This window comes from Hymenobacter arcticus (assembly GCF_054779975.1).
Genome location: NZ_BAAGXF010000004.1, coordinates 115344 through 171400 on the forward strand (window position 1 = coordinate 115344; position 56057 = coordinate 171400).

The 56057-nt window shown below is 59.8% G+C and carries 54 protein-coding genes (2 of these 54 cut by a window edge); 23 read left to right on the forward strand and 31 right to left on the reverse strand.

Going from position 1 to position 56057, the window contains the following annotated elements; translation table 11 throughout:
• Window positions 1-269, reverse strand: partial view of an electron transfer flavoprotein subunit beta/FixA family protein gene (locus ACYVGC_RS09140; RefSeq protein WP_460583511.1) — the beginning only. It extends 472 nt beyond the left edge of the window; 269 of the gene's 741 nt are visible here — the first part of the coding sequence; its start codon is at window positions 267-269; its stop codon lies off the left edge, out of view.
• Window positions 270-427: 158 nt separating this feature from the next.
• On the opposite strand from ACYVGC_RS09140, the gene ACYVGC_RS09145 reads away from it, so the two are divergent.
• The 6 genes from ACYVGC_RS09145 (at window position 428) to ACYVGC_RS09170 (ending at window position 9474) form a co-directional block, all read left to right on the forward strand.
• Window positions 428-763: a tetratricopeptide repeat protein gene (locus ACYVGC_RS09145; protein ID WP_460583512.1), complete on the forward strand. Its 336-nt coding sequence runs from the start codon at window positions 428-430 to the stop codon at window positions 761-763.
• 119 nt (window positions 764-882) lie between these two features.
• Window positions 883-1566, forward strand: coding sequence for a response regulator transcription factor (locus ACYVGC_RS09150; protein WP_460583513.1), 684 nt, complete (start codon window positions 883-885; stop codon window positions 1564-1566).
• 21 nt (window positions 1567-1587) lie between these two features.
• Window positions 1588-2967 carry a sensor histidine kinase gene (locus ACYVGC_RS09155; RefSeq protein ID WP_460583514.1) on the forward strand — a complete coding sequence of 460 codons (1380 nt, stop codon included), beginning with the start codon at window positions 1588-1590 and terminating at the stop codon, window positions 2965-2967.
• A gap of 599 nt (window positions 2968-3566) precedes the next feature.
• Window positions 3567-4940, forward strand: coding sequence for a TolC family protein (locus tag ACYVGC_RS09160; RefSeq protein WP_460583515.1), 1374 nt, complete (start codon window positions 3567-3569; stop codon window positions 4938-4940).
• 124 nt (window positions 4941-5064) lie between these two features.
• Entirely contained in the window at window positions 5065-6159 is a 1095-nt protein-coding gene (locus ACYVGC_RS09165; protein WP_460583516.1) for an efflux RND transporter periplasmic adaptor subunit, read from the forward strand.
• Between the two features lie 165 nt (window positions 6160-6324).
• The gene (locus ACYVGC_RS09170; protein ID WP_460583517.1) at window positions 6325-9474 is read left to right on the forward strand and encodes an efflux RND transporter permease subunit; all 3150 of its coding nucleotides are present in this window, start codon (window positions 6325-6327) and stop codon (window positions 9472-9474) included.
• 149 nt (window positions 9475-9623) lie between these two features.
• On the opposite strand, the gene ACYVGC_RS09175 is transcribed toward ACYVGC_RS09170, so the two are convergent.
• The 10 genes from ACYVGC_RS09175 to fabG form a co-directional block, all read right to left on the reverse strand.
• On the reverse strand, window positions 9624-10496 hold the full coding sequence (locus ACYVGC_RS09175) for an aldo/keto reductase (RefSeq protein ID WP_460583518.1): 873 nt from the start codon (window positions 10494-10496) through the stop codon (window positions 9624-9626).
• 55 nt (window positions 10497-10551) lie between these two features.
• Window positions 10552-10938, reverse strand: coding sequence for a helix-turn-helix domain-containing protein (locus ACYVGC_RS09180; RefSeq protein ID WP_460583519.1), 387 nt, complete (start codon window positions 10936-10938; stop codon window positions 10552-10554).
• A 169-nt stretch (window positions 10939-11107) separates the two neighbouring features.
• A complete protein-coding gene (locus tag ACYVGC_RS09185; protein WP_460583520.1) occupies window positions 11108-12085 on the reverse strand; it encodes an alpha/beta hydrolase in 978 nt (325 codons plus the stop codon).
• 27 nt (window positions 12086-12112) lie between these two features.
• Window positions 12113-14224: a glycoside hydrolase family 97 protein gene (locus ACYVGC_RS09190; protein WP_460583521.1), complete on the reverse strand. Its 2112-nt coding sequence runs from the start codon at window positions 14222-14224 to the stop codon at window positions 12113-12115.
• Between the two features lie 236 nt (window positions 14225-14460).
• Window positions 14461-15120, reverse strand: a complete 660-nt coding sequence (locus ACYVGC_RS09195) for a pseudouridine synthase family protein (protein ID WP_460583522.1) — start codon at window positions 15118-15120, stop codon at window positions 14461-14463.
• Between the two features lie 199 nt (window positions 15121-15319).
• Window positions 15320-17401 (reverse strand): VWA domain-containing protein, encoded by a 2082-nt coding sequence (locus tag ACYVGC_RS09200; RefSeq protein ID WP_460583523.1) that lies wholly within the window; start codon window positions 17399-17401, stop codon window positions 15320-15322.
• Between the two features lie 308 nt (window positions 17402-17709).
• Window positions 17710-18525 (reverse strand): hypothetical protein, encoded by an 816-nt coding sequence (locus ACYVGC_RS09205; protein WP_460583524.1) that lies wholly within the window; start codon window positions 18523-18525, stop codon window positions 17710-17712.
• A gap of 22 nt (window positions 18526-18547) precedes the next feature.
• On the reverse strand, window positions 18548-19219 hold the full coding sequence (locus ACYVGC_RS09210; RefSeq protein ID WP_460583525.1) for a YiiX family permuted papain-like enzyme: 672 nt from the start codon (window positions 19217-19219) through the stop codon (window positions 18548-18550).
• 81 nt (window positions 19220-19300) lie between these two features.
• Window positions 19301-19831 carry an SRPBCC family protein gene (locus ACYVGC_RS09215; RefSeq protein WP_460583526.1) on the reverse strand — a complete coding sequence of 177 codons (531 nt, stop codon included), beginning with the start codon at window positions 19829-19831 and terminating at the stop codon, window positions 19301-19303.
• An 82-nt stretch (window positions 19832-19913) separates the two neighbouring features.
• Window positions 19914-20663 (reverse strand): beta-ketoacyl-ACP reductase, encoded by a 750-nt coding sequence (gene fabG, locus ACYVGC_RS09220; protein ID WP_460583527.1) that lies wholly within the window; start codon window positions 20661-20663, stop codon window positions 19914-19916.
• A 119-nt stretch (window positions 20664-20782) separates the two neighbouring features.
• Here fabG and ACYVGC_RS09225 point away from each other — a divergent pair, with 119 nt between their 5' ends.
• Complete coding sequence (locus ACYVGC_RS09225; RefSeq protein ID WP_460583528.1) at window positions 20783-22042, forward strand: NAD(P)/FAD-dependent oxidoreductase; 1260 nt, start codon at window positions 20783-20785, stop codon at window positions 22040-22042.
• A 32-nt stretch (window positions 22043-22074) separates the two neighbouring features.
• On the opposite strand, the gene ACYVGC_RS09230 is transcribed toward ACYVGC_RS09225, so the two are convergent.
• Window positions 22075-22887, reverse strand: coding sequence for an ABC transporter ATP-binding protein (locus ACYVGC_RS09230; protein ID WP_460583529.1), 813 nt, complete (start codon window positions 22885-22887; stop codon window positions 22075-22077).
• Window positions 22888-22979: 92 nt separating this feature from the next.
• Window positions 22980-23711, reverse strand: coding sequence for an MlaE family ABC transporter permease (locus ACYVGC_RS09235; RefSeq protein ID WP_460583530.1), 732 nt, complete (start codon window positions 23709-23711; stop codon window positions 22980-22982).
• A gap of 99 nt (window positions 23712-23810) precedes the next feature.
• Here ACYVGC_RS09235 and ACYVGC_RS09240 point away from each other — a divergent pair, with 99 nt between their 5' ends.
• Window positions 23811-24512: an SDR family oxidoreductase gene (locus ACYVGC_RS09240; protein ID WP_460583531.1), complete on the forward strand. Its 702-nt coding sequence runs from the start codon at window positions 23811-23813 to the stop codon at window positions 24510-24512.
• Window positions 24513-24651: 139 nt separating this feature from the next.
• Here ACYVGC_RS09240 and ACYVGC_RS09245 read toward each other — a convergent pair whose 3' ends face one another.
• Complete coding sequence (locus ACYVGC_RS09245) at window positions 24652-25443, reverse strand: head GIN domain-containing protein (protein ID WP_460583532.1); 792 nt, start codon at window positions 25441-25443, stop codon at window positions 24652-24654.
• A 22-nt stretch (window positions 25444-25465) separates the two neighbouring features.
• On the opposite strand from ACYVGC_RS09245, the gene ACYVGC_RS09250 reads away from it, so the two are divergent.
• A complete protein-coding gene (locus ACYVGC_RS09250) occupies window positions 25466-26161 on the forward strand; it encodes an SDR family oxidoreductase (RefSeq protein WP_460583533.1) in 696 nt (231 codons plus the stop codon).
• 9 nt (window positions 26162-26170) lie between these two features.
• Here the strand turns inward: ACYVGC_RS09250 and ACYVGC_RS09255 are convergent, their stop codons facing one another.
• Window positions 26171-27226 (reverse strand): hypothetical protein, encoded by a 1056-nt coding sequence (locus ACYVGC_RS09255; protein ID WP_460583534.1) that lies wholly within the window; start codon window positions 27224-27226, stop codon window positions 26171-26173.
• Window positions 27227-27585: 359 nt separating this feature from the next.
• Here ACYVGC_RS09255 and gldA point away from each other — a divergent pair, with 359 nt between their 5' ends.
• From gldA to gldG, 4 genes are all read left to right on the forward strand, one after another.
• Window positions 27586-28494, forward strand: a complete 909-nt coding sequence (gene gldA / locus ACYVGC_RS09260) for a gliding motility-associated ABC transporter ATP-binding protein (protein ID WP_460583535.1) — start codon at window positions 27586-27588, stop codon at window positions 28492-28494.
• Between the two features lie 21 nt (window positions 28495-28515).
• Complete coding sequence (locus ACYVGC_RS09265; RefSeq protein WP_460583536.1) at window positions 28516-28860, forward strand: hypothetical protein; 345 nt, start codon at window positions 28516-28518, stop codon at window positions 28858-28860.
• 86 nt (window positions 28861-28946) lie between these two features.
• The gene (gldF, locus tag ACYVGC_RS09270) at window positions 28947-29675 is read left to right on the forward strand and encodes a gliding motility-associated ABC transporter permease subunit GldF (protein WP_460583761.1); all 729 of its coding nucleotides are present in this window, start codon (window positions 28947-28949) and stop codon (window positions 29673-29675) included.
• A gap of 63 nt (window positions 29676-29738) precedes the next feature.
• Complete coding sequence (gene gldG, locus ACYVGC_RS09275) at window positions 29739-31466, forward strand: motility-associated ABC transporter substrate-binding family protein (RefSeq protein ID WP_460583537.1); 1728 nt, start codon at window positions 29739-29741, stop codon at window positions 31464-31466.
• Here gldG and ACYVGC_RS09280 read toward each other — a convergent pair.
• Together ACYVGC_RS09280 and ACYVGC_RS09285 are read right to left on the reverse strand one after the other, a co-directional pair.
• The gene (locus ACYVGC_RS09280) at window positions 31463-31630 is read right to left on the reverse strand and encodes a type II toxin-antitoxin system RelE/ParE family toxin (RefSeq protein WP_460583538.1); all 168 of its coding nucleotides are present in this window, start codon (window positions 31628-31630) and stop codon (window positions 31463-31465) included. The two genes, gldG and ACYVGC_RS09280, sit on opposite strands and share 4 nt — an antisense overlap.
• 113 nt (window positions 31631-31743) lie before the next feature.
• Window positions 31744-31923, reverse strand: coding sequence for a hypothetical protein (locus tag ACYVGC_RS09285; protein WP_460583539.1), 180 nt, complete (start codon window positions 31921-31923; stop codon window positions 31744-31746).
• Between the two features lie 136 nt (window positions 31924-32059).
• On the opposite strand from ACYVGC_RS09285, the gene ACYVGC_RS09290 reads away from it, so the two are divergent.
• Window positions 32060-32953, forward strand: a complete 894-nt coding sequence (locus tag ACYVGC_RS09290; RefSeq protein ID WP_460583540.1) for a hypothetical protein — start codon at window positions 32060-32062, stop codon at window positions 32951-32953.
• Window positions 32954-33034: 81 nt separating this feature from the next.
• On the opposite strand, the gene ACYVGC_RS09295 is transcribed toward ACYVGC_RS09290, so the two are convergent.
• Both ACYVGC_RS09295 and ACYVGC_RS09300 read right to left on the reverse strand, forming a co-directional pair.
• Window positions 33035-34468, reverse strand: coding sequence for a M48 family metalloprotease (locus tag ACYVGC_RS09295; protein WP_460583541.1), 1434 nt, complete (start codon window positions 34466-34468; stop codon window positions 33035-33037).
• 177 nt (window positions 34469-34645) lie between these two features.
• Entirely contained in the window at window positions 34646-36013 is a 1368-nt protein-coding gene (locus ACYVGC_RS09300) for a peroxiredoxin family protein (protein ID WP_460583542.1), read from the reverse strand.
• A gap of 221 nt (window positions 36014-36234) precedes the next feature.
• On the opposite strand from ACYVGC_RS09300, the gene ACYVGC_RS09305 reads away from it, so the two are divergent.
• The 6 genes from ACYVGC_RS09305 (at window position 36235) to ACYVGC_RS09330 (ending at window position 42411) form a co-directional block, all read left to right on the forward strand.
• Entirely contained in the window at window positions 36235-38517 is a 2283-nt protein-coding gene (locus ACYVGC_RS09305) for an aconitate hydratase (protein WP_460583543.1), read from the forward strand.
• A 95-nt stretch (window positions 38518-38612) separates the two neighbouring features.
• Window positions 38613-39275: a hypothetical protein gene (locus tag ACYVGC_RS09310; protein WP_460583544.1), complete on the forward strand. Its 663-nt coding sequence runs from the start codon at window positions 38613-38615 to the stop codon at window positions 39273-39275.
• A 37-nt stretch (window positions 39276-39312) separates the two neighbouring features.
• Window positions 39313-39915: a Uma2 family endonuclease gene (locus ACYVGC_RS09315; protein ID WP_460583545.1), complete on the forward strand. Its 603-nt coding sequence runs from the start codon at window positions 39313-39315 to the stop codon at window positions 39913-39915.
• 15 nt (window positions 39916-39930) lie between these two features.
• Window positions 39931-40881 carry a DMT family transporter gene (locus ACYVGC_RS09320; protein ID WP_460583546.1) on the forward strand — a complete coding sequence of 317 codons (951 nt, stop codon included), beginning with the start codon at window positions 39931-39933 and terminating at the stop codon, window positions 40879-40881.
• A 16-nt stretch (window positions 40882-40897) separates the two neighbouring features.
• Window positions 40898-41344 (forward strand): peptide-methionine (R)-S-oxide reductase MsrB, encoded by a 447-nt coding sequence (gene msrB / locus ACYVGC_RS09325; protein WP_460583547.1) that lies wholly within the window; start codon window positions 40898-40900, stop codon window positions 41342-41344.
• Window positions 41345-41421: 77 nt separating this feature from the next.
• Complete coding sequence (locus ACYVGC_RS09330) at window positions 41422-42411, forward strand: aldo/keto reductase (protein ID WP_460583548.1); 990 nt, start codon at window positions 41422-41424, stop codon at window positions 42409-42411.
• Between the two features lie 148 nt (window positions 42412-42559).
• Here the strand turns inward: ACYVGC_RS09330 and ACYVGC_RS09335 are convergent, their stop codons facing one another.
• Complete coding sequence (locus ACYVGC_RS09335) at window positions 42560-43672, reverse strand: SMP-30/gluconolactonase/LRE family protein (RefSeq protein ID WP_460583549.1); 1113 nt, start codon at window positions 43670-43672, stop codon at window positions 42560-42562.
• Between the two features lie 176 nt (window positions 43673-43848).
• On the opposite strand from ACYVGC_RS09335, the gene ACYVGC_RS09340 reads away from it, so the two are divergent.
• Entirely contained in the window at window positions 43849-44871 is a 1023-nt protein-coding gene (locus ACYVGC_RS09340) for an SMP-30/gluconolactonase/LRE family protein (RefSeq protein ID WP_460583550.1), read from the forward strand.
• Between the two features lie 19 nt (window positions 44872-44890).
• On the opposite strand, the gene ACYVGC_RS09345 is transcribed toward ACYVGC_RS09340, so the two are convergent.
• The gene (locus ACYVGC_RS09345; protein ID WP_460583551.1) at window positions 44891-45301 is read right to left on the reverse strand and encodes a hypothetical protein; all 411 of its coding nucleotides are present in this window, start codon (window positions 45299-45301) and stop codon (window positions 44891-44893) included.
• A 76-nt stretch (window positions 45302-45377) separates the two neighbouring features.
• On the opposite strand from ACYVGC_RS09345, the gene ACYVGC_RS09350 reads away from it, so the two are divergent.
• Window positions 45378-46073: a DUF2459 domain-containing protein gene (locus ACYVGC_RS09350; RefSeq protein WP_460583552.1), complete on the forward strand. Its 696-nt coding sequence runs from the start codon at window positions 45378-45380 to the stop codon at window positions 46071-46073.
• 106 nt (window positions 46074-46179) lie between these two features.
• Here the strand turns inward: ACYVGC_RS09350 and ACYVGC_RS09355 are convergent, their stop codons facing one another.
• The 3 genes from ACYVGC_RS09355 to ACYVGC_RS09365 form a co-directional block, all read right to left on the reverse strand.
• Window positions 46180-46878: an SIR2 family NAD-dependent protein deacylase gene (locus ACYVGC_RS09355; RefSeq protein WP_460583553.1), complete on the reverse strand. Its 699-nt coding sequence runs from the start codon at window positions 46876-46878 to the stop codon at window positions 46180-46182.
• Window positions 46879-47088: 210 nt separating this feature from the next.
• Window positions 47089-48033: a hypothetical protein gene (locus ACYVGC_RS09360; RefSeq protein ID WP_460583554.1), complete on the reverse strand. Its 945-nt coding sequence runs from the start codon at window positions 48031-48033 to the stop codon at window positions 47089-47091.
• 6 nt (window positions 48034-48039) lie between these two features.
• Complete coding sequence (locus ACYVGC_RS09365) at window positions 48040-48954, reverse strand: DUF58 domain-containing protein (protein WP_460583555.1); 915 nt, start codon at window positions 48952-48954, stop codon at window positions 48040-48042.
• A 58-nt stretch (window positions 48955-49012) separates the two neighbouring features.
• On the opposite strand from ACYVGC_RS09365, the gene ACYVGC_RS09370 reads away from it, so the two are divergent.
• Window positions 49013-49390: a DUF4296 domain-containing protein gene (locus tag ACYVGC_RS09370; protein WP_460583556.1), complete on the forward strand. Its 378-nt coding sequence runs from the start codon at window positions 49013-49015 to the stop codon at window positions 49388-49390.
• 15 nt (window positions 49391-49405) lie between these two features.
• On the opposite strand, the gene ACYVGC_RS09375 is transcribed toward ACYVGC_RS09370, so the two are convergent.
• From ACYVGC_RS09375 to hemG, 7 genes are all read right to left on the reverse strand, one after another.
• Window positions 49406-49738, reverse strand: coding sequence for a tRNA-binding protein (locus tag ACYVGC_RS09375; RefSeq protein ID WP_460583557.1), 333 nt, complete (start codon window positions 49736-49738; stop codon window positions 49406-49408).
• Window positions 49739-49759: 21 nt separating this feature from the next.
• Entirely contained in the window at window positions 49760-50323 is a 564-nt protein-coding gene (locus ACYVGC_RS09380) for a DUF922 domain-containing protein (RefSeq protein ID WP_460583558.1), read from the reverse strand.
• Between the two features lie 100 nt (window positions 50324-50423).
• Entirely contained in the window at window positions 50424-51881 is a 1458-nt protein-coding gene (locus ACYVGC_RS09385) for an MATE family efflux transporter (RefSeq protein WP_460583559.1), read from the reverse strand.
• A 146-nt stretch (window positions 51882-52027) separates the two neighbouring features.
• Window positions 52028-52984: an L-histidine N(alpha)-methyltransferase gene (gene egtD, locus ACYVGC_RS09390; protein ID WP_460583560.1), complete on the reverse strand. Its 957-nt coding sequence runs from the start codon at window positions 52982-52984 to the stop codon at window positions 52028-52030.
• Window positions 52985-53055: 71 nt separating this feature from the next.
• Window positions 53056-53994 carry a TerC family protein gene (locus tag ACYVGC_RS09395; RefSeq protein ID WP_460583561.1) on the reverse strand — a complete coding sequence of 313 codons (939 nt, stop codon included), beginning with the start codon at window positions 53992-53994 and terminating at the stop codon, window positions 53056-53058.
• A 192-nt stretch (window positions 53995-54186) separates the two neighbouring features.
• Window positions 54187-54969, reverse strand: a complete 783-nt coding sequence (locus ACYVGC_RS09400) for a polyprenol monophosphomannose synthase (RefSeq protein WP_460583562.1) — start codon at window positions 54967-54969, stop codon at window positions 54187-54189.
• Window positions 54970-55074: 105 nt separating this feature from the next.
• Window positions 55075-56057: the 3' portion of a protoporphyrinogen/coproporphyrinogen oxidase gene (gene hemG / locus ACYVGC_RS09405; RefSeq protein WP_460583563.1), read on the reverse strand. Its footprint extends 349 nt past the window's final position; the window shows 983 of its 1332 coding nt (coding positions 350-1332); the start codon falls outside the window, past its right edge; it ends in the stop codon at window positions 55075-55077.

Sequence of the window (56057 nt, forward strand, 5' to 3'; positions counted from 1 at the left end):
GGCGCGGCATTCACCCGGATGGCATCGTCGGCCCCGATGGCCAGCGCCTTGCGGATGTTGGGCTCCGTATCGGCCTCGCCCACGTTAATCACCGTCACGGTGCTACCGGCGTTGGCTTCCTTCAGCTCAATGGCGCGGGTGAGGGCGTATTCGTCCCAGGGGTTAATCACGAACTGCACCCCGGCCTTATTAAACTCCTTATTATCAGGCGTGAAGGCGATTTTGGTGGTCGTGTCGGGCACGTTGGAAATACAAACCAGAAACTTCATGTAGGCAAGGGTAGGGTGAGGAGAGAATACAAAAGTAGTAGGCTTGCATAACAATTGCCAAGCCTAAAAAGGTCTTTCAACCTTATATACAGTATGCAGAACCGGAATGCGGCCCGAAAGTCGCAATTTTGCCTCAAAGATAGCCAAAACTCCTGCCCATGAATGCCCCCAGCCGCTTACAACAGTTGTTAGCTTTTTACGAAGCCGACCCCACCGATGCCTTCACCATTTATGCCCTGGCCACCGAGTACCGGGCGGCCGAGCCCCTGCGCGCCTGGGACTACTACGAGAAGCTGCTAACCGAGCACCCCGACTACGTGGGCACCTACTACCACGCCGGCAAGCTGCTCGAAGGCTTTGGCAAAAAAGACGAAGCTGAGCAAGTATACCGCAAAGGCCTGGTAGTGAGTCGGAAAGCGGGCCAGCTGCACGCCGCCAGCGAAATTCAGCAGGCCCTGAACAGCTGCTTGGGTCTGGACTATGAGGACGACTAAGAAGCGTGCGGTAAGCTTTAGCTTGCCGGGGGTAGTTATAAAATCGGGTAAATAATGAAGCCGGGCGCGGCCAGGTAAGTAAGTTCAACGGCAAGCTGAAGCTTACCGCACATATCCTTATGTCAACCAAGATATTACTAGTTGAAGACGAGCCCAAAGTATCGGCCTTCATCCGGCGGGGGCTGGAGGAGGAGGGCTACGAAGTAGCAGTAGCCTATGACGGCACCTTTGGTCAGCGGCTGGCGCTGGAGCAGGAATTCGACTTGCTTATTCTCGACGTGATACTACCCGGCCAAAGCGGCTTGGAAGTGCTGAAAGCCGTGCGCGCCCACAACCAGGAATTACCCATTCTGATGCTCACGGCGCTGGGTACCACCCAAGACAAGCTGCTAGGCTTCGACGGCGGGGCCGACGACTACCTGGTGAAGCCCTTCGACTTTGTGGAGCTGCTGGCGCGGGTGCGCGCCCTCACCCGCCGCCGTGGCCAGCGCGCAGCGAAAAGCAATCAGCTTGTGCTGAGTGATTTGACGGTGGACACGGCCGCTAAAACCGTGGTGCGGGCCGGCCAGCCCATCAAGCTCACGGCCCGTGAGTTCAACCTGCTGGAGCTGCTGCTGCGCCACCAGGGCCGCGTGCTGAGCCGGGGCGAAATAGCGGAGCACACCTGGGAAGATTCGGTCGATGCGGGTTCCAACGTGATTGACGTGTACGTGAATTACCTGCGCAACAAGGTAGATAAAGGATTCGCTAAGAAGTTGATTCACACCGTAGTAGGTATGGGTTACGTGCTGCGCGAGGAATAAGGCCAACTTGCAACGAAAGCCATGACCATCCGCAACCGCCTGACCTGGCTTTTTCTGAGTATAGTAGCCGTGCTACTGCTAGCCGTGCTGGCGGTGGTATTTGTGCTCCAGTTCAACTCCTCACAGCGCGAGTTTCAGCAGCGGCTGCGCGAGCGGGCGCAGGTAACGAGCTACATCTACCTCGAAAAAGACGAGATGCGGGCCGGCGCATTCCGCGACTTCGAGAAGAAGTACCTGCAAGCGCTCAGTAACGAGATTCTGCAGGTGTACGATGCCTCGGGCCGGGTGCGCTTTGTGGCGGCCGATGAGCGCGTGCGGCTTTCCGATGCGTTGCTGGCGCGCATCGTACTCAGTAAGGAAGTGTATTTCAAGCTGGGCACGCGGCAGGCCATCGGCATTTTTTACCGCGACAACCAGGGCGACTACGTGATAGTGGCCGCCGCCGAAAACGTGTACGGCCACCGCCGGCTGCAAAGCCTGGCCACCATTATGGGCGTGATTTTCGTGGTGAGCTTGCTCGTGATATACGCCGTGGGGCGGTTTTTTGCCGGGCGGGCGCTGGCCCCCATCGCCGCCCTCAACGACCAAGTGGACCGCATCACGGCCCAGGACCTGCACCAGCGCGTGGATGAAGGCTTTTTGCGCACCAGCGAGCGCGACGACCTCACGCGCCTGGCCCGCACCTTCAACCGGCTGCTGGGGCGGCTGGAGGCAAGTTTTGACGGCCAGCGCACCTTCGTGCGCAACGCCTCGCACGAGTTGCGCACGCCCCTCACCGCCAGCATTGGCGAGCTGCAAGTGCTGTTGGCCCGCGAGCGCTCGCCGCAGGACTACCGCGAAGGAGCTGCTTCGGTGCTAGGTGAGTTGCAGCAACTTAAAGAGTTGATTAACAATTTATTGGATATGGCACAGGCCGAAGGCTCGATGCAGCTGACGGCGGAAGTGCGCCTCGATGAGCTGCTGTGGGAAGTGCGCGAAGGTGTGGCGCCCGCCCGGCGCGCGCGCGTGCAGGTAGACCTCGGCGACCTCGCCGACCTGCCCGCCGACCCGGCGGCCTTCGTGATAACCGGCCACCGCGGCCTGCTTACGCGGGCGCTGGGTAACCTCGTTGACAACGCCCTCAAGTACTCGGAAGACGATAAGAAGGTGCTGCTGAGTTTGCGCTGCCAGCCGGGCGGCGGCTGCGTGGTGCGCGTGGCCGATGCCGGCCTGGGCATTGCGCCCGATGACTTGGCGCAGGTGTTTCAGCCGTTTTTTAGGGCGGCGGCGGTGCGTGGGGTGGTGGGGCACGGCGTGGGGCTGCCGCTAGCCCAGCGCATTGCCGCGCTGCACGGCGGCACGCTGGCGCTGCGCTCGGAGCCCGGCCGCGGTACGGTAGCCGAGCTGGTTTTTGGCGGGTGAAATGACCGATTTGAGTGGGGCCGGGTGGGGTGGCTGCACGGGGCAACCGCGTACTCTAGCGCATAAAAGAGGCTTTTCGCCCTATGTTGAAGCAGTGGTTTTGTGCCGCACAGCTATTTTTTGCGGCCCGGCGGAGCCTGCTCGCGGTTGCACTCAGTGGTGATGCCGGCGCTCACCACTTCGCCCGGACTTTTGCTGGTAGCCCCCAGTAACTCGGACTCTCAGAGGCCGCGGGCCACTGTGGCCGGGATAGTTTGAGAATGAGCGCCACGGCCTATTCTACTTATTTTTCTTGCCAGGGATAAATAATTATGAAGTTGCCAGCGATAATAAGAAGATTACTAGTAGTTTATTGGTATTCAGTATATTACATAAAAATTGCTTCATCAAATAGGAATTTTTTTAGGACCTTATTGGCCTTCCTAATCTGTTTCTAATGACTCTCTAATGCTCTTCTAATCGCTTTCTAATCTGTTCTTAATGAGGGTATAATGAATGTGTAATGCTAGTGAATGAAGTCCGTTAGCTGCCTGTTAGCTTTGCTTAATTACCTGGCTAGGTTTTAGCGTCAAAAAGTGATTTTACAAAGATTTTCAGAAATGGCCGCGCGCCAGTTGCGGCCCGCGCCGTGCCGCGCTGTGCCCCGTGCAAACACCTTATTGCGCCGCGCCGGCTTGCTGCTAGCCGGCCTGACCCTAGGGCTGGCCGCTCAGGCCCAAGCGCCCCTCACGGTGGGCGGCGCGCCGCTGCCCGTCGACACGGTGCGCCTGACCCTGCCCGATGCTGAGCTGCGCTTCGTGCAAAACAACTTGCAGCTGCTGGCCCAGCGCTACAACATCACGGCGGCGCAGGCCTTGGCCGTGCAGGCCCGGCTCATTGACAACCCTACTATTACGCTGGACCAGAATGTGTTGCAGCAGGCCATTCACCGGCAGGATGCGGTGGGTAACAACCCCGACCTCAACCGCAACCAGGTGGCCATTCAGGCGCAGCAGCTGTTTGCGCTGGCCGGGCGGCGGCGGGCGGCGGGCCGCGCTCAGCAGCAACAGGCTGTGGTAGAAGCCTTTAACTTGGAGGACCTGGTGCGCACCCTGCGCTACCAACTGCGCACTACGTTCTACGACATCTACTACCGCCAGCTCACGCTGCGCGTGTACAACACCGAGATTCCGCAGCTGCGCCGCACGGTGGGCCTTTATCAGAGCCAGTACGACAAGGGCAACATCGCACTCAAGGAAGTTATTCGCCTGAAAGCCTTCTTGTTTACGCTGGAAAGCGAGCGGCTGGTGCTTGTGACGGACCAAGCCAACTCGCAGGCCGACCTGCACATTTTGCTGCGCGACTCGACCCGCTCGGCCTACCAGCCGGCCGTGAACATCAACCGCGTGCGGGAGCTGTCGCTGGCCCCGTACCCCGAGCAGCAGCTCACCGACACGGCCGTGGTGCGCCGCGCCGACCTGCTGAGCCGCCGCGCCGAAGTACAGCGCCAGGAGCTGAACCTGCGCCTGCAACGCGCCGTGGCTACGCCCGACTTGGCCGTGGGCTACAGCTACGACCGCCTGGGCTCGTACTTCGATAACTACAACTCGGTGACGCTAGGCATTGCGGTGCCCATCTTCAACCGCAACCAGGGCAACATTGCGGCGGCCAAGGCCCAGATTAGCAATGCCCAGGCCCAGGCCCAGCAGCAGCAGCTGGTGGTGCGCCGCGATGTGCACGAGGCCTACCAGGTGGCCCTGCGCTCCGATGAGCTGTACCAGAACACCAGCCGCGACACCACGCCCTTCTCACGCCTCATCGACAACATCGAGCAGAGCTACACCAAGCGCCTCATCACCATTGTCGAATACCTCGACTTTTACGAGGCGTATAAGAACAACGTCATCCAGCTAAACACGCTGCGGGCCAACCGAATGCGTGCCTTTGAAGGCATCAACCTGGCCACCGGCCGCACCTTTTTCCGGGCCGAGTAGCGTCAGCCAGCAGTCAGCAAGTAGCAGTCATCCTAAAGCCTGTGCGCTGATGATTGGTAACGGCTGATTGCTAACTGACCGCGGATGACTGCTAATTGCTAATTGATACTTGATACTTTAAAAGATGAATCGTTCCGCTTTCCTATTCCTCCTGACCCTGGGCCTCGGGGCCTGCTCGAAGGCTCCCGAAACCGCGGGCACGGAGGCTACTGCCAAAAAGTTCTCGCTTTCCGACCAAACCCTGAAGGAACTGGCTTTCGATACTGTGCGCCTGGAGCCGGTGCGCAGCGAGCAGTCGTTTTCGGGCCAGGTGACCACCAACGGCGACAAAACAGCCAAGATATTCCCGCTGGTGGGCGGTGTAGTGGAGCAGCTCAACGTGGAGCTGGGCGACCACGTGACCAAAGGCCAGGTGCTGGCCGTGGTGCGCTCGGGCGAAATCGCCGACGTGCAAAACCAGAACAGCACCGCCGGCACCGACGTGGCCATTGCTAGCAAAAACCTGAGCGTGGCCGAGGACCAGTTTAAGGCTGGCCTAGCGGCCGAGCGCGACGTAGTGCTAGCCCGCGAGGAGCTTCGTAAGGCCCAGAGCAACTTGGGCAAAACCGGTAAGCAGCTTGGTATCTACGGCGTGTCGAAGGATGGGCACTACGTGATTAAAGCGCCGATTTCGGGCTTTATCACTGATAAGAACGTGACGCAGGGCATGCAGTACACGAACGCTAACACCGACGCCGACGGCTTTTTCACCATCGCCGACCTCGACCAGGTGTGGGTGTTGGCCAACGTATTTGAGGCCGACATTGCCAACGTGAAGCTCGGCTACCAGGCCGACATCACCACGCTTTCGTATCCCGACAAGCACTTTAAAGGGGTGGTTGACAAGGTGTTCAACGTACTCGACCCCGACAGCAAGGCCCTCAAGGTGCGCATTCGCCTTAGCAACCCCGGCTACCTGCTCAAGCCCGAGATGTACGCCCAGGTGCGCATCCTGAACACTGAGAAACAGAAGGAGCTGTCGGTGCCGGCCAACGCGGTGGTGTTCGACAAAGACCAGCATTTCGTGCTCGTGTACAAGAGCCGCACTGAGGTGGATACCCGCCCCGTGACGGTGACTAAAACTGTGGGCGACATCAGCTACGTGACCGGTAACCTCAAGCCTGGCGATGCCATCATCAGCAAAAACCAGCTGCTCGTGTATGACGAGCTGAACGACTAATTAGGTGGTAGTTGTCCTTGCGAGCGCAATGCAGTGGAGCGCGGCAATCGCACCAGAACGATGCCGGAACGACGACGCGCGGGTGTCGTTCTGGTGCGATTGCCGCGCTCCACTGCGTTGCGCTCGCAAGGACAGACGGTTTATAAATAACTCAGCACTAGCGAAGTGAATAAATTCATCCAGGGCATTATTGCCTTTTCCCTGAAAAACCGGGGCTTTATTTTCCTGCTCACGCTGGCGGCGGTTATCGCCGGGGTGGTGAGCTACCGGAACACGCCCATCGAGGCGTTTCCGGACGTGACGAACACCGAAATCACCATCATTACGCAGTGGCCCGGCCGCTCGGCCGAGGAGATTGAGAAGTTCGTGACCGCGCCCATCGAAATCGCGCTCAACCCGGTGCAGAAAAAAACCAGCGTGCGCTCGACTACGCTGTTTGGCCTGTCGGTGGTGAAGGTGATTTTCGACGACGGCGTGGACGATGCCTACGCCCGCGTGCAGGTCAACAACCTGCTTACCGGCGCTGACCTGCCCGAAGGTGCCAACCCCGAGGTGCAGCCGCCCTACGGCCCCACCGGCGAAATTTACCGCTACACCATTGCCAGCAAAACCAAATCGACCCGCGAGCTGAAGACCATTCAGGACTGGGTAATTGAGCGTAACCTGAAGGCTGTGCCCGGCGTGGCCGACGTAAACAGCTTCGGCGGCGAGGTGAAGAGCTACGAGATATCGGTGGACCCCAGCAAGTTGCAGGACTTTGGCCTCACGCCGCTCGACCTGTATACTGCCGTGCAGCGCTCGAACATCAACGTGGGTGGCGACGTGATAAACGAGGGCCAGCAGAACTACGTGGTGCGCGGCATTGGCCTGCTCAACAACATTTCGGACATCAACAACACGGTAGTGAAAACCGTGAACGGCGCGCCCATCCTGGTGAAGGACGTGGCGCAGGTGCAGGAATCGGCGCTGCCGCGCCTGGGCCGCGTGGGCCGCGGCCTCAACGACGACATGGTGGAGGGCATTGTGGTGATGCGCAAGGGCGAAAACCCTTCGGAAGTCATCAAGCTGCTGCAAGCCAAAGTGGAGCTGCTGAACGACAAGATATTGCCGCCCGACGTGAAAATCAGCACGTTCTACGACCGGCAGCAGCTTATCGACTTCTCCACCGAAACGGTAATTCATAACCTCACCGAGGGCATGATTTTCGTGACGGTGATAGTGTTCCTATTCATGGCCGATTGGCGTACTACGCTGATTGTGAGCATCATCATTCCGCTGGCGCTGCTGTTTGCCTTCATCTGCCTGCGGCTGAAGGGCATGAGCGCCAACCTGCTCAGCATGGGTGCCATCGACTTCGGTATCATCATCGACGGGGCCGTGGTGATGGTGGAAGGGCTCTTTGTGGCCCTCGACCACAAGGCCCACGAGGTGGGCATGGAGCGCTTCAACAAGCTCGCTAAGCTGGGCATTATCAAGAAAACCGGCCGCGACATGGGCAAGTCGATTTTCTTCGCTAAAGCCATCATTATCACGGCGTTGCTGCCTATTTTCTCCTTTGAGAAAGTAGAGGGCAAGGTGTTCTCGCCCCTGGCCTGGACGCTGGGCTTCGCCCTGCTGGGCGCGCTGATTTTTACCCTAACGCTGGTGCCGGTGCTGGCCAGCATCTTGCTGCGCAAGAACGTGCGCGAGAAGGAGAACTTCTTCCTGCGGGCCATTAATAAGGGGGCCAAAAAGGTGTTCGTGTTCACCTACGCCCGCAAAACGGCCAGCTTGCTTTTCGCGGCTGCGCTGGTAGTAGTAGGGGTAGGGATGTACCAGTTTCTGGGTACCGAGTTCTTGCCCGAGCTGAACGAGGGCTCGATTTACGTGCGGGCACAGCTGCCGCTGAGCATCTCGCTCGACGCCAGCAACAAGCTTTGCAACGAGATGCGCCGCGTGTTTATCGGCTTCCCGGAGGTGAGCGACGTGGTGAGCCAGACCGGCCGCCCCAACGACGGCACCGACCCTACCGGTTTCTATAACAACGAGTTCCTCGTCCAGATTAAGCACACCGACGAGGTGCAGAAGAAGATGAAATCCAAGGTCTACCGCGAGGACCTTATTGCGCGGATGAAGGAAAAGCTGAACCGCTTCCCGGGCGTCGATTTCAACTTCTCGCAGCCTATTACCGACAACGTGGAAGAAGCCGCCTCGGGTGTGAAGGGCAGCATCGCCGTTAAAATCTACGGCACCGACCTCAAGCTAATGGAGGGCAAAGCCCGCCAGGTGTTCGAAGTATTGCAAAAAGTGGACGGCATCGACGACCTAGGCTTGTTGCGCAACATCGGCCAGCCCGAGCTGCACGCCGACCTGGATGAGCGCCGTATGGCCAGCTACGGCGTAAGCAAGAGTGACGCCAATGCCGTGCTCGAAATGGCGGTGGGCGGCAAGCAGGCCAGCCAGATGTACGAGGGCGAGCGCAAGTTTCCAATTCGGGTGCGCTACGAGTCGCAGTTCCGCGAGAGCCCGACCGAGATTGCGGCGCTCATGGTGCCCACGCAAAGCGGCAAGACCGTGCCGCTGAATGAGATAGCCGACATCAAGCAGGTAACCGGCCCCAGCCTCATTTATCGCGACGACAACACCCGCTTCTCGGCCGTGAAGTTCTCGGTGCGCGGCCGTGACCTCGGCTCGGCCATTGCCGAGGCGCAGGAAAAGGTGAATAAAGCCGTGGTGCTGCCCAAGGGCTACTCCATGAAGTGGACCGGCGACTTCGAAAACCAGCGCCGGGCCAGCCAGCGACTAGCGCAGGTGGTGCCCATCTCGCTGGCACTTATCTTCTTCATTCTCTTCATCTTATTCGGTAATTTGAAGGATGCCGGGTTGGTGCTGCTCAACGTGCCGTTTGCCCTGATTGGCGGCATTGCCATGCTGCTCATTACGCACACCAACTTCTCGATTTCGGCCGGCATCGGTTTCATCGCCCTGTTTGGTATCTGCATCCAGAACGGGGTAATTCTGATTAGTGTGTTCAAACAGAACATGTTAGACAAGATGAGCCTCGACCGCAGCCTGGCCGAAGGCGTGGCCTCCCGCGTGCGCCCGGTGGTGATGACGGCCCTCATGGCCATTATTGGCCTCATGCCGGCGGCCCTCAGCACGGGCATCGGCTCCGAGACGTCTAAGCCGCTGGCCATCGTGGTTATCGGCGGCCTGCTCACCGGCACGGTGCTCACGCTGTTCATCTTCCCGCTGATTTTCGAGCGCACCTACCGCGCCGAGCACACGCACTACGCCGACGACCTGCCGGCCAACCGAAAGTTGGAGCACGTCTAAGCGCATCGGTTCGGGATTAACTAAAGAGAGCTTGCGCCACTGGCGCAAGCTCTCTTTGGTTATGTAGGGCGCTTGTTATTGTGGGGCAGGCAATTACACGCAGGGTCTGTCTTTCATTGGGGAAAAAGCAACTACTGTGTTTCAGCACGTTAGCCTAAAAAAGACAGTTCCTCTTGTGAAAGCGAGATGTCTGCTGCGCTTACATTTTCTTCCAGATGCTGCCTAGAGGTAGTGCCTGGAATGGGTAGTATCCACGCCGATTGATGCAGTAGCCACGCGATGTTGAGCTGCGCCACCGTAATCCCTTTTGCCGCGGCTAGCTCCTGCATCTTGCTCTGCCCGGTTGGCAACGACGTTTGGAGGGAGAAAAAAGGAATGAAGGGAATACGGTGTTGCTCGCATAAAAACAGGAGTTCCCCGCCCTGGAATCCGTACGGGCTGCTTGGGTCCGTAACCCGCTGCGTGTAGCTATACATGTTCTCGACGGTGGCAATTTTACCCAGTGCGCGGGCGATGTTAAATTGCTCAACGCTTGCGTTAGAAAGGCCCACGTGCAGAATTTTGCCCTCACGCTGCAAGTCTAGCATAGTGGCGAAGGCCTCCTCGTACTCACCAGGGCTACCAGCGGCCTTGCCCAGGTGCACCAGCGGCAGCTGCTCCATCTTTAATTCCTGCAGATTGTTTTCGATGCTGCGCCGCACTTCTTCCGGCTTGGCGTAGGGTAGCCAGCTTTTGTCGGCTCCTCTGGTGCCGCCCACTTTAGTTGCGATAATAAGGTCGGCCGGGTAGGGGTATAATGCCTCCGCCAGCAGCCTGTTCGTCACCCCCGGCCCGTAAAAGTCGGCGGTATCGAAGAAATTGACGCCCAGCTCAACCGCCCTTCGCAGCAGGGCAATGGCTCCCTGCCGGTCGCGGGGCTCGCCCCAAAAATCCTCCCCGGTGAGGCGCATGGTGCCGTAGCCGGGGGTGCGCGCCGTGCGCGGGTTCGGGGTGTCGGCGCCGATAATAATACGATTGCTCATGTTCTCAGGTAAGCTAATTTATTGGTATTGGTTGATGACGGTAGTTGCCGGTGGCTCAGGCGACCGGCGGCCCGATGGATTTTCGGTAAGAGGAGGGCGTAAGCCCCGCGAACCTTTTAAAAAACTTCGTAAAATTTGACACGTCATAATCCAGTTTACGCGCAATCTCCCCGATAGGCAACGTGGTAGTAGCCAGTAGCTTCTTGGCTTCCAGCAAGATGCGCTCTTCGTAGAAGTGGCAGGCATGGTGACCTGTTTCCAGCTTTAGCACCTTACTCAGATGCCCGGGATGCACACAGAGGATAGCCGCAATCTCCTTGAGCTCATACATTTTCTCTGTTCGACCCGCGAGAAAATCGTCCAGGTGCCCATCCAACACCTGTTTGAACTGAGCCACTATCTCTGCTCCGCGCGTAATAGCGCCTTTAGGTGAGGTACCCATCTTTTTGCGTCTTTAGTACGGACGCAAAAGTAGGAGCCGGGTTTTGCGCAAAATGGTGAGGTATCAAGTTGTTGTGCTGCTCTTGCCAATTTGGCCGGCCGGTAAGGGTAATGACTTGGTGGGCCGCCTGGTCGCTGGAGTAGCCGCGCGCTATTGCGCCGTCCTGCGGTCAGCGCAGTAGCGCGCAACGCTTGTTTAGAAAACCAGCTACCGCCTTTTGCCACGCTTCCGGGTGTTTGTGCCAATAGGGCTCGTGCCCCGAGCCCGCGAAATCAACCCGCTCCTTGGGCCCGGCCAGGTGGCTGAAAATGGTATCGGTTTCGGCGCGGGTCACGCGCGGGTCGGCGGTGCCCCAAAGCAGTAGGGTCGGGGTGGTAACGTGGCGCGCGTACTCGCCCGCGTTTAGGCCAAACGCCCAATACCCATTCTCCACGCTGCCCCAGAGTACGAGCAGGTTGGCTAGCGGAAAGGCCGGCAAGTGCATGGAAACAAAGCGGTTGCGGGCCGTTTGCAGCATGCTGCCGTAGGGGCATTCCACTACGTTGGCGGTGGGGCGCAGGCCCAGCTCGCTTTCGGCCCGCAGAATGGCCACCGCGCCCATGCTCACGCCGTAGAGCACGATGGGCCCACCCGGCTGCCGCGCTTGTACCCACGCGTAGGCCGCCACCACATCGGCGGCCTCGCGGTAGCCGATGGTGGTCTGGTACCCTTCCGACGCGCCATTGCCGCTGAAATCGAGCAGCAACACGGCGTAGCCCAGCTGCCGAAAATACCCGGCCTCGGGCAGCAGGCGCGATTTATCGCTGGTGTAGCCGTGGCAGACAATAACGGTGCCGCGTGCGCTCGGTAGCGGGCCGTACCAAGCGGCGAGGCGGCCGTTGGGACTGCGCAGCGCGGCGTTCTCGTAAGGAAAATCAGGCAGCCCGGTGTTCACCGGTTTGGGATTTTGCAGGCCAGTGAGGATGAGCTTGATTTTCTCCGAAGCGCGCAGCTTTTCGGGGTGGCGGGTGCGCGGGCCCGCGTCGGCAGAGAAGTGCGTGAAGCGCCAGGCGTGCAGGGCCACCACCGCATTGAGCAAGCCAATGCTGAGTACCAGCGCCCACAATAGCCACCGCCAGCGGCGTGGCGTGCGGATAGCTTGTTTCATGCGGCGGCGAGTTAATTACGAAAATAACTAGTTGCTGCTCAAGGACTTGAAGCTAACGGCCGCGCCACCGCCGGGGGCCAGCTTCAGCAGCAGGGACGACTTGCTGTCCACCACTTTTTTGGTAATCTGGTAGGCAGTGGGATTCTTCTGCCAGTCGGCGCCCTTGCCATCGGCGTAAATGATGGCCTGGTAGCGACGGCCGGGCGTTAGGAAATCCAGCTTAACGGGTTGCTGGCGGGCCAGCTCATCCGTAATACTACCCAAGTACCAATCATCCTTGCCTTTAGCTTTGCGCACGGTGGTGAGGTAGTCGCCGGGCTCGGCCGCCAGAATGCGGGTGTCGTCCCAGTCCACGGGCACATCCTCGATAAACTGAAAGGCGTCGAGGTGCTGCTCGTAGTTTTCAGGCAGGTCGGCGGCCATTTGCAGCGGCGAGTAGAGCGTCACATACAAAGCCAGCTGCTTGGCTAAGGTGGTGTGCACCTGGCGCTTACCGGTGGGCTCGTAGCCTTGCAGCTTGAAAATGCCGGGCGTGTAGTCCATCGGCCCACCTATGAAGCGGGTAAACGGCATAATCGTCTCGTGCTCAGGCGGGTTGCCAGTGCTGAAAGCGTTGTACTCGTTGCCGCGGCCGGCCTCGCTAGCCAGGCAGTTGGGGTAGGTGCGGTTGAGGCCGGTGGGCCGCACCGACTCGTGCATATCGACCGCGACGTGGTGCTTGGCGGCCATTTGGGCCACGCGCAGGTAGTGGTTGCTCATCCACTGGCCGTCGTGGTGCTCGCCGCGCGGGATGATGCGGCCTACGTAGCCGGTTTTCACGGCCGGGTAGCCGTAGCGGTTCATGAATTGGCAGGCTGTGTCGAGGTGCTGTTCGTAGTTGGTGGCCGCGCCCGAGGTTTCGTTGTGCATTATCATCTGCACGCCTTTGGCCTTGGCGTAAGTGCTGATTTCCTGCACGTTGAAATCCGAGTACGGCGTCACGAAGTCGAACACGTTCTCCTTCCAGTTGCCAAACCAGTCTTCCCAGCCCACGTTCCAGCCCTCCACCAGCACGCCCGCAATACCATGCTTGGCCGCAAAGTCGATGTAGCGCTTCACGTTGGCGGTGTTGGCGCCGTGGCGGCCGGTGGGGATGAGCTGGCCGCGGGCGTCGAGCGTATCGAGACTGTTGGCGTACTTCCAATCGGAGCGGCCAATTTGCATTTCCCACCACACGCCCACAAATTTCATGGGCTTTATCCAGCCCGTATCGGTGATTTTGCTGGGCTCGTTGAGGTTGAGAATCAGCTTGGAAGTCAGAATATCAGGGGCCTTATCACTCACGATAATCGTGCGCCAGGGCGTGTGGCTGGGCGCGTGCAAAAACGCCTTGCTGCCCACGGCATCGGGCACGAGGCGCGCCGTGAGGCGGTGGCTGGCCCGGTCTACGTGCAATTGCATGGCCGGATAATCGACCTGCGCTGCCTCGTGAATATTGATGTACAAGCCGTTATCGGCCTTCAGCATGAGGGGCGTGGCCACGGCCTGCGCATCAGGGGCGTCGCGCACGGCTATCTCGGTCGAGTTCTTGACCTGCGCCGAGTTATCGACCGCGCTCAGGCGCGAGTGGATGTAGAGGTACTCGTTGGTGTCGTAGTCGCCGGGTATCCAGAAAGCCTGGTGGTCGGCAGGCAGGGCAAATTCGGTGAGCTCGTCGGTAACCACAAAATTGCCCAGCGCCAGCTGCCGCGGAAACTCGTAGCGAAAGCCCACTCCGTCGGCAAAAACCCGAAACACCACGTCGAGCCGGCGGCCGGGCGCGGCCGGCTGGCGCAGGTGCACCGTGAGCTGCTGGTAGTGGTTGCGAATGTTTTTGACCTCGCCCAGCACGGGCTGCCAGGTTTCGTCCACGTCCTTCACCTCGCTGCCAAGGAGCGCCAACGGCCCCTCAAAACCCTGGCCGCCTTGCAGCGCCAACCCTAGGCGCGAGGCGTTCACCACCGGCTTCCGGCCATACGCCACGGCATAGCTGGGCTGGCCGGCCGCGCTCAAGGCAAAAGTCAGCCTGACGCTGCCCATCGCGGCCGATAGGGGAGTGGTAGACTGCGCGGCGGCCGGTAAACTGGCCGCCAGCAACAGTGAAAACAAGTGGTTTTTCATGAACTACGGTGGTTTCCAAGCAAAAAGGTATAGCCCCGGTCCGCCGGTGAAGCCGGCCGACCGGTTGACTCGCGGGCCGCGTTGACTAGTTATTCTGGCCTCGTGCGAGCGACAACCGGTCGGCCGGCTTCACCGGCGGACCAGGAACCGTACCCCAACTTGAAATTATTTTAAGTATTGATTAACAGCCTGGCAAAAGCAAATGCTCTTTCTGTGCTATTGAGTAGCGCAAGCTCCTACGCCCGCGGCCGGCGCGGGCCCGGCCGGTAGGTGCTGGTGGGAGTGGCGGGCCGAGCCGGGCGTGGGTGGCGCTCGCCGGCCCCGGCCAGGTCGCGCAGGGCCACCACCTCTTCGGGGGTAAGGTCGCGCCACTGGCCGGGCGCTACGTCGAGCAGCGACAAGTCGCCGAGCGCCTGGCGCACCAGGCGCAGGCAGGGCAGGCCCACGGCGGCGCACATTTTGCGCACCTGCCGGTTCATGCCCTGCGAGATGCTGATTTCCAGCCAACTAGTTGGGATGCTAGCCCGGTAGCGAATAGGCGGGTTGCGGGGCCACAGCGCTTCGCTGGCTTCCTCGGGCAGCGGCCGCACGGCCGCCGGCAGCGTGAAGCCCTCCTTTATTTGCACCCCTTCGCGCAGTTGCGTGAGCATGGCTTCGGTGGGCGTGCCCTCCACCTGCGCCCAGTAGGTTTTGGTGACCTTATAGCGCGGGTCGCTGAGGCGGTGTTGCAGCTGCTTATCGTCGGTGAGCAGCAGCAGGCCCTCGCTGTCGAAGTCGAGCCGGCCCACCGGATACACATTGGGCACCGCCACAAAGTCTTTGAGCGTAGCGCGCCCGTGCTCGTCGGTGAACTGGGTGAGGACTTCGAACGGCTTATTGAGGAGGATGTAGCGCATATTTTTCAATTATCAATTATCTACTTCGGGCTCATGCGATAACGTCTGTCATTGCGAGCGCAACGCAGTGGAGCGTGGCAATCGCACCAGAACGATACCCGCGCATCGTCGTTTTGGGGTCGTTCTAGTGCGATTGCCGCGCTCCACTGCGTTGCGCTCGCAATGACAGACGGCTCATACATAAATACTAATGACTGAATTACACGCCGCCCTGGTACTTGCGGGTGGCCCACTCGGCGGCCAGTAGCGCCACTAGTGCGAAGAACAGCCACTTCAGGTTTACCAAGTCTTTCAAGTCCTCTTCGCTGGAAAGCTGGGGCTTGAAATTGGCCTTTTCAATATCCTGAGCCAGCTTATCGAGCTGCGCGGGGTAGTAGAGCCGGCCGCCACTGCGGCGGCTAAGCTGGGCCAGCAGCCGGTGGTTGGCCTTGGATTCCTGGGCTTCGAGCGGCTGGTTTTGCACCAGTAGTTCACCGCTGGCCTGCTGGGCCTGGCCGCCGAGCGTGGCGCGGGCCTGGTAGCGGTAGAGGCCGGCCGGCAGCGGCCCGAGGTGCAGCGGCGAGCCATCGGGAGCGTTGGCAAACGTGATAGTGCGGGCTTTCCTGGCCGAGTCGGTGAGCGTGAGCGTTATTTTCTGGTCGTAAATGCGCTCAAAGACAGCATTATACGTTTCGGTGCCCAGTGTCACATCATCCTGGGTGCCAAAGGCATCTTGGGTGGGGTACACGTCGAGGCGCTTCTTATTAGCGTTCTGGGTCAGCAGTTGCAAGGTGCGGCCGATGAGGCGGTCATATACCTCGGGGTGGTTGTCGTGGGCAATGGCCTCGGCCAAGCGCCACTGCCAAGTGTTTTCGGTTAGCAGCGTGGCGGCGCGGGGGCCAGTGCCAGCGGCACTGCCAAACACCAGCAGCGGCTTTTGGGTGGGCAGGCGGCCCACTTGCTGCCACAGCGCCGCCTCAGCCCCGCCGCCCAGCCGGAAATCGCCAAATGGCACCGGCACCGGCGGGTACTGCCCAAAGCGCCGCCGGCTTTCCTCATCGAGCGGGAAGCGCGCAAAGGCGGGGTTAGGCAGCGGCGTTACCTCGTCGGTCTGGGCCCCACGCGGCTGCGCATTCAGGCCCGTATTTAGTTGGTTATAAGTAGTAAAATCGGACTGCGCGCCCAGCACGTAGAGCACGGGCACCCGCGCCGCCCGCACCCGCGCCAGCAGCTCCTGGCCCAGGCCGCCGCGGGCTGGCAGCTGGTGCAGCACGGCCACGTCGAAGCTGGCGGTGGCGGGCAGTGGCGCGCCCACGCCCGCCACTACCAGCGTGAGGTCAAAGTTATTATTAGCCAAAATGGCGGCTCGCAGCGCCTTGAGGTCGGGGTGGGGGGCGGCCCCGGCCAGCAGCACGCGCAGCTTGCCCTTCACCACTTCCACAAACGCGGTGCGGGTGTTGTTGAGCGTCGTAAACTCGCCGGCCTGGGGCAGCACGCGCACCTCGTAGCGGCGCTTGCCGGGCACGGGCGCCGTGAGCTGAAACGTGGTTTTGACGCGCCGCCGGCCGGTAGGCAAGGCCACCCGGCGGCTTTCCAGCACCCGGCCGCCCTCGCGCACCTCCACGGTGGCCGCTCCTCCAGCGTAGCCTTCGTAGCCGATTTCAACTTCCAGCGGAAACTTATTGCCGCTGAAGGCCACCCGGTTATATACCAGGTCGGTGAGGCGCAAGTCGCGCTTGGCCACGGTATCGCCCAGCGCCACGCTGAAGATGGGAAAGCTAAATTCCGAAAACTGCGGCTCCTGGCCTTGGTTCACGAGGCCGTCGCTCACGAGCACCACGCCGGCTAGGTTGCGGTCGGCATTGGCTTCGCGGCTGTCGCTGAGGAGCTGGTTGAGGTCGGTGCGGCTGGCCGTGAAGCGCAGCGAATCGGGCGCGGCGCTGGGCTTGGTGAGCGTGCGGGTTTCGACCCGGAAGCCTTTATCGCGTAGCGTATTAGCTAGCTGGGGCAAGCCCGCCGTGAGCTGGCCGAGCGCCGGTTTGGGCGTGAATAGGCTGATGGACTGTGAGTTATCAACAGCCAGCACTATCGTGGGGGCCTCTGTGCGCGTGGTAGTCGTTTTGATAAACGGCGAAAGCAGCAGGAAGCACAGAAAGCTTACCACCACAAAGCGTAGCCCCACCAGCACGTAGTTGATGGCTCGGCTCCACGGGGCCTGGGCCGAGTAGAGCAGCGCCGCGTAGCCCGCGCCCACGGCCAGGCAAAGCAGGATAAACCAGGGAGAATAGGCAGTAGAAAGCAAGAGCAGAAGCGCGCCTTTCAACCAGCGCGGAGCAAGAAACGAAAAAAGCCCGCCAACCAGCACGCGCCCGCAAAGATGCGCGCCCGCCGCGGTAGCTGCGTGCCTAACGGCGGCCGGCACGCGCTGCGTTCGCTGCCGCACGCATTTCAGCGGCTTTTGCGGCTGCGCTACTAGTTGGCTTCCCCTGGCTGTGTAGCGGCTATTTCTCTCGGTGTTGGCAGCCTAGTGCCTGGCACCTGCGAAGCGTAATAACCAGCTGCCCACAGTAGGTATGCTACCGGGATACTGCCAGAGGGTGAGTGTAAATATTATTTCCACCAAACCTTCTTTTCTTTCTGTTCAGCCTGCATGCGCGCCGCTTCACTGCCGCCGTAAAGAGCTGCAAAATATTCCCACCCGTTGGCGTAATACTTGGGTTGGGGGCCGAATTCCCCTGCTCCCATATCAAAATCGCCCGAATGCGGAATTCGATAATCGCCCCAGTTGCAGCGCAGCGCTTTTTTGGTAGTGTAGCTCGTCCACGTGCCCACGAACTGGTTGTTGCAGAGGCCGTCACCCGTCGTGCGAATGTCGTCATAGGTCAGCTTGCCTTGCTTGTCAAGATACCAATCGGTTTCCATGACCCCTCGAAAAACGCCTGCTTTTGGCTGGGAGGCATTTTCGCGCAATTCATAATTGGCTAGTAATATTCCTTCCTGCCGGGCCGGGGACACGGTTTCGTCAATGCGATTGGCCAGCACCCGTAGCTCGCGCACCTGCCGCATCACTATGGTGCCGCTGAATGTGCTTACGTAACCGAGAACCTGCGTTTTGCCCGTCACCTGGTAGCGGGTGGGGTCGGCTTTATCACGTTGCGCAGTTAAAATTTTAAGACGCAGACGCTGATAGCCCGGCCCTATAAAGCCCACTACTACCTCGTTAGAAGCTGTCAGCCAAAGTGGACTAAAATCATAGTTGGTGTACTGGCTCAGTTTGTCAGTCGGTCGTAAGTCACTCGCAGCTAGCTGGGTGCGCCTATAAGCCACGCTTTCGGGCGGTAAAGGAAACGTGACCTGGCTGGTTTGGGCAGACGAAACCAAGGCACCCAGGCAAAACAGCAGGTGAAAAGCGAGTTTTCTAATCATTGCATTTCTATCACGAATAGCCTTAACGGCTAACTACCGTTACCAACTCCGCGCTGGTAAATATGCTGGCCGGCGAAATAACTGGCTCATCCAGTGGCAATTGTCGGCCGTAGCGTTCCCGCAGCTTGGCCTGCACGGCGGGGTTGCGCAGGTCGAAGTCGCGCAGCTGTTGCAACTGCCCCAACTGCCGGTGCAGCCCCCGGTCGTACACCTTCCAAATCAATTCTGAGCAGTAAATCTGCTTGTCTGACCAGTTGAAGGCCAGGTCGTAATCGCGGCCCAGCAGGGGCTGGCCCGCCGCCCGCAACCGGCCCAACGCCGCCGGTGTGAGGGCCGTGGCCGCGTCGCGCAGCCGCTTTACCACAAAGTGCTGGCCCTGGCCCCGCGCTACCCAGCCACTCAGCGGCGTCAGCTTCACCGGCTGCACAGCCTCAAATACCTGCCACTCGCCGCTGACTTTGTACAGCAAGCCGCAGTGGCTGTACGGTGAGTGCATGGCTAGTTGAATAGCCTGACTCTGAGCTGATTGGGAAGTGTGGAAAATTAGGTCGCCTTCGTGGAGTTGGGGCGCGATTTGAGTAGTGGTTGCTTTAGCGGCCCGGTTGTTTTGGTAGTATAGCAGGCGCGAACGGGTGGCGTGGGTAGTAAAGAGCAGAAGTAATACCGCCAGAAGCAAAAAAATAGTCTTTCTCAAAACGAGTGCGTACCTAAAAAATGCTTGACGTTCCGAATTTAAGCCTTTGGTTCATAGGGCTAACCAAGTACGTAAACCAGTTTACACTCCTTCGGCCGCCTGCTTAAGCGAGGTTAGCCATTCAGCAATAGATTTATCCAGGCTCGGCTGAAAAATTGGCTTTAGCAAACGCACCAGCCAGCCTTCCATGCTCTCCTCTACCCGTACTTCCGTGTAGCTTTCGTGCGGAATTAATGTCCAATTGTGAATTGCAAAGGCCCCAAATGCTTTACCCGACCAACCCAGCGCGGCGTTGGGCTCAACGGTATGCAGTGTGGAATGAATAGTAAGCCCACCTGTTTTCCAGTCGAAGCTGGTGCCCGGCTGCAACGCGCCATTGAGGTGCGGTGCTGTGATGTCGGAGTTCCACACGGCCCAGTCGTCAATCCGGCTCAGCAGTTGCCATACTTTGTCAGGTGAGGCATTGATGCGGATGAGCTGGTCAGTCTTGGCTGGGGCATTCGGATTAGGATGCGTTTCGGCCGGATATACTTGCTTTTTATCGATGATAACGATAGCGGCGACCATTGCTCCCAACGCTAGTGTCCCATAAGCCAGCTTTTTCTTGTTCATAGCAATTTATTGCAAAAGATGAGAAATGGAACAGTACCGAAAAGACCAAGTTACGGGCGCAGTAAGAAAACCCCAGCCTCGCTTACGTCAGCATGCCGCCATCCACTTGCAACACTTGCCCGGTGATGTATGCCGAATCATCCGAGGCCAGAAAGGCCGTAGCCTTGGCTACGTCCTCGGGCGAGCCGCCGCGCTTGAGCGGGATGGCCTTGCGCCATTCATCTACTTGCTTTTGGTCGAGCGCGTTGGTCATTTCAGTTTCGATGAAGCCGGGGGCGATAGCGTTGCAGCGGATGTTGCGCGAGCCCAGCTCCAGGGCCACCGACTTGGTGAAGCCGATGATGCCGGCCTTGCTGGCGGCGTAGTTGGCCTGGCCAGCGTTGCCCTTTATGCCCACCACGGAGGTCATATTGATGATGCTGCCCACTTTGGCGCGCATCATGGGCTTGGTGGCGGCTTTGGTGAGGTTAAATACTGACTTTAGGTTGACGTTCAGCACGTTGTCCCACTGCTCCTCGCTCATGCGCATGAGCAGGCCGTCCTGCGTGATGCCGGCGTTGTTGACCAGGATATCGAGCTTGCCAAATTCCTTTACCACGTCGTCGACCAGCTTTTCGGCCTGGGTGTAGTCCGAAGCGTCGGAGCGGTAGCCCTTTATTTTGGTGCCGTGGGCGGCGAGCTCGGTTTCCAGCGCCTGGCCTTTCTCGACCGATGACAAATAGGTGAAGGCTACCTGGGCGCCCTGCTGGGCAAATAGCGTGGCAATGGCGCGGCCAATTCCTTTCGAAGCCCCGGTGATGAGGGCTACTTTTCCGACGAGAGTCTGATTCATGGGGCGAAAATAGGGGTTTTAGCCGATAGCTATTAGCTACTAGCTGTTAGCTTTGACTATGATACGGTTGGCTGATAAGAGGCTTTTGGAAAAAGCTAACAGCTAGTAGCTAACAGCCAATGGCTTACCAAATTTGCATTTTGGGTGCGGGGCCGGGTGGGGCCACGGCGGCGCTGCACCTGGCCCGCGCCGGCCACCGCTGCGTGCTGCTGGACAAAGCCACGTTTCCGCGCGACAAGATTTGCGGCGATGCGCTCAGCGGCAAGGTGCTGGCCGAGCTGCGCCACCTGGGCGGCCCCCTGCCCGCCCGGCTGGCGGCACTGGCCACCGAGGCCAAAAGCTGGGGCATCAGCTTCTTCGCGCCTAATGGCCGGCGCATGAGCGTGCCCTTCAAGCCGCGCTACGACCCCGCCAGCAGCCCGCCCGATGGCTACGTGGTCAAGCGCCTCGACTTCGACAACCTGCTAGTTGAAGAGGTGCGCCAGCAGTCGCTCGTCGACTTCCGGGAGGGCTGCGCCGTGGCCCGCACTGTGCGCACGGCTACCGGCTGGCAGTTGTTTGACAAGGATGATAAGCTATTGATTGAGTGTAAGTTGCTGTTGGTGGCCAACGGCGCGCAGTCGGCCTTTGTGCGGCAGGTAGCAGGGCAGGCCCTGGAGCCGGCACACTACTGCGCGGGCCTGCGGGCCTACTATCGGGGCGTGGCTGGGCTCAGCGCCGATAATTTTCTGGAGTTGCATTTTCTGCCCGAGCTACTGCCCGGCTACCTCTGGATATTCCCGCTGCCCAACGGCGAGGCCAACGTGGGCGTGGGAATGCTAAGCCGCGACGTAGCCCGCGATAAAATCAATCTGCGCGAGAAATTTTTGCACCTGCTGGCTACTCATCCCATTCTAAGTGAGCGCTTTGTGAAGGCCGAGCGCCTAGAGCCGGTGCGCGGCTGGGGCTTGCCGCTGGGCTCCAAGCGCCGCGTGTTGTCGGGTGACAATTACTTGCTGCTGGGTGACGCGGCCTCGCTTATCGACCCCTTCACGGGTGAGGGCATCAGCCACGCCATGGTAAGCGGGCGCCATGCCGCCGACTGGGCAGGCCAGGCGCTGGCGGCTAATGACTGCTCGGCGAAGCTGTTGGCGGGCTACGATGCGGCCGTGTACCGCCGCCTGGGCCAGGAACTGCGCCTGAGCACCATGTTGCAGCGCCTCATGCGCTGGCCTAGCCTGTTCAATTTTGTAGCCAACCGCGCCGCGCATAACCCTACGCTGGCCGAAACGCTGTCGATGATGTTTCTGGATATCGACCTGCGGGCGCGGCTCAAGCAGCCTAAATTTTACCTGCAACTGCTGTTTGGTGGCCAAAAAAGAACTCCGCTCGGTAAGTGAGCGGAGTTCTTAAAATACTTTTAATCAGAATATTATAGGTCTGAAAGCGGCTCGGCGGCCAGGTGTTCCAGGCCCTGCGGGCCATCCTCTTGCTCAATGCGCTTGGCGGCACGCACCAACGACGAGCTGAAGATAAACTCGCGCAGCTCGGGCACTTGGGCATTCAGAATTTCTTCCTTGTTGCCGTCCCACAGCTTTTTGCCCTGGTGCAAGAAAATGATGTGGTCGCCGATGCCCACCACCGAGTTCATGTCGTGGGTGATGATGGCGGTGGTAATGTTGTACTCGTGCGTGATTTCGTAAATCAGCTCGTCAATCTTGATGCTGGTGGCGGGGTCGAGGCCCGAGTTGGGTTCGTCGCAAAACAGGTAGGTACAGTTCGGCGCAATGGCACGGGCAATGCCCACGCGCTTCTTCATACCGCCCGAAATCTCAGAAGGCATCTTGTTGCCCGCGTTTTCGAGGCCCACGCGCTTGAGGCAAAACTCCACGCGGTCGCGGCGCTCCTCGTCGGTCATGTCGGGCGTCAGCATTTGCAGCGGGAACTCCACGTTTTTAGCCACCGTCATCGAGTCAAACAACGCTGAGCCTTGGAACAGCATGCCAATTTTGCGGCGAATTTCCTGGCGGATATCCACCTTCGAGTTGGTGTATACCGTGCCATCGAAGGTGATGGAGCCGATATCGGGCTTCATCAAGCCCACAATGCACGAGAGCAACACGCTTTTGCCGGTGCCCGAGCCACCGAGCAGCAAGTTGCACTTGCCGGTTTCGAGGGTGCAGCTAATGCCTTTGAGAACCTGGTTGCCGTCGAAAGATTTTTCGAGGTTAGATATTTCAATCATGGATACAAGGAGTGATTGAGTGAGTGGGCAACTGAGTGAACAGGGAAGGGCAATAAATGCTTCACGCAGTCACTCATTCACGCAGCCAGTCATTACAGCAGGATGGCGGCCAGCGCGTAGTCGGCTAGCAAAATGGCAATGATAGAGTTTGTAACGGCCGCCGTGCTGGCCGCGCCTACTTCCAGGGCACCGCCTTCGGTGAAATAACCCTTGTAAGCCGAAATGCCCGACACGAGGAAGGCAAAAACAACGGCCTTGATGAGGGCAAAGAAGATGTTGTAGGGAATAAAATCGGTACGGATACCCTCAATATAATCCTGCGGGGCCATTACGCCCGATAAGGTGCCGGCAATGTAACCGCCCAAAATGCTCAGCGCCATGGCCAGAATAACCAGCAGCGGAAACATAATCATGGAAGCCAGGATGCGGGGCAGCACCAGGTAAGATGTTGAGTTAATGCCCATTACCTCAAGGGCCGAAATCTGCTCGGTGATGCGCATGGTGCCCAGGCCGCCGGCAATGGACGAGCCCACCTTGCCCGCCAGCACGATGCTCGTGATGGTAGGGGCCAGCTCCAGAATCGTCATTTCGCGCACCATATAGCCGATGGTCGACTTTGGAATGAGCGGATTAGTAAGGTTATACGCAATTTGAATGCAGGTTACGGCCCCGATGAAGGCCGACACAATGCCCACGATAAAAATGGAGTTGACGCCGATGAGTGTGGCTTCTTCGAAGAAGCGCCGCCACAACACCTTGAACCGCTCGGTTCGCGTCGTCATGTTATACAGAAATAATACGAAAGAGCCGAAAATTTTAAACATAGAAAAAGGGAATAGAAGCCGCCGGAGCAGCCCCAGCCAGCGGCGGCGGGGCATCTTTGCGCGTCATACGTATAAACCCAGGAAATAGTGGCCTCAGCAATGGAGTTAGTAATAGTTACGGGCGGGAGCCAGGGCATCGGGCGGGCCTTGGTACTGAGTTTCTTAGCCGCTGGTTATGCCGTGGCAACCTGCGCCCGTAACCCCACCGATTTAGCCGCGCTAGCTGTTGCACAGCCCGGCGCGGCGCTGTATACCCTGCCCGCCGACCTCAGCCAGTCCGCCGACTGCCAGCGCTTTGCCGACTTTGTGCTGGGCCTGGGTTTGCCGCTAGCGGCCCTGCTCAACAACGCTGGGGCCTACGTGCCCGGCCGCTTCCAGGATGAGCCCACCGATGGCTCACGCCTGCGCGAGATGCTGAACGTCAACTTGTTGAGTGCTTACGATGTGACGCGGGCGCTGCTGCCTACATTTCTACAGCAGGGGCGGGGGCACATTTTCACCATCTGCTCCACGGCCAGCATAATGCCCTACCCCAATGGCGGCTCCTACGGCGTGGCCAAATTTGCGCTGCTGGGCTTCACCAAAACCCTGCGCGAAGAAGTGAAAGCCCAGGGCTTGCGCGTGACGGCCGTGCTGCCCGGCGCCACTCGCACCCGCAGCTGGGACGGTGCCGACATCCCCGACGCGCGCTTCATTGACCCGGCCGACGTGGCCGCCGCCGTGCTCGGGGCCTTCCAGCTCTCCCCCCACGCCGTGGTAGAGGAGTTGCTAATTCGCCCGCAACTGGGTGATTTGCTGTAGTTTATGTAAGTGTTTGAGAAGCCGTTAAAGCCATAAAGAACGTGATGCAGACTGAAGGGAAGCATCTCACTCGCATCGTTTGGATGAAGCGAACGTGATGCAGACCGAAGGGAAGCATCACGTTCTCAATGCCCCAATCTTACTCCTGAAACATGTTGCCCTTATTGGTGCCTTTTATATCAACGAACGAAGGGTTACCGGTGTAAAAAAACCGGCCCGTGCCATTGAGCGTGCCGCCGATGTTGCCGTGGCAGCGCACGTGCATGTCGCCAATCCAGTCGCGGTAGGCCAGAAAGTAGCAGCGCTGCGTGTCGAGGCCGCTGGCTAGCAGGAAGCCGTTGCTGCCCATGTTGGGGTGAAATTCTTCGGCGGTGCCGCGCAGCGTCATGTCGCCCGCGTCGTAGTGGTCGGTATAGAGGTAGCGCGAGCGCACGTTCAGGTTGATATCGCCGGTGCTCACGAGGCGCAGAAACAGTGTATCCTGTGTCCATTGGCCCTCGCTGGTAACGAGGCCATAGCCACGCTGCTCAATGGTAAAATTCGTGCTGCTGCGGGCCACGTGCAGGCGCACCTCACGCGGGGTATCATAACTGCGCACCCAGTTGCAGCGGCTGGTATTGTCGACAACGAGCTGCTGCGGCCCGGTGGGCGTGGCGAAGGTGATATCATCGAGCACGTTTTCGCCGGCCCGCACCTCGGCAAACGTGGCCGTGTCAGGTACAATGGTGAGGTCCACGTTGTTATACACGAGTACGCTGCGCAGGCGGCGGTCCACGGCGCGGCGCTGCACAGTCACGGGGCCGTTGCTTTTGAGGCAGTCGGTGTCGTGGCCTGGCTGGCAGGCCGCCAGCGCCAGGCTAGCCGCCAGTAGGCCCAGCGCCCGGCGCAGTCCGGTTAGCGCGTTACTTTGTACCACTATTCGCAGTTGCATCCGTCAAATTTTGCCTGAATTTATGAACCTAAGCGGGAAAGTTGCCATCGTTACCGGCGTGAGCAGCGGCATTGGCCGCGCCACCGTAGAGGCGCTGCTGGCACGCGGCGCAGCCGTGGCCGGCTGGGGCCGCACGGCCCCCGAGGGCCTCACCCACGAGCGCTTCCAATTTTTTGCCTGCGATGTGCGCGATGAGCACGCCGTAGCTGAAGCCTACACCAACACCCAGCGCGAGCTAGGCCCCGAAATTCACGTGCTGGTGAATAACGCCGGCCTGGGCAAATTTGGCCCCATCGACGGCTTTTCGTCGGAAGACTGGCACGTCCTATTCGATACCAACGTCAACGGCCTGTTTTACTGCACCCGCGCCGTGCTGCCGGCCATGAAAAAGCAGCACGCCGGCCACATCATCAACGTAGCCTCGCTGGCCGCCACGGCCGGCACCGCCAACCTGGCGGGCTACTGCGCCACCAAGTACGCCGTGCGCGGCTTCTCCGACGCGCTGTTCAAGGAGGTGCGGCCCGATGGCGTAAAAGTCACCTGCGTGATGCCCGGCTCGGTCGAAACCAACTTCAACGGCGGCCAGCCCGGCCAGGAGCCTGACCCTGCCAAGATGCAACCCGCCGATATTGCCGCCGCCATTATCCACGCCCTCGAAGCCCCGGACGCCACCATGATTTCGGAAGTACAGATGCGCCCGGCCAACGTGAAGAAGTAGGTAATCAGCTTACTCGGGGCCAGTTACCGAATCCCAGTCTGCCCCCAGCCGGCCGTGGTGCAAACGAAGCTGCATGGTATCGCCGCGCTGCTTCTGCGCGTAGTAGCGCGGGCTAACCAAAAACTTGTGTTCGGCCTGAGTGGTAGGCCAGGGCGTGGTTGCTACATAATAGTGCTGCTTGTCGCCGCTCGATACCCCTTTGTAAGCGATGGGAGCTACGTAGCGTGTTAGGTACTGCCCACCCCCGGCTATATTGTAGGCTATGGCCGCCGCCAGCCCGTAGGCGGCGGCCAGAACCAGGGCCACGGGTAGCACCAGCCCTAGCCGCTTAGACTGCGCTACCCCCCGCCAGCCGCCCAGCAGCAGCAGCGCCCCAAAGGCCAGGCCAATCCACCCCGCTACGGGCCACAGCGACCGCCACAAAAAGAAATTATAAGTGGTTATCAGGTGGAAAAGTAGCGGTAGAGTGGGGGCCGCAATGGCCGTGAGCATGTTAGGGTGCGGGTCTTCGGAGTTGGGGATAAACTGCACTAAGCCCCGGCCCGCCCAGAGGGCCCCCACGGCCCCCAGCGGCACAGCCACGGCCAGGGCCCTTGCCAGCTCCGCCGGATGCGGATAAAACGCGACCCATACCCCCGCCAGCATAGCGACTATGTTGAGCCAGAGGGTAAATTTTTGGCTCTGGCTCAGGGCCGCGCTGCGGGCGCTAGGAGTGGGGCCTAGTCGGCTGTCTTGCAGTAGCTTAGCCGTGGCCTGGTCGCGGGCCAGCTGGTCGCGGGCCTCCTCCTCTTCGTCGAGGTCAGTTACGTAAATGGCCAGCAGGGCCCGGATTGTCTGATACTCGGGGAACTCTGGCTCTACCTCGATGTCCTTATTCTTGCCGACGGTCGGCAGGGCCTCAATCACCGTGTAAACATAGTGTTTCGCGTGCCTTTCTGAAAATCCCTTCACGTCGAGGTAGCGCAGAGTATCCGTGGTGCCACCCTGCTCCTTGGTTATTCCTTTGGGCCCAATGGTCAGGCACGTAACTGGCTTGTCCCGTAAAAACTTAATTAGCAGCCACACTAAAATTGCCTCGCCTAGCCCAAAGAACAGGTGCTCACCCACCGAGTGCGCCCCGGGCCACCAGTTAAAGACCAAAATGCCGCTGAATATTGAAAAAAACAGCCAGGACCCAATTCTGGAGGAGGGTGGCTGGTAAAATTTGTGCTCGGAAGCGGGGTGCGCGGGGGGCATACGGCAAGAAGGGTAACGCAGAACGAGGGCAAACCGGTGCCGGCCGGCGCAAGGGGCTTTTGCCCAAGCCCCCTTACGCTGGCCAGCGCAGCTCGCTTTAACCCCCCAAAGAAAGGGGCCCGTGGAAATAACGCCAAGTAGCGCGAACTTTACGGCTCGAACCGGCGCTTGCCGGCCACCTGAACCGCATGGTTGAAGTAGAGAATCTTGTAAAAGCATACGGCGCCCAAAACGCCGTGGACGATATCAGCTTCCGGGCCGATAAGGGCGAAATTGTGGGCTTCCTGGGTCCCAACGGCGCGGGCAAGAGCACGACCATGAAAATTGCGCTCGGCTACCTGCCGCCCACCGCCGGCACGGTGCGCATCGGCGGCTTCGATGTGCAGCAAGACCCCCTGGCCGTGCGCCGCCGCGTGGGCTACCTGCCCGAGCACAACCCGCTCTACCTCGACATGTACGTGCACGAGTATCTCGAATTCATTGGCTCGGTGCACGGGCTGCGCGGCCGCGAGCTGCGTCAGCGCGTGGCCCAACTGGTGGGCAAGGTGGGCCTCACCCGCGAGCAAAACAAGCAAATTGGCGCGCTCAGCAAAGGCTACCGCCAGCGCGTGGGCCTGGCCCAGGCCCTGGTGCACGACCCCGAAGTGCTCATCCTTGACGAGCCCACTACCGGCCTCGACCCCAACCAGATTGGCGAAATCCGCCAGCTCATCCGTGAGCTGGGCGAGGATAAAACGGTGATTTTCAGTACCCACATTCTGCCCGAAGTCACTGCCCTGTGCTCCCGCGTGGTCATCATTAGCCGGGGCAAGCTGGTGGCCGACGCCCCCGTGGCCGAGCTAGCCGCCCGTGCCGCCGGCGAAACCGTACTCCGCGCCGAGTTTGAGGGTGTCGTAACCACCGCGCCGCTGGCCGCCCTGCCGGGCGTGCGCGCCGTGGAGGCCGCCGGGCAGGGCGTGGTACTCATCCGCACCGCGCCGGGCACCGACGTGCGCGCCGCCGTGTCGCGCCTCGCCGTGGAGCAAGGCTGGCTGCTACTCGGGCTGCGGCAGGAGCAGCAGAGCCTGGAAACGGTGTTTGGGGAGTTGACGAAGTGATTTGACTCCTTGCTTCTTCTGATGAAAGAGGAATTTAAAAAGTATTCAATAATACTGACTCTATGGACGCTATTTAGCATTTGCCTATGGTGGCAATACAAAGTATCACAAGACACACAGGATGTTGAAGAAAATGGAATAGAAGTGCCTGCTAAGATTATCGGTCGACATTATGCCAAAGGATGGTTCACGAACGTTGAATACCATTATCGCGGAAAAAAGTACGCCTATGATATTTATGGTACTGGTATTCCAGCGTTCGTACCTCATATAGGGGATTCGTTACTTATCAAAATTCTGCCTAACGAACCAGATAAACTTGTGTTGGTGCAAAAGAGGTTGTCTTCTGTTTTGCCTAAGCCCTAATTTACCCGATTGTACCAATGTCACCCAGGAGTGACTTGCTTATCGCAATTATTTCGCGGTAGCAGATGCACAATCAACAATTCAAGATGCTCACCATCCTTCAAAAAGAATTCAACGCCTTTCTCAACTCGCCGGTGGCCTACGTCGTCATCGGCGTGTTTTTAGTAGCTACCGGGCTGTTCGTGTGGGTGTTCCCAGATAGCAGCGTGCTCGACTACGGCTACGCCGATTTGCAGTCGCTGTTCAATCTCGCGCCGTGGCTGTTTTTACTGCTCATCCCGGCCATTACCATGCGCACCTTCGCCGAGGAAAAGAAGGCTGGCACGATGGAATTGCTGCTCACGCGCCCGCTCACCGATGGGCAAATAGTGGGCGGTAAGTACTTGGCTTGTTTGCTATTAGCATTGTTGGCGCTTATTCCGACGCTGCTCTACTACTTCTCGGTGTACAAGCTGGGCTCGCCGCCCGGCAACATCGACTCGGCGGCTACTGTGGGCTCGTACTTGGGCCTGGGGCTGCTGGCGGCCGTGTTTTCGGCGCTGGGCGTGCTGGCCTCGGCCCTCACCCGTGACCAGATTATCGCCTTCGTGCTGGCCGTGGTGGCGTGCTTTCTGGTGTACACTGGCTTCGATTCGCTGGCCTCCATCCTGGAGGGCGCGCCGGCTTACTACGTGAGCCAACTCGGCATCGCGGCGCATTACCGCGACCTGAGCAAGGGGCTGATTGACTCGCGCGACGTCCTGTATTTCTTCACCGTGGTAGCCGTGGCCCTGTTGGGTACCCGGCTGGCCGTCCGTAGCCGCAATTGGGCGTAGAAATTTAGCTGTTAGCTGATAGCCCTTAGCTGTTAGCTTTTTTCATAAGAATAAGGTAGCCAAGTGAGTAACAACGAAAAGCTAACAGCTAACAGCTCTCAGCTAACAGCTAAAAAAACCGATTTACTGCGCTTTGCGGCCATTGTAGGCGCGTTGCTGGTGCTCAATTTCGTAGCCCAGCGCTTTTTCTTCCGGCTCGACCTCACCGAGGAAAAGCGCTACACCATGTCGCTGGCTACCAAGCAGCTACTCAGCAACCTGAAGCAGCCCGTGACCATCACCGTGTACTTAGCCGGCGACTTCCCGCCCACCTTCCGCCGCCTGGAGCAGGGCGTGCGCGAAACCCTGAATGAGATGCAGGTATACGGGGCTGGTAATCTGAACTTTATCTTTATTGACCCCAGCGCGGCCGGCACCGAGGCGGGCCGCAATAAATTCTACGAAACGCTTTTCAAAAAGGGCCTGAAACCCACTAACCTGGGTGCAAATGAGAACGGCAAGCGGGTCGAAAAAATCATTTTCCCTTGGGCCGTAGTAGAGGCTGGTGGCCAAAGCCGCAACGTGCTGCTGCTGCGCGGCAGCCAGGTAGCCACCCCCGAACAGCGTCTGAACCAGAGTATTGAGGGCCTGGAATACGAGCTGGCCAGCACCATCCGGCAGGTGGCGCCGCCCGGCGGGGCCAAGCGCCGCCTGGGTATCGTAACCGGCCACGGCGAACTGCCCAACGCCGACATGGCCGACATCCTCACCGCCTGGAGCCAGAACTACGACGTGTTTCGCGTGGACCTGAGCCAGGTGAAAGACCTGCGCGGCAACCTCGATGCCGTGGTAGTGGCCAAGCCCACCGGCCCGTACTCGGAGCTGGAAAAATTCCGGCTCGACCAGTTCATCACCCACGGCGGGCGGGCGCTGTTTTTCGTGGATGCCCTGCGCGCTGACCTCGACAGCGTGAGCCGCAACGGCGCGGCCCTGGCCACGCCCTACAACCTAAACCTCGACGACCTCTTCTTCCGCTACGGCGTGCGGCTGAACCCCGATTTGCTGTTGGATTTGAACTCGGGTCAAATTCCGCTGGTGACCGGCATGACCGGCAATAAGCCTAAAATCGAGCCGCTGCCCTGGCAGCTTTACCCGCTCATCAACCGCTTCAGCCCCAACCCGATAACGCGCAACCTCGACGCGGTGTACCTGAAATTTGTGGGTAATATCGACACTGTGAAGGCGGCCGGTATTCGCAAAACGTCGCTCATGACCACCTCGCGCTACACTCGCGTGCTGCCAGCGCCAGTACCCATTAACTTCAACGACGCCCGCTTGGAGCCCAATCCTAAGCTGTATCAAAATAGCTATCAGTCAGTAGGTTACTTGCTGGAAGGTAAGTTCCGCTCGCTGTTTGCCAACCGGGCCGAGCCGGGCACTACCAAGTATCAGCCTGACCAAAATCCCAACGCCCAGCCCAGTAAAATCCTCGTTATCTCGGACGGTGATTTCCTTCGTAACGACGTGGATACCAAGTCGGGTCGCCCCCTGCGCCTGGGCTACGACCGCCTCTCCAGCACCGAGTTTGCTAACCGTGAGTTGATTCTCAACGCCACCGATTATTTGCTTGATGAAACCGGCCTCATCGCCGTGCGCGGCAAGCAAATTACGCTGCGCCCTCTCGACAAAGTGCAGCTCGCCGACAAGCGCCAGCAGTGGCAGCTGCTCAACTTGGGCGCGCCGCTGGTGCTGCTAGCCGCTTTTGGCGCGGTGCGTGCCTGGCGGCGCAAGCGGCGCTACACGCGGTTTTAAGTAAGGGTAGGTAACGGCTGAGAGCTGTGGTAGATGCGCAGAATATCGAGTCGGTCGGCTGAAATGATTCGGTAAACTATTCGATACCCATTTTTAAGCATTTCCCGAACGGCGGGTAACCCAATCTCGGTTACTATCCGACCAATCTCGGGCAAGCTCTCCAACTAGCGCGTTAGTTCAATAAGCTGGTTCACCAGTCGCTCGGCATAAGCGGCAGAGGAAACATTGGCATATTGCTGGACGGTCTGCAAATCATTCATCGCGGCGTTGGTCCACCTTACTTGAACCATGACTGTACTTGTCGACGCACTTCTTCTTGTGAAATAGTTTCGCCAGCTTCGCTTTGGCGGCGGCCCTCTTCTATTTTCTCAATGAATATCAGCCGCTCAATCAGCTCGTCCAGCGTTACTTGGTCGGGCAGGGCGTTGACGGCGGCCAGAATGGTTTCTTTGGTCATGATGAAAGAACTGAAAGTATTTTGCGGAGCGTGTCGCTAAGATAAGCGCCGCACCGGCCGGCCGGTTCCGGCGCTCCGCTTCACAAGCCGCTTACGGCGGCGGTGTAGCTTTGTCCTTCCTATTTCTCGCTTTGCTATGCGCTTTTCCAGTTTCTTACTTCAGACTTTACCGGCAGTCGCGCTGCTGGGAGGCTGCGCCCAAAAGGCCGTGCCCACCGACGCCGGCAAGGCGGCCGTACCTGCCACGCGCACCGTCAGCCGCTTTGTGGCCGAGGCGCCCGTTATCGACGGCAAGTCTACCGAATGGACCGACTCGCTCCAATACGACGCTAACAGCCACTTGCAGTACCAGGTGCTCAACGATACCCGCACGGTGTACGTCCGCATCAAGGCTTCCGACGCGCCCACGCAGGCCAAACTGGCGCTGCTCGGCATGGTGGTGTGGCTCGACTCCACGGGCCGCAACCAGCAGCAGTTTGGCGTGCGCTACCCCATGCCTACCGACCTCAAAACCCTCAAGGCTCCCGCCGAGCGGCCCATGGGCGCTATGGGCCCCACCGCCGCCGAGCGCCAGGCTGAGCACCTCGACCGCCTGCGCGGCGTGATTACCAGCGCCCAGGAAATGGAGTTGCTCAACTACAAAGGCAACAAGGAGCCGGTGCTCACCGATACCCAGTCGCAGCTCGGCATAAAAGCCGCCATGACGGTGGATAGCCGTAATAATCTTATCTACGAACTCGCTGTGCCGCTGCGCTTTATCTATAAGCGGGTGCCGGCGCTGGCTACTGGCCAAGCGGCCGTAGTAGGGGTGTGGATGGCGGGCCAAAAACCCAAAATGCCGGCCGGCAGCCAGCAGTCCGACATGAGCGTAGTGGGCCCCCAAGGCGGTGGCATGGGCGGCGGCTACGGCGGTATGGGCGGCGGGCGCGGCGGCTACGGCGGTGGCGGTATGCGTGGCGGTGGAATGCGCGGCGGCGACAGCTTCTCCACGTTCTCGCTGAAAACCAGTGCCCAGCTAACGGGCAAGTAACATGCACTGAATCATTGTATTACACAAAAAGGCCTGACCGAGCAGCTGCTCGGTCAGGCCTTTTTGTTGATTAACAGTCGATTACTGTCCGATTACTTTGAACAGCGAACCGGCCGCCAAACGGTCGGTTAGGGCCATGCCATTCAGAATCGCCTCCTCCTCCAGGCGCTTGCTGGGTACACCGTTGGCCGTGAGGGCTGCTGATAGGGTAGTGGCAGATTTCGCCTGCTTGATGCGGATGCGCTCGCTCTGGCGGTTGAGCTTGCTGGCGTCGGTGAGGCGCTGGTAGCCCTGCGCGGCGCTGGCAAACTGCGGCGCGTAGGTGCCGAAAGTGGCCGCCGTGGCTAGTCCTACAAAGGCAAACATCGACTTGCCATCCTGGATAACGTAGCTCTGCACGTGGGCCGGCGTCGATTGGCTCTGCGCAGACGCGGCTTGGTCGCCCTCAAACGTCAGGGCCGGAAAGCCGTTGATGGTGGTGCGCTGCACGTTGCCGGCCGTGATGCCGATTTGCTTGGCCAGCGTTTGGGCGGCCTCATCGAGCGAGCTACCAGCTACGCCGGTAAAGGCCAGAATAGCCTTGCCATCGGGCGCCGCCATCTGAAACTGCTCGGGCGAGTTCTGCGACTTCCAGCCCGAGGGGATGGGGAAGCGGAACTTCAAATCGGGGTGGTAGAAGATGCTGTTTTCTACGAAGCCTTGGCGCGGGTCGTCGCCGAAGGGTAGGCCGTCGATGGAGCGCAGGTAGGCGTCGCGGTTCACGGTGAGCGTGCGCTTGCCGAGGCTCTGCTGGGCCTGGGCCGCCAACTGCTTCACGCGCTGGTAGCGGTCGGCCGAGTTGGGGTGCGTAGAGAGGAAGGTGGGCGTGCTGCTGCCACTCTGGGCCTCGGTGCGCTCCAGAGTCTGGAAAAAAGTAGCCATGTGCGAGGCATCGTACCCAACTTTGGTAGAGTACTTTACGCCTAGCTGGTCGGCCTCATTCTCATCACCTCGGCTGTATTTCAAGCCAACCAGCTGCGCGGCTGGCTGCGCAATGCGGCCCAGCAGGTTAGGCGACACCATGGTGGCCCCGGCCACTAAGATGCTGGATAAGATAGAAGTACGCTGCTGCTTCTTGCCGTGCTGCGCCGTGATGTGGCCCAGCTCGTGCCCGAGCACCCCCGTAAACTGCGCCTCGTCGTTGAAATACGCCATGATGCCGCGCGTGAAGTACACGTGGCCATCGGGCGTGGCAAAGGCGTTGATAACCGGCGAATCGACGATGGTAAAGCCATAGTCGCCGGGCCGGTCCGAAATGGTCGTCATGCGCTTGCCTTGCTGCGTGATGTAGGCTTGCAGCTTGGGGTTGTTGTAGAGGCCAAATTGGGCAATTACCTGCGGGTCGGGCTTGGCCCCTTGCAGGGGCGCAACGGCCGTAGTAGCGGGCTTGGTGAGTTCGGCAGGCGTGGCGCTAACCAGGGGCAACAAGAGCAAAAGAGCGGCCGGGCGCAGCAGGCGATGGGAGAGAGCAGTCATGGGTGGCTGGAAAAGTATTGGCTAAGCGTATTCAATTGTCGGGCCAAGTGGCGGCAGGCGGCAACGCACAAAGTTGCGTCGCTCACTTCCGGCAAGCAAAAAGCTTCACTGCCCTAACGCGGACAATGGAGCTTACAACGACCAGACAAAGTGAAGGTTACGTGTACTGCTTAACTGCTACTCTTTCAGTAACTTATCAACCATGCGATTGAAGTGCGCCTTTTCATCTTCGTAATACTGGCCCGTGCCCGGCCCCGAAAAGCCCGTGCGAATACTGCGCACTACGCCTTTCTTATCCAGAAAAATGGTAGTTGGAAAACCCAGGAACTTAGCTAGTTGCGGCAGCGACTTGGCCACCGAGTCTTTGTTCGATACCCCGGCCACGGCCAGGTCATAGCCGATTTTATAACGGTCTTTCATCTTTAGCAGCCGCGACGAGGCTTGCTGGTAGTCGGCGCTGCGCTCGTAGCCCAGGCCGATAATTTCGACGCCGCGGGTTTTATTCTGCTCGTACCACGGGGCGAGGTAGCCGGTTTCGTCCATGCAGTTGGGGCACCACGAACCCAATATTTGCAGCACCACCACTTTACCCTTGTACTTGGGGTCGGTAGGGGAGATGCTGCGGCCCGCCGCCTCGATGCTCGGAAACTTGAAATTCAGCCGCGACTCGCCCTTGCGCAGGTAGGTGAGCGTGTCGGCGTCGGGCAGCTTGGCCTTGGGGTCGAGGGTAGCCGTCCAGGTTTCGTGCCCCGACTTGCCGGAGTAGAAGTCGCCAGTGAGCTTATTGACGGTAACCGGCTCTTTTATATCCGGTAATTGGGCCTTGAATAAGAAAGCATGACCGCCGTCGAAAGTAGACAGCATCAAGTGATAAGCTTTGTCATCGAGTTGTACAATGTTTCCTGCTAAATATCGATAGTCACCGGTTGTGGTTAGAAAAGTACCAGTAACCTCGTTACTGACCTGATTTCGCTTAAAAAGACCAACTGCTGCATAAGATTTTCCCTGTTCATCCGTGAACACAGTTTTATAAGAGACGGGTTTGTCCGAGGCAAACCCCTGCTCGAAATAAGAAGGTGTAGCCATGGATGCAGGCATTCCTTGGCGTTCATCCTGAAATAGGTTAGCTTTATTGATATTAGTAGATGCCACTAGCGGTACCCGATACGGCGTCTTTGCATCGTACTTCACCCAGGTGCCTTTCAGCTTGCCCTGGCCATCGGCGCGCACCACCAGCGCCGCATCAAACACGTGCAACTTGATGGTAGTCGAGTCGCCGGCCGCCGAAATTTCGTCGCAACGCAGGCGCTCCTCGCCGTTCAGGCCCTTGTTGATGAGGTAAACTACGGGCTTGCCGGCCTCGGTTTTGACCTCAAACAGAAACGGGATTTTCTGGCCCTGCGCAGCCAACTCGCCGCGCCAGGGGCCGGGCTTGAGCAGCGTAGTGGCCGAAACTGCCGTTGTCTCGGCCGAGTTGGAATTAGTAGAAGAGTTGCAGCCCGCTAGCAGCGTAGCCGCCAGTAAGGCGAAAGACAGGGATTTCATAAGCACAAAATAGAACAGCGAGAACCAGCTCAACTATTCGTTAGTTATAAAAGGTAACTGTGCCACGCCCATTGCCCGTAAAAAGCACCTGCGTGGCGGCCCTAAACTGGCCCGCTATTTGGAAGGTTTCTAAGTACAGTCCGAAATCGGCCAAATACTACCAAATTGCCTTAGCCGCCCGTTACTTTTGCGACTAAGCTAATAACCCCACTCTCCCTCCTATGGCGTTTGACCTTGATATGATTCGGGCCGTGTACGCGGGCCTCGGCTCGCGCATCGACGCGGCCCGCACGGCCGTTGGCCGCCCGCTCACGCTCACCGAAAAAATCCTCTACGCCCATCTCTACGGTGGCAAAGTAGGCGAAGCGCACCAGCGCGGCGTGAGCTACGTGGACTTCGCCCCCGACCGGGTAGCCATGCAGGATGCCACCGCCCAGATGGCCCTGTTGCAGTTTATGCAGGCCGGCAAGCCCACGGCTGCCGTACCCAGTACTGTGCACTGCGACCACCTCATTCAGGCCAAGGACGGCGCCACCGAAGACCTGGCCATTGCCAACGACGAGAACCGCGAAGTGTACGACTTCCTGGCCTCGGTATCAGATAAATACGGTATCGGCTTCTGGAAGCCCGGCGCCGGCATCATTCACCAGGTAGTGCTCGAAAACTACGCCTTCCCCGGCGGCATGATGATTGGCACCGACTCGCACACCCCCAACGCGGGCGGCCTCGGCATGATTGCCATCGGCGTAGGCGGCGCCGATGCCGTAGACGTAATGGCGGGTATGGCCTGGGAGTTGAAATTCCCGAAAGTCATCGGCGTAAAGCTGACCGGCAAGATGAGCGGCTGGACTTCGGCCAAAGACGTTATCCTGAAAGTGGCTGGTATCCTGACCGTTAAGGGTGGTACCGGTGCTATTGTGGAGTACTTCGGCGAAGGCGCGGAGAGCCTTTCGGCCACTGGTAAAGGCACCATCTGCAACATGGGCGCGGAGATTGGGGCTACGACTTCGGTATTTGGCTACGATGAGAAAATGGGCGACTACCTGCGCGGCACCGGCCGCGCCGAAATCGCCGACCTCGCCAAAGGCGTGGGTGCCCATCTGCGCGCCGACGACGAGGTGTACGCCAACCCGGCCGAGTTCTACGACCAGCTCATCGAAATCGACCTCAACACGTTGGAGCCCTACGTGAACGGCCCGTTCACGCCGGACGCTGCTTGGCCGATTTCGGAGTTTGCTGCTGCCGTAAAGGAGCATGGCTGGCCCGAGAAGCTGGAAGTGGGCCTCATCGGCTCATGCACCAACTCGTCGTACGAAGACATTACCCGCGCCGCCAGCATTGCCAAGCAAGCTGTGGAAAAAGGCCTGCACGTAGCCGCTGAGTTCACCATTACGCCCGGCTCGGAGCTGGTGCGCTACACGGTGGCCCGCGACGGCCTCCTCGACACCTTCGCCGAAATGGGCGGCGTGGTGCTGGCCAACGCCTGCGGCCCGTGCATCGGCCAGTGGGCCCGTCACACCGACGACCCCAAGCGCCGTAACTCCATCATTACGAGCTTCAACCGCAACTTTGCCAAGCGCAACGACGGCAACCCCAACACGCACGCGTTCGTGGCTTCGCCCGAAATCGTGACCGCGTTTGCCATCGCCGGCAGCCTGGCCTTCAACCCACTCACCGACACGCTGCCCGGCAAAAACGGCGATGTGATGTTTGACGAGCCCCGCGGCCTCGAAATGCCCCCCGCTGGCTACGCCGTGGAAGATGCTGGTTTCCAGGCCCCGGCCGAAGATGGCAGCACCGTGCAAGTGCTCGTGTCGCCCACCTCCGACCGCCTGCAATTGCTGGAGCCCTTCAAGCCTTGGGAAGGTACCGACCTGCTCAACCTGCGCGTGCTCATTAAGGCGCAGGGCAAGTGCACCACCGACCACATCAGCATGGCCGGTCCGTGGCTGAAGTTCCGCGGCCACCTGGATAACATTTCCAACAACATGCTCATCGGCGCTACCAACGCCTACACCGGCGAAACCAACGCCGTGAAGGACAGCGGTACCCAGGGCTCGCCCTACGTGCCGGTGCCGGTAGCCGCCCGCGTGCTCAAGAGCATGGGCATCGGCAGCATCGTAATTGGCGACGAGAACTACGGCGAAGGCAGCTCGCGTGAGCACGCCGCCATGGAGCCCCGCCACCTCGGCGTGCGCGCCGTGCTGGTGAAAAGCTTTGCCCGTATTCACGAAACCAACCTCAAAAAGCAGGGCATGCTGGGCCTCACCTTCGCCAATAAGGCCGACTACGACCTGATTGAGGAAGACGACCAAATCGACATCCTCGGCCTCACGACCTTCGCCCCCGGCCAGCCGCTGCAAGTGCGCCTGCGCCACGCCGATGGCGACACCGACCTAATCACCGTCAACCACACCTACAACGAAGGCCAAATTGCTTGGTTTAAAGCTGGTTCGGCCCTGAATCTTATCAAGATGCAGGAGACGGGTGCGGCAGTAGTGTAAGCTGCTGGTTTGCTAAGTAATTTAACGGCCGCCTCGGGAAACCGGGGCGGCTGTTTTGGTCTTATAATATACATTTTAATTTTAATACATTTAACATGGAGCTTTTGAAAACAAAATACATCAACCCTATCGAGAGGGAGTATGAAGGATGGATTATTGCTCGTATCGAAGAATACTTCTTGAAAATAAATAAAAAAGTGAGAATATTTGCTGTTTCTCCTTCTGATGAATCTGCCTATCCTGCTGATGAGTTTTTAGGCTTTGATTGTAAAATAATAGGCCTTCAGTTTAAAAAAGCGTCTTTAGGTAAAATGCGGGTTGGGCAAAGCTGTTTCGATTTTTCAAATGTTTGCTGGCATCTGAATAGTCCGTCTAATCAAATGCCTGTTATACAAAAGACAGAGGAAATATTTTACTGCTTGCCTACATTCACTAATCGCGATTATAAGTACGTTGCGCTTGACCATTGCTTATTCTGGCGGCCTGATTTATCTATGGTAGGTACCACCTATTGGTATAGCAATCCCAACGTTTCTGAAGCGACAGGCCAAGTTGAACAAAAAGCTTTTCGTTGGGGGGAATTTATAGAAAGGATTTATAAGTGTGAACTAGGATTTCTTATAAAGAAAGATAATTTATACACTAATATAGTTAAAAGAAAACTAATTGAACTTGCTGGGCTTAATGATGATAGACAGCCATCTCAACAAAATGATAATAACTCGGGAGGTTTGTATATGCTATTCATACAACTGTAATTGCTTAAGTGTTATCGTTTAGCCTTCTTTGTTTCCTATGACATTCGCCGACCTCGACAACCAATTGCTGCTGCAAGGCCCGGCCCTGGCCCGGCTCACGGATGAGGAATTTTACGACCTCTGCCAGCACAACCCCACGCTGCGCCTGGAGCGCACTGCCGACCATAATATTATTGCCATGCCGCCCGCCGGTTCTGAATCCAGTCGTAAATCAGGAGAAATTTATGGCCAGCTGTGGCTCTGGAACCGTCAGCACCAACTAGGCTACGTGTATGAGTCGTCGGCGGGCTTCGTGCTGCCCGATGGTTCCATTCGCTCTCCTGATGCGGCGTGGCTGAGCCGGGCGGCCTTCGACGGCTTGAGTGAGGCGCAACGGCAAGGGTTTCCGCCCGTGTGCCCCGAGTTTGTGGTAGAAGTGCGCTCGCCCTCCGACGGGCTAGCCGCCTTGCGCCGCAAAATGGAAATTTACCTAACTAATGGACTGCAACTGGGTTTCTTGCTCGACCCCACAAATGAAAAGGCGACGATTTATCGCCTCGACCAAGCCCCGGAAGAATTTGTAGATTTTGAGTGTGAACTAAGCGCCGAGCCAGTGCTGCCGGGTTTTACGCTGGACTTACGGCCGCTACGCCGGATTTAATACGAGAATTTTCTAGTGCAACCGCCTGCCCGCCCTACCGTTCCCATCGCTGGCTTTATTATTACCCTGCTCGGTGCGATATTATTCTCTACCAAAGCCATTGTGGTCAAGTTGGCCTTTGGGGCTACGCATACCGATGCGCTAACGCTACTCACGCTGCGCATGGTGTTTTCGCTGCCGTTTTATGCGGGCGTAGCGCTGGTGGTGTCGGGCCAGAAAACGAATGTGCGCATGACGCGCCCGCAGTGGCTGCTGGTTGTGGTGATAGGGATGCTGGGGTATTACGTGAGCAGCCTGCTCGATTTTATGGGTCTGCAATACGTGTCGGCGGGCCTGGAGCGGCTGCTGTTATTTCTGTACCCCAGCTTCGTGGTTTTTATCAATGCGCTGATTTTCAAGCAGCGCATTACGGGCGTGCAGAAGTGGGCGCTGCTGCTTACCTACCTTGGCATTGGGTTGGCTTATGTGGGGGAATTAACGGTGGATGCGAGCCGGCCGGGGTTTTATCTGGGGAGTTTTCTGGTGTTTTTGTGCGCCATTACCTATTCCATGTACATTGTGGGGAGTGGGAAATTAATTCCGCTGGTGGGCGCCAATAAATTCACTGCCTACGCCATGCTGGCCGCTACGGCCGGCATATTTACGCATTTCGCGTTGGTGGGTCAGGGCGAAATTCTGGTAGCAGGGCGGGCGCTGTGGGGATACGGATTAATTCTGGCCGTATTCTCGACGGTGCTACCGTCCTTTTTAATATCGCAGGGATTGAAAAGAATTGGGGCGAATAACGTGGCGATTATCAGCGGCATCGGCCCGGTTTCGACTATTGCGCAGGCATATTTTTTGCTGAACGAGCGAATTTTTGCGGCCCAGATTGTGGGGACTATTTTGGTGGTATTTGGCGTGTTGTTATTGAGCTGGAAGCGGCCCGCTGTGGCAGCGCCGCTCGCTCAGCTTCAGCCCGCTTAGCAAGCACTTCTTGGCTATGCTGCGTTGGATTGACGTGCTGAAATTTGCGAAATACAGTAACCCCGAACCCCCGCGCCGGGTCGAAAAATCGGAGGCCGAGTGGCGGGCGCAGCTCACGCCCGCACAGTTTCGGGTGCTGCGGCAGCAGGTAACCGAGCCGCCGTATCGCAATGCCTTTTGCCGCACCTACGAGCCGGGGGTGTACGCGTGCGCCGGTTGCGGCAGCCGATTGTTCGATTCGGCCACGAAGTACCACGCCATGTCGGGCTGGCCCAGCTTCAGCCAGCCACTGGCTAAGAATGCTATTCAATACCTTTTTGATGACAGCCACCACATGCAGCGCATGGAGGCGCGCTGCAACGTGTGTGGTGGTCACCTGGGCCACGTTTTTGCCGATGGCCCCGCGCCCAACGGACTGCGCTACTGCCTGAACTCGGAAAGCCTGGTGCGAATTGCAGATTGATAATGTGGCTCGGCCGCAACCCGCGCCGGTAATAGGAGGTAGGAGGCAGGTACAACCACTGCATTTCCTGACTTTTTATGAATCATCGCACGCTTGGTAAAACCGGCTTCTCCATTTCTGAAATTAGCCTCGGCACCTGGCAGGTGGGCGGCAAGTGGGGCGAGCCCTTCAGCCACGACAATGCCGACCACATCTTGAACGCCGCCGTGGACGCGGGTATTAACTTCATCGACACGGCCGACGTGTACGGCGACGGTGAGAGCGAAAAGGCCGTGGGCCGCCTCGTGCGCAGCCGCGCCGGCGAGCGCATTTTTGTAGCCACCAAGTGCGGCCGGCGCTTGCAGCCCCACACCGCCGAAGCCTACCAGCCCGCCGCCCTGCGCGGCTTCGTGGAAGACAGCCTGCGCAACATGCAGCTCGACACCCTCGACCTGGTGCAGCTGCACTGCCCGCCCACCGAAGTGTACTACCGACCCGAGATTTTTGAGCTGTTCGACCGGCTCAAAGAGGAAGGCAAAATTCAGAACCTGGGCGTGAGCGTGGAAAAGGTAGAGGAAGGCCTCAAGGCCATCGAATACCCGAACGTGACCACGTTGCAGGTGATTTTCAATATGTTCCGGCAGCGGCCGACGGAGCTGCTGTTCAAGGAAGCGGCGCGGCGCGAGGTGGGTATTATCGTGCGGGTGCCGCTGGCTAGTGGACTGCTCACGGGCAAGTTTTCTGCCCAAACCACCTTCGCGGCCGACGACCACCGCAACTTCAACCGCGACGGCGCGGCCTTCGACAAGGGCGAAACTTTCGCGGGCGTGGACTATAACACGGGCCTGGCGGCCGTGGAAGAGCTGAAAAAACTGTTTCCCGGCCAGCCACACCTGGCTCCGCTGGCCCTGCGCTGGATACTCATGTTTCCAGAAGTGAGCTGCATTATTCCCGGCGCATCCAAGCCCGAGCAGCTGCTTTCTAACCTGAAAACTGAGGAGCTACCGGCGCTCACGAGTGAGCAGATGGCTGCTGTACGCGCTGTGTACGACCGTTTGGTGCGGCCGCAGGTGCATCAGCTGTGGTAGACTATTTATTTTTAAAGCATATAAAAGAACGTCATGCTGAGCTTGTCGAAGCATCTCTACCGCGCCGTTGGATTCAGGACTCCAACGGCGTGGTAGAGATGCTTCGACAAGCTCAGCATGACGTTCTTTTATATGCTCTACCTCCAACCTACTTAGTCGGCAGCTTCAAGCGATACAGGCGGAAGGGATAATCCACCTTGCTCTCGCCGTTATTCCACTTGGGCGCACGGTTTATTTGGGTGGCGGTGAGGTAGAGGTAGCCGTCGGGGCCAAGCGCGAAGGTGTCGGGCCAGCTTAGTCGTAAATCTTTGGTTACCAACTCAAAGCGGCCGGCGGGCGTGACGCGTCGCACGGCGTAGTTGGGCGAGTCGGAGAGGTAGATATTGCCGGCGTCGTCGGCAAGCATGCCGTGGCTTACGCCAGTTTCGCCCACCGTTTCGATGTGGCTGGCCAGCTCGGCCGGCGGCAGGGCCGGGTTGGCGAGGTACTGGGTTTCGATTCGGTAGAGCTTGGTCTGGTTGATGGCCCGGTAATAGAAGTACTTGAAATCGTGGGTGAGCGCAATACCGTTCACATTGCTGCTGAAGGGCTTACCCGTTTTGTCTTTCACTTCCTTGCCGTCGAGGCGCAGCACAAAGCCCGGCTCGGTGGCCGTCGATTTATCGCCTTGCAGCACCAGGCGGCTTTTGCCGGTGCGCAGGTCGAGCACCACGATGGCGGCCAGCACGGGGTCGGAGAGGTAGGCCAGCTGCCGGCGCGTGTCGATGCGCACATCGTTGAGGCCAGTGCGTTCGCGGGGCAGGTCTTCGAAGCGGTAGGTGCGCGCTACTTTATTGGTTGTGAGGTTGATTTTCAGGAGTTTAATGCCCGCAATTACCGGGGCTTGGTCATCGGGGTTCGAGGGGTCGAGCACCCACAGGTTGTCGTCGGCATCAACCACGGCGGCCTGCACGTTGACGAAGCGGGTGGCGGCCTGCGTCGAGTCCCACTGGTTCCAGAGGGCGTTGGGGTAGGGCACGCGCTGGCCGTTTACCAGCTCTACCAGGCCGTAATCATATTCATAGTTCTTGTCGTTTTTCTTCTTCGGAAACGTCATAAAAATGCGCCCCTTGTGCGACACGCCCACGCCAATGGGCTGGTGCCGACCCACTTGGGCTACTTCCTCCAGTGGTATCTTAAGGTCTTGGGCACTGGCGTTGCGCATGGTTAGCGAAGTAGTAGTCAGGGTAGTAGCGGCCCACAGCAACGAGCGAATTAGCATAAAAGGCGCGCGGATAATAAGGTAGCCGCGCTCTTTCCGTACGGGTAGGTTTTGCCCAGGGTTAGCCAGCAGGCGCGGCCCGGCCGACAACTGCCCGGCGCAACCTTGCGGCGCGTGCGGCGGTAGGCATAGGCAGTTGCACGAGCCCCGGCCCGTTTTATCCCCGATTCCTGACTATGCGCATTGCTTTTTACGCTTCCCTCGCGGCGCTCACCCTGGCTGCGGGCCCGGCCGCGGCCCAGGCCCCGCCGCTTACTACCGGCCGCATTGTGCGCCACAGCCCGGCCCTCGACCAGCTGGTGGCGCCCGGTGCGCAGCTCGAAGTTATTTCCTCGGGCCACAACCATGTGGAAGGCCCGCTGTGGGTGCCCGACAGCAGCATGCTGCTGTTTTCGGACACGCCCGGCCGCATCATCTACCGTTGGCGCGCAGCCGATGGCAAACGCAGTAATTTCTTGGAATACAGCGGGTACACGGGCCGGATGCCCTACGGCAAAGAGCCCGGCAGCAACGGCCTGGCGCTTGATGGGCGCGGTAACCTGCTACTTTGCGAGCACGGCGACCGCCGCCTGGCTAGCCTGCCCTTGGGCCAGCAAAGCGGCAAGCGCACGGTGGTTGATAATTTTCAGGGCAAGCGCTTTAATAGCCCCAACGACGTTATCGTGGCCCCCGATGGCGCGCTGTATTTCTCCGACCCACCCTTCGGCCTGCCCAAGCAGGCGGCCGACCCCTTGCGCGAGTTGCCCTATACTGGCGTGTTTCGCCGTGGGCCCGAAGGCCAGCTCACCGCCGAAATTACCGACGTGCCCTTTGCCAACGGCTTGGCCCTGAGCCCCGATGGCCGCACGCTCTACGTGTCGAACGCCGACTCGCTGCGTCCGCTCATCCTGGCCTACGAGGTGGGTAAAAACGGCAAGCTGACCAAGCCCCGACCCTTTTTCGATATGACGTCGCTGCCCCGGCTCCGCTTCAAGGAAGTGCCTGATGGCCTGAAAGTTGACCAGGCTGGTAACGTGTACGCCGCGGGGTTTGGGGGCCTGCTTATCATCTCACCGCAAGGCCAGCTGCTGGGCACCATCGACCCCGGCGAGCCCGTGTCGAACTGCGCCTGGGGCGACGATGGGCACTCGCTCTACGTGATGGCCTCCAGCCTGGTGCTGCGCCTCAAAACGTTGGCGCGTGGTGTGCCAGGCAAGTAATTGATTGATTGATAATGATTTACAAAGTAGACGTTTGTGCCGCGCGCGTTTCGCGGGGCTTCTGTACCACGTAATAGTAAAGCAGAATGGCCAGGCCAATGCCGAACGGAATGATAGCCAAGTGCTTGCCATCGGTAATGGTGCCGATGCGCACGGTGTCGAAGCCGAAGAACTCGCTCAGCATCCAATAGGAGTTAGCCGAAATCCAGAATACAATAGCCAGGTTGTGAGCTAGTTCGGATTTCAGCGAGCGGGTGCGCCATGCAATAACGAGCGCGATGCCCAGCGTGGGGCCTATCATCAGAATGCCCAGCGTTTTCCAGACCATGCACCAGCTAATATCCTTGACCAGCCAGAACAGGATGTGCCTATTTTCCATCTTGCGGTACTCGGCCGGGATGGCGTAAATTTCTTCGGTGGGCTGGGCCATAAGCGAATAAAGCGCGCCGAAGCGCGGGTTACTTTTGGATGAAACTCGTACTAGCTGGTAAAATTAACCCCTGCCCATGTTGCCTGTGCTGCGCAAAACGTTGAAAATTGTTGGCTATCCCGCCGCCGCACTGGTGGGCGTGGTGGCCGTGTACTACGGAGTGGCCCAGGTGCTGTCGCGCATTCCGGTGGCCGCCGAGCCCACCACTGAGGCGGCCACCGTGCCGTTTTTTATCTATTCCAACGGCGTGCACACCGACTTGGTGATGCCCGTAAAGAGCAGTTTCATCGACTGGAGCCACCAACTGCCTTATTCCAACACCCAGGCCCACGACAGCACCTACGAGTACGTGGGCGTGGGCTGGGGCGATAAAGGCTTTTACCTCGACACGCCCACCTGGGCCCAGCTCAAGCCCAGTACCGCCGTGCGGGCCGGCTTTTGGCTGAGCAGCACGCTCATGCACGCCACGTTTTACCGGGCTGCCGACCTCACTTCCGGCCCGCGCTGCGTGCCGCTACACCTCACGCCCGCCCAGTACCGCCGCCTCATCGCCTACGTCGAAGAAAGCTTTCAGCGCGATGCGGCCGGTAACTTCAACTGGCTGCCAAGCCACAGCTACGCCGACCACGATGCCTTCTACGAGGCCAACAGCCGCTATAGCATCCTAAACACCTGCAACACCTGGACCAACCGCGGCCTCAAAGAATGCGGCCAAAAAGCCAGCCTCTGGACGCCGTTTGACAAGGGTATTTTATACCAATACGGGCGGTAAAAAGTAGTGAGCAGTGAGCAACGTCATACTGAACGCAGTGAAGCCTCTCTACCACGCCGTTCAACGATGCGGTAGAGAGGCTTCACTGCGTTTAGCATGACGTTGCTCATTGCTCATTGCTCATTGTTAATTGTTTAAGCACTTGCGGCACGCCGATGCTGGCCGGCTCCACCACGTAGTGCACGCCGCGCCGGCCGCTCACTTCAGGCTGATGCGGGTCGATGACGTATACTGGGCAATCGGCTGGGGCATAGTGCAGTAGCCCGGCCGCCGGGTACACTTGCAGCGAGGTGCCCACCACGAGCAGCGCGTCGGCGGTAGCCACAGTTTCGGCGGCCTCTTCAATGGCGGGTACCATTTCGCCAAACCACACGATGTGCGGGCGCAGCTGCCCGCCGTCGGCGGCCAAGTCACCTAGCGCAATGTCGCCGGGACAGTCAAACACGACGGTTTCATTTTTCACCGAGCGCATCTGGGTCAGCATGCCGTGCAGGTGCAGCACCCGCGTTGAGCCGGCGCGCTCGTGCAGGTCGTCTACGTTTTGGGTGATGATGCTCACCGTCCAGCCCGGCGCGTCCTCGATGCCGGCTAGGGCCAGGTGGGCGGCGTTGGGGGCCACAGTGCGGGCCTGGGCGCGCCGCTGGTTGTAAAAATCCAGCACCAGCGCCGGGTTGCGGGCAAACGCTTCGGGCGTAGCCACATCTTCTACGCGGTGTTCCTCCCACAGCCCGTTGGTGTCGCGGAAGGTGCGGATGCCGCTCTCGGCCGATACGCCGGCCCCGGTAAGTACTACAAGATGAGGCATTTAGATAATGATTAAGTGGTTGTTATGGGGTCGGTTTAGCGGGCTGCAGCTAGTTGATTGTCAAGTATTACGACTTGCAAAAGTGTCCGTCATTGCGAGCAACGCGAAGCAATCGCATCAGAACGAGCTGTTCGGATTCTGTTCTGGTGCGATTGCCGCGCTCCATTTCATTGCGCTCGCAATGACAAACGATTTTGCGCAAATCTTAACCTATTGACTGGCTAGCTCATACTGCCGCGCGGCAAAGTCGCGCAGGCGCTGAAAAGCTGCGTCCACCTCTTGGGCATCTTCGCTCAGTAAGTTGCCATAGACTACGCGGTCGGTGGCGCGCAGGGCGCGGCGCACATCTTCATCGTTGTTGAAATATTCAGTTAACTCCTTGGTTGTCAATGAGTTAAGGTTATTATCTTCTAAACTGGAAAGGTAGTTTTTCCAAAGCGAAACCGTGCGTTCCACCAGCGGGGCCGAGCGCGAGAGCGTGAAGCGCTCGGTATTGCGGGCAAACTGGGTGAGAAAATACACGTGGTTTTTGCGGCGCTTGTAGCGGCCGTAGCGCTGCTGCCAGCGCCGGCCGTAGAGCGCCCAGGCCCCGCCGCCCAGCGCCAGCAGCGCCGCCAGCCCCGCCAGCCAAAAGGGATAATTAAAGGCGGGCTTTAGGATATTTATTTGATTGTCAATATGTAAGGCCGGCGGCGTGGCGGCATCACCGGTAGGTAGGGTAGGGGCGAGGCGGCGCAGCTTCACCTGCACGGCGGGCGGCAGCAGGCGCAGCGTGTCGGTGGCCCCGCGCAGTACCAGCACCGGCAGTTGCAGGGTTTGTACCGGGGCCAGCGAAAACGTGCGCAGGTGGTACACCGCCTGGTCGAGGCTGCGGCCGTTTTCAGTGCGAGTGGGCAGCCAGCGCCGCCCCGCGTACTCAAAGGTGCCAAACTCGGCCAGCGAATCGGGAAAAACAACTTCCTCGGCCGGGTCGTGCCGGTAGCTCAGGATGTAGTCGAGGGGCTGGCCCACCTCCACTACCGCCCGCGAAAACCGGCCTACCGGGCCGGGCCCGGCCGCCGCGCCGGCTGCCGCCAGCTGGGCTAGCGCCAGCAACAGCCCACCGGCCAGCCAGTACTGCGTTTTGCCAAGTGAATTTATAAAATACTGTTGCATAGGTGATTAGCTCCGGCGCTGCCGAAACAGCCCCACTAGTTGCGGCACAAAGTCCTCGTTGGTGCGCAGCGTGAGCAAGCCCACGCGCTGGCGGCGGCACAGGGTGCGCAGGGCCAGCTCGCGCGCCTGGGCCTGGGCCGCGTACTGCGCCTGGAAGGCCGGGGCCGAGGTATCGACCCAGCGTTGCAGGCCCGTTTCGGCGTCGCGCAGGGGCACAATGCCCAGCGCCGGAAACGTCACTTCCTGCGGGGCCAGCAGCTGCACCACCACTAGGTCGTGCTGGCGGGCCAGCATGGTGAGCTCACGCTCGTAGTTTTCGTCGATAAAATCGGAGATGAGCACCACCAGTGTGCGGCGCTTCAACAAGCTGAGCACCTGCCGGATACCAAATCCCACGCCCGTGTGCCGCGAGGCCGGCTGCAAGCCATACAGCCGTTGTAGCAAGGCGTAGGCAGCACGCAAGCCCTTGGCCGGGGGCAGGTACAGCTCCTTTTGGTCGGAAAAAGCCAGCAGCCCCAGCGCGGCATCCTGGCGGGCGGCCGATAGGGCCAGCACCCCAGCCAGGTCGCGGCCCAGGTCGAGCTTGCGTTGGGGGCCGCCGGGGCCGCCGCCCACGCGCTGCGAGGCGCTCACGTCGAGGGCCACCAGTACCTGCTGCTCGCGCTCTTCCTTATAGGTTTTTACGAACGTGCCGTGGCCCTTGCTGCTCACGGCCCAGTCGATGGCCCGCACCTCGTCGCCGTATTGGTAGAGGCGCACGTCGTCAAACTCCAGCCCGTTGCCCCGAAACACCGACCCGAAGTTGCCTTGCAGCTGGGCCTCCACCGCCTGGCGCATCCTTATTTCGAGGTGGCGCAGGCGGCGCACCAGCGCTGTGAGGCTGGCGGGCAGGGCAGAGGAGCTGGCGGCGGCGGGAGGCATGGCGGGGTGGGGTGAGGGGCGAAGCTACGGCGCGGGGCTATTTTTGGGGGTGAAAAGCTTGCTGACTCGTTTTCTGCCGGGCCTGGGCCTGCTGCTGGCCTTGGCCGGCTGCGGCCGCCCCGAGCAGGTGCTGCCCCCGCCCAACCTGCTCTCGAAGCAGGAAGTGACCAGCCTGCTCATTCAGTTTCATTTGCTGGAATCGCGCCTGGAATCCAGCCGGTTAGCGCCCGATTCGGCACGGGCGCTGTTTCTCAGCCAGCAGCAGCTGGTGTTGCAGCGCCACCACGTGCCCACCGCCGATTCGGCCTTCGAGCGCAGCTACCGCTACTACTCCACGCACGCCAAGGACCTGGACGAGATTTACGTGGGCGTTATCGACTCGCTGGAGGCGATGAGCAAGAAAATGGGCGGCCAGCCCACACCGGTTCATAACTAGCCGGCGCGGCCGGCGCTAGTGCACGCGGCTGCCGTTGGGCACGGGCGCGGCTACGGCCGTGAGCACGGTGTGGCCCTCGGCATCGGGCGCGCCCAGCACCAGCACCTCGGAGCGGAAGGGCCCGATTTGCTTGGGCGGAAAATTGACCACCGCCAGCACCTGCTGGCCCAGCAGCGTGGCCGGCGTGTAGTGGTGCGTAAGCTGGGCGCTCGATTTTTTGAAGCCGATGTCGGGGCCAAAATCCAGCACCAGCTGGTAGGCCGGCCGGCGCGCCTCTGGAAATTCGCGGGCCTCCACAATGGTGCCTACGCGCAGGTCAACCTGCTCAAAATAAGCCCAGGTTATCATGTTGTGGATGAATGAGTTGACTCACGCATCGGCCTCGGCGAAAGCAGCCAGGTCGAGGAGCTGCTGGTGCACCTGGGCTTCCCACTTCGCCTGCTGCTCGTGCTGGAGGCCGTGCTTGGTATCGAGGTCATAGTCATCTTCGTCCTTTTGCCAGGCGGCGTAGGCGGCCTGGCTCACGCGGTCGAAGGTAGTGCCCAGCTTGTCGCACGGCAGGCGCATGGCGGCCAATTGCTGGCGCAGCTGCCGGGCGTACACCTCGGCAATGTCGAAGTGCAGCTGTTCGTGGCGCAGCAGGGCGGGCGTCATGCGGGCCGGGTCGCGCACCCACGAGTGGCTGGGCGAAAAGCTGGCCTGCGCCGTGCCGGCAAAGATGTTGCTACGGCACGTAGCCCCAGTGTTGATGTTGGCCGAGGTGAGGGCGGCGTGCGACTCATTGGGCTTGGGCCGCCCTTTGAAGTCGGCCACCGTGAGCGGGCGGCTCGTCGACCAGCGAAACGACCCGGCCGGTAGCGGCACTTGCTGCGCGGCAGCCGGGGCAGCGGCTAGCAGCACCAGCGCCAGGGTTTTCCAATAGGAGGTGTTCATGCAGAAAGGAATTGTCAGAATAAAAGGCCAGCGCCCAGCACCAACCGCGCTGGCACCAGCCTTTATTCTGACAAAAAAGCCCCGGCTCTGAGTTCCGCGGCTAACCGGCGGGTTGGCCCAGCACCAGCAATTCTTCGGCATCGGCGAAGCGTTCGGCCGGCGGCCGAGCTGCGGGTGGGTAATTGCCCGGCGCGCTTTGGCGCCGAAAGCGCAGCAGCAGCACCACCGCCACAATGCTGAGGCCCGTAAGCAAGCCCACCCAAATGCCCACTGCGCCCCAGTGCAGCCCGAAAGCCAGGAAGTAGCCCAGCGGCAGCGCAATGGCCCAGTAAGCCAGCAGCGCCACCACCGAGGGCACCTTCACGTCTTCCAGGCCGCGCAGCGCGCCCAGGCCCACCACCTGCAAGCCATCCGATACCTGGAAGGCGGCCGCGATGGCCAGCAGTGAAGCCGCCTGCGCCACCACGGCCGGGTCGGTGTTGTAAAAAGTCGGGATGAAATTGCGCAACCCAATGAGCAGCAGTCCCATCGCGCCCATAAAGCCGAAGGCCAGCCAGTAAGCTGCAAAACCCGCCTGCCGGGCCCCGGCCAGGTCGCCGGCCCCGCGCAGGTTGCCCACCCGAATGGTGGCCGCCGCCGCAATGCCCGTGGCCGCCATATACGTCACCGAGGCTACGTTGATGGCAATCTGGTGGGCGGCCTGGGTAGCAATGCCCAGCCAGCCCATCAGCAGCGCCGACGCCGCGAAGGCGCCCACCTCAAACATCATTTGCACGCCAATGGGTAGGCCCAAACCCAGCTGCCCGCGCAGCTCGGCCAGCCGGGGCCGCAGCCAGGTGGCGGCGTCGGCCGGGCGCTTGGTGCGCAGCCGCTCGGCCCGCAGCACGTACAGCGCCAGCAGGGCGGCCATGCCAATGCGGGCAAGGAGGGTAGCCCAGGCGGCTCCCATCAGCCCCATGCGTGGCGCACCGAAGTGCCCGAATATCAGGGCGTAGCACAGCAGCGCGTTCACCACGTTGCCGGCAATGGAAAGCTGCATGGCCTGGCGCGTGAGCCCCAGCCCCTCGGCCCATTCGCGAAAGCCCTGAAATACCATCAGCGGCAGCAGCGACAAGCCCACCACCCGCACCCAGGGCGTGGCCAGCGCCACCACCTCGGGGGCCTGGTGCAGGTGGGGCATCACCAGCGGCAGTAGTTGGCTGAGGCCCGCCAGCAGCACGCCCGCCAGCGTATTCAGCCAGATGGTACCCACCAGCAGGTGGCCCAGCGCGTCGTCGTCGCCCCGGCCGTTGGCGGCGGCCACGCGCGGCACCGCGCCCATGCTAATACCCAGGCCCAGCACCATGAGCACGGTGGTGGTGCTCACGCCTACGCTCACGGCCGCCAGCGGCAGCTTGCCCGTTTGGCCCACCATCACGGAGTCGCACACGCTCACCAATATGTGGCCGAGCTGGCTGAGTACTACGGGATAAGCTAGGAGAATAGTAGGGCGAAGGTGGGCTTTTACGAGCGACAAGTAATTGACAATTAGGAAGTTTATAAAATAAGAGAACGTCATGCGAACCGAAGGGAAGCATCTCGCACGAGGTAGTAAATCAACCGTTTAACGGTATCAATTACTGCTGCACGCGAGATGCTTCCCTTTGGTCTGCATGACGTTCTCCTTTTGCTAGCGGTGCATTACGTACCTGCAAAATTACGCCCTTACGCTGCCACAGCCAGTACCACATCGGCGAAGTCGCCGGCGGCATCCTGGAAAACCTCGACCACGCGCAGACCTGCGCCAGCCGCCAGTTCGGCAATCTGGGGCAGGGTAAACTTGAACGAACTTTCGGTTTGGATGGCCTCCCAGGCGGCAATTTCGAAGGCCTGGCCAGGTAGGGTAGTCAGGCGGATGGTTTGGGCGCGGCCACTCACCAGCCACGAGCGCATAGCCCCGGTGCTGGGGTCATAATCGGGGAAATGCTGCCAGGCATCGAGCTGAAAATCAGCCCCGGCCTCCGCATTGAGCCGGCGCAGCAGGTTGAAGTTGAACTCAGCCGTGACGCCCTGCGCATCGTCGTACGCCGCCCGGATGCGGCGCGGGTCCTTCCGCAGGTCGAAGCCCACCAGCAGGCGGTCGGCCGGGGTGAGCGGCCGCGCCAGTTCGTGCAGAAAATCCGCCTGCTCGGCGGGGGCAAAGTTGCCGATGTTGGAACCCAAAAACAGCACCGCCTTGGCCCCCGGCCGGGTGGCTAGCGTGGTGAGCGCCGCCCCGTACTCAGCCGCCAGCGGCTCGGTGGGCAGGGTAGGCAATTCCTCCCGCAGCGAGGCTGCCAGCTCCTTGATGGCCGAGGGCGAAATATCGACTGGCACGTACGTGAGCGCTACCGGCTGCGTAAGCAATTCGCGCAGCAAGAGCTTGGTTTTCAAGCCATCGCCCGCGCCCAGCTCCACCACGGCCAGCGGCTGGCCGGCTGCCGCGCCCGCCGCCAGCGCCCGCCCAATAGCCGCGCCCTGCTCCCGGAAAATAGCCAGCTCGGTGCGGGTGGGGTAGTACTCGGGCAAGCCCATTATCTGCTGAAACAGGCGGCTGCCCGTGGCATCATAGAAGTATTTGGACGACAGGGTCTTCGGCGTTTGGCTGAAGCCCTGGGCCAGGTGTTCGGCAAGGTGATTCAAAATGGGCGGGCGTTGTGATAAAACAGCAAAGCTGGTTTACAAGTATTTGATAATGAGTTGGTTAGCTATAATTATGTTTTCTTGGGCCATAGCAGCGAGGCTCCAACCGAGCCCAGCAGCAGCGCACCCACGATGCCCAAGGAAACCGGCACGGGTAGCGCAAGGTTAAAATGCTCGCGTAAGAAGTCCTCCACCAGCAGCTTGCCGCCGATGAAAATGAGGATGAGCGCCAGGCCGTAGCTGAGGTAATGAAACAGTGCCATCAGGCTGGCTAGCGCGAAATACAGCGCCCGCAGCCCAAGCAGTGCAAACACGTTGGAGGTGTACACTACGAACGTATCGCGCGAAATGGCCAAAATGGCGGGGATAGAATCGGCCGCAAACACCACGTCGGTAGTTTCCACCATCACCAGCACCACCAGCAGCGGCGTGGCAACGCGCACCCCGTCGCGCTTGGTAAAAAACTTGCCGCCATCAAGCTGCTTCGTGATGGGCAGGTAGCGCCGCAAAAAGCGCACAACCGGGTTGTTATCGGGGTCCACCTCGGGGTCGCCGCCCCCGCTTAGCGCCATGCGCACGCCCGTGTACACCAGAAAAGCTCCTAGGATGTAGAGCAAAAAATGGAACTTGGCCAGCAGCGCCGCCCCCGCCACAATGAACAGGCCCCGCAGCACTAGCGCCCCCAGCACACCCCAAAACAGGATGCGGTGCTGGTACTCGGCCGGCACCTTGAAGTAGGTGAAAATGAGCAGGAACACGAACAGGTTGTCCACACTCAGGGCCTTCTCGATGAGGTAGCCCGTCAGCCATTGCAGGCCCGCCTCGTGGCCCATGGTGCGGTACACCAGGAAATTAAAGCTCAGCGACAGCGCTATCCAGAACGCGCTCCACCCCAGCGCCTCGCCCAGCTTCACGGCATGGGCACGGCGATTGAGCACCAGTAAGTCGAGCAGTAAAAGCCCGATTACGAACAGGTTAAATAAAATCCAGAAGAGGGGTGTGTTGTGCATCCGGCCGCAATAAGCTTTCTCCGATACGCAAAAACAGCGGCGTAGGGTATGCGCAGTGTGCGGTAAGCTTCAGCTTGCCGTGGGTAAAAGTGGGTGGCTTGGCTGCTGGTCAGCTGATGCTGCACACGGCCCTGCGGTGCCAGCTAAAGCTTACCGCACATTTGCCCGGTGCTGCATACGGCAAGATAAAGCTTACCCTACACTGATGCTGGGCTGGCCCTGGGGCTCATCGGCGGGGCGGCGCGGCGGGTGAATCCAGCTGCTCACCTTCATCTGCACCACGCCCACCAGCGCTTCCTTGAAAATACCCTTCGACATTTTCGACTGCCCGCGGGTGCGGTCGGTGAAAATGATAGGTACCTCTTTAATGCGGAAGCCGAGGAGATAAGTGAGCCACTTCATCTCAATTTGAAACGCGTAGCCCACGAAGTGAATGCGGCTCAGGTCAATAGCCCGCAACACCCGCGCCGAATAGCACTTGAAGCCCGCCGTGGCATCGTGGATGGGCATACCCGTGATGAAGCGTACGTAGCGGGAAGCGAAATACGACATCAGCACCCGGCTCATGGGCCAGTTCACCACGTTCACGCCGTCGCTGTAGCGCGAGCCGATGGCCAAGTCGTAGCCCTGTACGGCGCAGGTCTCGCGCAGGCGTAGCAGGTCCTGCGGGTTGTGCGAAAAGTCAGCGTCCATCTCAAACACGTACTCGTAGCCCCGCGCCAGCGCCCACCGAAACCCGAAGATGTAGGCCGTGCCCAAGCCCTGCTTGCCCGCCCGCTCCTCCAAAAACAACCGGCCCGCAAACTCAGGCAACAGCCCGCGCACTATTGCACCCGTGCCGTCGGGCGAGCCATCGTCAATTATCAGCACGTGAAAATTAGCCGGGAGCGTAAAGACAGCCCGGATAATAAGCTCCACGTTTTCCCGCTCATTATAAGTCGGAATCAGGACCAGTCCGGCGGCCGTATTACTCATCGTTAGGCAAAGATAAGGGGCGTGGCAACAGGGTTGCACGGGGAGTCGTGCGTAATTAACCGAAGGCAGCACGTATTTGTGCCCTCAGCCACTACCAAAAATTGTTTATTGCGCACTGCCAGTTGCCAATTGCTGAGCTAGTTGCCGGGCGTATTTCACGCAGTCGGGCACGCTCACGCCCACCTGCCAGTTGGCCACCGCCACCACGCCCTGGGTGGCGAGCGGCGCCACGGCCGCCCGCGCAACGGCCAGATGCTGGTCGAACTGCGGAATGCTCTGCGGCCAGTAGTAGCGCCCCTGCCAGCGCGGCGCGCCGCTAATACCGTAAAGCTGAGCGAGTTCGGTGTGCACGGCCGCCAGCTGCGTGGCCGCGGGCTCCTGGGCCTGCTGCGCAAACTGCGCCCCGCCCACAAAGCTGGTAAATAGTACCTGCCCAGCCGGCACCCGGTCCGGGAACAGTGAACTGGTCCAAATGGCCCCGGCCGCGTAGGTGCCCTCCACCTTGGGGTTGAGCGCCCCAAAGCCCACCAGCGGGTGCACCACGGCCGCACGGTCATAGGCCGAGTACACGAGCGTCATGGGCGGGTAGCGCACGGCCGCCAGCGCCGTGGCCGCCGCCGGAAAGAACGGCCGCAGCAGGGCCGCCGCCGCATAGGCCGGCACGGCCAGCGCCAGGTGCGTGTAGGTCTTTGGTTGCCGGCTACCGGTGATTATATAATACTCATTACCAGCAACTTTATCAATAGAAGCCACTGGCTCACCTAGGTGGTAGCTGGTAAGTTGCGCCGCCAGGGCATCGGTGAGTGCCTGCACGCCGCCGCGCAGCGTGATGGTGCGGCGGCGGCCGCCGGTTTTGGAGCCTTTGGCCAAGCCGCGCAGCAGCGAGCCGTACTGCGTTTCGAGGGCCGCCAGCTGCGGGAACGTGAGCGAAAGCAGTAGCTCGGCCGGGTCGCCGGCGTAGATGCCCGCCACGAAGGGATTAACGGCGTACTGCACCACCTCGGGGCCAAAATGCCGCTCAAAAAAGGCGGCCACCGTTTCGCCCGGCACGGGGGGCGCGGGCCGGCGCAGCAACTCGCTTAGCAGTC

Excerpts from the sequence above, each read along its gene's own strand:
- ACYVGC_RS09145 (WP_460583512.1), top strand. The coding sequence starts at position 428 with ATGAATGCCCCCAGCCGCTTACAACAGTTGTTAGCTTTTTACGAAGCC.
- ACYVGC_RS09150 (WP_460583513.1), top strand. The coding sequence starts at position 883 with ATGTCAACCAAGATATTACTAGTTGAAGACGAGCCCAAAGTATCGGCC.
- ACYVGC_RS09155 (WP_460583514.1), top strand. The coding sequence starts at position 1,588 with ATGACCATCCGCAACCGCCTGACCTGGCTTTTTCTGAGTATAGTAGCC.
- ACYVGC_RS09160 (WP_460583515.1), top strand. The coding sequence starts at position 3,567 with ATGGCCGCGCGCCAGTTGCGGCCCGCGCCGTGCCGCGCTGTGCCCCGT.
- ACYVGC_RS09165 (WP_460583516.1), top strand. The coding sequence starts at position 5,065 with ATGAATCGTTCCGCTTTCCTATTCCTCCTGACCCTGGGCCTCGGGGCC.
- ACYVGC_RS09175 (WP_460583518.1), bottom strand. The coding sequence starts at position 10,496 with ATGAGCAATCGTATTATTATCGGCGCCGACACCCCGAACCCGCGCACG.
- ACYVGC_RS09180 (WP_460583519.1), bottom strand. The coding sequence starts at position 10,938 with ATGGGTACCTCACCTAAAGGCGCTATTACGCGCGGAGCAGAGATAGTG.
- ACYVGC_RS09185 (WP_460583520.1), bottom strand. The coding sequence starts at position 12,085 with ATGAAACAAGCTATCCGCACGCCACGCCGCTGGCGGTGGCTATTGTGG.
- ACYVGC_RS09190 (WP_460583521.1), bottom strand. The coding sequence starts at position 14,224 with ATGAAAAACCACTTGTTTTCACTGTTGCTGGCGGCCAGTTTACCGGCC.
- ACYVGC_RS09195 (WP_460583522.1), bottom strand. The coding sequence starts at position 15,120 with ATGCGCTACATCCTCCTCAATAAGCCGTTCGAAGTCCTCACCCAGTTC.
- ACYVGC_RS09205 (WP_460583524.1), bottom strand. The coding sequence starts at position 18,525 with ATGATTAGAAAACTCGCTTTTCACCTGCTGTTTTGCCTGGGTGCCTTG.
- ACYVGC_RS09215 (WP_460583526.1), bottom strand. The coding sequence starts at position 19,831 with ATGAACAAGAAAAAGCTGGCTTATGGGACACTAGCGTTGGGAGCAATG.
- fabG (WP_460583527.1), bottom strand. The coding sequence starts at position 20,663 with ATGAATCAGACTCTCGTCGGAAAAGTAGCCCTCATCACCGGGGCTTCG.
- ACYVGC_RS09225 (WP_460583528.1), top strand. The coding sequence starts at position 20,783 with ATGGCTTACCAAATTTGCATTTTGGGTGCGGGGCCGGGTGGGGCCACG.
- ACYVGC_RS09230 (WP_460583529.1), bottom strand. The coding sequence starts at position 22,887 with ATGATTGAAATATCTAACCTCGAAAAATCTTTCGACGGCAACCAGGTT.
- ACYVGC_RS09235 (WP_460583530.1), bottom strand. The coding sequence starts at position 23,711 with ATGTTTAAAATTTTCGGCTCTTTCGTATTATTTCTGTATAACATGACG.
- ACYVGC_RS09240 (WP_460583531.1), top strand. The coding sequence starts at position 23,811 with ATGGAGTTAGTAATAGTTACGGGCGGGAGCCAGGGCATCGGGCGGGCC.
- ACYVGC_RS09245 (WP_460583532.1), bottom strand. The coding sequence starts at position 25,443 with ATGCAACTGCGAATAGTGGTACAAAGTAACGCGCTAACCGGACTGCGC.
- ACYVGC_RS09250 (WP_460583533.1), top strand. The coding sequence starts at position 25,466 with ATGAACCTAAGCGGGAAAGTTGCCATCGTTACCGGCGTGAGCAGCGGC.
- gldA (WP_460583535.1), top strand. The coding sequence starts at position 27,586 with ATGGTTGAAGTAGAGAATCTTGTAAAAGCATACGGCGCCCAAAACGCC.
- ACYVGC_RS09265 (WP_460583536.1), top strand. The coding sequence starts at position 28,516 with ATGAAAGAGGAATTTAAAAAGTATTCAATAATACTGACTCTATGGACG.
- gldF (WP_460583761.1), top strand. The coding sequence starts at position 28,947 with ATGCTCACCATCCTTCAAAAAGAATTCAACGCCTTTCTCAACTCGCCG.
- ACYVGC_RS09285 (WP_460583539.1), bottom strand. The coding sequence starts at position 31,923 with ATGACCAAAGAAACCATTCTGGCCGCCGTCAACGCCCTGCCCGACCAA.
- ACYVGC_RS09290 (WP_460583540.1), top strand. The coding sequence starts at position 32,060 with ATGCGCTTTTCCAGTTTCTTACTTCAGACTTTACCGGCAGTCGCGCTG.
- ACYVGC_RS09295 (WP_460583541.1), bottom strand. The coding sequence starts at position 34,468 with ATGACTGCTCTCTCCCATCGCCTGCTGCGCCCGGCCGCTCTTTTGCTC.
- ACYVGC_RS09300 (WP_460583542.1), bottom strand. The coding sequence starts at position 36,013 with ATGAAATCCCTGTCTTTCGCCTTACTGGCGGCTACGCTGCTAGCGGGC.
- ACYVGC_RS09305 (WP_460583543.1), top strand. The coding sequence starts at position 36,235 with ATGGCGTTTGACCTTGATATGATTCGGGCCGTGTACGCGGGCCTCGGC.
- ACYVGC_RS09310 (WP_460583544.1), top strand. The coding sequence starts at position 38,613 with ATGGAGCTTTTGAAAACAAAATACATCAACCCTATCGAGAGGGAGTAT.
- ACYVGC_RS09315 (WP_460583545.1), top strand. The coding sequence starts at position 39,313 with ATGACATTCGCCGACCTCGACAACCAATTGCTGCTGCAAGGCCCGGCC.
- msrB (WP_460583547.1), top strand. The coding sequence starts at position 40,898 with ATGCTGCGTTGGATTGACGTGCTGAAATTTGCGAAATACAGTAACCCC.
- ACYVGC_RS09330 (WP_460583548.1), top strand. The coding sequence starts at position 41,422 with ATGAATCATCGCACGCTTGGTAAAACCGGCTTCTCCATTTCTGAAATT.
- ACYVGC_RS09335 (WP_460583549.1), bottom strand. The coding sequence starts at position 43,672 with ATGCTAATTCGCTCGTTGCTGTGGGCCGCTACTACCCTGACTACTACT.
- ACYVGC_RS09340 (WP_460583550.1), top strand. The coding sequence starts at position 43,849 with ATGCGCATTGCTTTTTACGCTTCCCTCGCGGCGCTCACCCTGGCTGCG.
- ACYVGC_RS09345 (WP_460583551.1), bottom strand. The coding sequence starts at position 45,301 with ATGGCCCAGCCCACCGAAGAAATTTACGCCATCCCGGCCGAGTACCGC.
- ACYVGC_RS09350 (WP_460583552.1), top strand. The coding sequence starts at position 45,378 with ATGTTGCCTGTGCTGCGCAAAACGTTGAAAATTGTTGGCTATCCCGCC.
- ACYVGC_RS09355 (WP_460583553.1), bottom strand. The coding sequence starts at position 46,878 with ATGCCTCATCTTGTAGTACTTACCGGGGCCGGCGTATCGGCCGAGAGC.
- ACYVGC_RS09360 (WP_460583554.1), bottom strand. The coding sequence starts at position 48,033 with ATGCAACAGTATTTTATAAATTCACTTGGCAAAACGCAGTACTGGCTG.
- ACYVGC_RS09365 (WP_460583555.1), bottom strand. The coding sequence starts at position 48,954 with ATGCCTCCCGCCGCCGCCAGCTCCTCTGCCCTGCCCGCCAGCCTCACA.
- ACYVGC_RS09375 (WP_460583557.1), bottom strand. The coding sequence starts at position 49,738 with ATGATAACCTGGGCTTATTTTGAGCAGGTTGACCTGCGCGTAGGCACC.
- ACYVGC_RS09380 (WP_460583558.1), bottom strand. The coding sequence starts at position 50,323 with ATGAACACCTCCTATTGGAAAACCCTGGCGCTGGTGCTGCTAGCCGCT.
- ACYVGC_RS09385 (WP_460583559.1), bottom strand. The coding sequence starts at position 51,881 with ATGACGTTCTCTTATTTTATAAACTTCCTAATTGTCAATTACTTGTCG.
- ACYVGC_RS09395 (WP_460583561.1), bottom strand. The coding sequence starts at position 53,994 with ATGCACAACACACCCCTCTTCTGGATTTTATTTAACCTGTTCGTAATC.
- ACYVGC_RS09400 (WP_460583562.1), bottom strand. The coding sequence starts at position 54,969 with ATGAGTAATACGGCCGCCGGACTGGTCCTGATTCCGACTTATAATGAG.